Genomic DNA, 57,671 nt, shown 5'->3' with positions numbered 1-57,671 from the left:
GTCCATCCTCGGCGCGTTGAACGTGATCGCCACGGTCGTCCGTATGCGCGCGAAAGGCATGACCGCCATGCGGATGCCGATCCTCGTTTGGGCATCCGTCGCCACCTCCATCATCGCCCTGACCGCCACGCAGTTAATCGGTCTTTCCTTCCAATTGGTGATGTTCCAGCGCCTGTTTGGGATGGGATTCTTCGACCCCGGCAAAGGCGGCAACCCGGTTCTCTTCCAACATTTATTCTGGTTCTACTCCCACCCGGCGGTGTACGTTTTCGTTCTCCCCGGCTTGGGCGTGATCTCTGAACTCCTGCCGGTCTTCGTCCGCAAGCCGTTATTCGGGTATCGCTGGGTTGCGATGTCCTCGTTGGGCATTGCGCTGGTCGGTTTTGTGGTGTGGGCGCATCACATGTTCACCTCCGGTATGAACGAATACCTGCGCGTGCCGTTCATGTACAGCACCATGCTGGTGGCTGTTCCCACGGGCGTGAAGTTCTTCTCGTGGGTGGCAACCATGTGGGGCGGAAAGATCGAGACGCCAACCCCGATGCTGTTCGTCCTCGGGTCTATTGTTGTATTTTTGCTGGGCGGCGTCACGGGTCCTCCAAACGCGATGGTCGCGCTCGACCTCCACTTGCATGACACCTACTGGGTCGTTGGACACTTCCACGACACGATCTTCGGCGGATTCGTCTTCCCGTTCTTTGCCGCCATTTATTATTGGTTCCCCAAAGCGACCGGCAGAAAAATGAACGAGTTCTGGGGCAAAGTGCACTTCTGGTTGATGACCCCCTCGTTCTTTGCGCTGACGCTCGGCATGATGTTCATCGGTCTGCGCGGCATGCGCCGCCGTATCGTGGATTACGATCCGGCCCTCGGGTTCGATGGCGCGCAATTGTTCCTGACCGTTTGCGCCTTCCTCATCGCCATCTCGATCTTGATCTTCTTCATCAATTTCTTCCGAAGCATCAAGCATGGCGAGCCGGCCACAGGAAATGCGTGGAATTCTCGCTCGCCCGAATGGCAGGTTCCCTCGCCGATGCCGGCTCACAATTATGAAGTTCCATTCGAAGTGGTTGGCGAACCGTATGATTACGGCTTGCCCGGTTCGAAATTTGTTGAATTCGCGGCGAAGTCAGCCGGGAAACATTAACTCAAAGGGCAGGTAGCCGTTCATGTCGAACAAACAACAACATCCTAATTTACTGTCGCAGGGCGTGTTTATTTTCGTGTACCTTGCGGTGTTGACCGCGCTGGAATTCTTTGTCGCGATCACCTTCAACTCGGTCGTTATTCTTGTGGCGGTGGCGATTGTCAAAGCCGCCTTGGTGCTCTGGTATTACATGCACGTAAACAAGCTGAGTGAAAGCGACGAGAGCAACCACGAATCGTACGCCTACAAGAGCGGGACCAACCGCCTGGGCTTGTGGCTCTTTCTCGTCTCCGACTCGTTCGTGTTCGGCGGGTTGATGGTGATGCGCCTCAGCCTGCTGGGCATGACCCGCCCAGACCTCAGCCAAACCCTCGGGTTCTTTGTGACTGCGGTGCTTCTCATCTCCTCGTTCTTTATGAACCGCGGCGAAGTTGAACTGCACAACGGCAACCGCCAGGGATTTTTACGAAACATCATGGTCACCTTTGTGCTGGGCTTGTTCTTCCTGCTGGGCGTGATCCTGGTGGAGTGGCACACTGTGCCTGCCATTGCCGAACCAATCCTTCACTTATTCGGCGAGCCGGAAGGGAAAACGTTATTGAAAGCCTCGTCGGGTCCCGCAGGAGCGGCGTTCTTCATGATGACGGGAATGCATGCCTTTCACGTGTTGACCGGCTTGATCCTCCTCTTGATCATTTGGATCAACGGCAAAAGAGGCTTGTACGATGAGAAGCAGTACCCGGTCGAAGCCGCCGCGGTGTACTGGCACTTCATCGACGTGGTGTGGATTTTCTTCTACCCGGCGCTGTATCTGATCGGGACAGCGGTCTAACGCAAACCAAGACGGCTTTCGGCGCGACACAATATGAACGCGGGGCGACCAGCACAAGGGTCGCCCCGTTTTTTGATGAAAGGTCAATTCATGGATCGAAAAATTCTATTGGCGGGAATCGGCGCGTTAGTCCTGCTCATCACGATCATCACAGCCGTGATGATCTTTGGCAAACCAGATCAATTTCGCGGCGCGTATTATGTCGAACCGTACCCGCTGGCTGGCGAGATCGAATTAGCGCGCGCCGATGGCTCTGTGTTCAAGTTAAGCGAACAGCGCGGCGGTGTTGTATTGCTCTTCTTTGGCTACACCTCCTGCCCGGATGTATGCCCAACCACGCTCGCGGATATGAAACTCGCCATCGAGGCGTTAAAACCCACAGAAGCGCAACAGATCAAGGTGGTGTTCGTTACCGTCGACCCGGAACGTGACACGCCCCAGCGCGTGCAGGAATATGTGGATCATTTCAGCGCGTCGTTCATTGGCTTGAGCGGCGACGAGTCTGAGCTGGCAACCGTTTGGAGCGATTATGGTATTTTCCGCGAAGTCATGGACAGCGAATCGGCCACCGGGTATCTCGTCAACCATACGGCGCGCATCTTGCTCATCGACCGCAACGGCAACCTGCGCCTCTCTTTTCCGTACGACGCGCCGGTGGAGGATATCATCCACGATTTGAAACTGGTCTTGAAAGAATAGCATGACCAGCAAAAAAATTTACATCAAACGGATCGGCATCTCCTTGTTCCTGGGCTTGCTGATCGGGGTAGCCTTAACCGAAACGCCCATCTTTTTACTCGGTCAGGCAACTCGCGCGCCGCAAGAGATCGTTTTGACCATACCCAACGGAACGTCGGAGCAAGTGGCGCGCGGCGAACAGCCTCCATCCATTCCGACAAACATGATGTTTGTTGTGGGCGATACGCTGATCGTCAACAACGAAGATGTGGTCGACCATAAATTGGGTCCGCTGTGGATTCCCGCAAAGGCTTCTGCCCGTTTATCTTTCAACCAAAAGGAAAGCCTCACGTACGAATGCACGTTTCAATCGGGGAATTACTTTGGGCTTGAAGTGCGCGACGCGCTGACGCCGTATACGCACCTCGTTGGAATTCTCGGCACGGGTCTGCCGCTTGCCGTGCTGATCGCGTTGTATAGCCTTGTGATGCCGGTGAAAAAAGACCATGCTCCTGCGTAGAATGTTCAGCCGCGCGTGGCGGCTGACAACCCTCCTTGTCTTCGCCGGAACGCTGGTTTTGATTCGCCTCGGCATCTGGCAACTGGATCGACTGGAAACGCGGCGCGCGGACAATGCGCATTACCTTGAAATGCGATCCAACGACCGCATCGATCTCAATGTTGAAATCCCCGAAGCCCTGGGCGAGATGAAAGACCGCGCCGCGACCGTGACAGGAAATTATGATTTCGAAAACCAGGTCGCCATGCGGAATCAGGAACGCCTTGGGCAATACGGATATCACCTCTTCACCCCGCTTCGATTCGACGGGATGGCTGTTCTGGTCGACCGCGGCTGGATTCCCGCCGACGGGAACGACACGCCCGATGACTGGCGCAAGTACGACGAGACCGGCCCGGTTGTTGTAGAGGGGTGGATTCAGCCGGGGCATGGCAAACCAGCCTTCGGTGGAATCCCCGACGCGCTTCCTCAGGATGGTTCCCCGCTCGAATTTTGGATCAACCCCGACGTGGCGAACATCGCCCGTCAGTTGCCGTACCCGATCCTGCCGGTCTACCTCCAACTTGCGGCTGTTGCGAATGATACAACGCCGCCGATCGCGCCTGCGCAAGCCGAAAAGGATTTGACAGAAGGTTCGCATTTTGGGTATGCTATGCAGTGGTTCACCTTCGCCGCCTTGTTATTCTTTGGCTACCCTTATTTTATAAAGAAACAGGATTCACTTTCCGCATGAAATTCACACTTCGCTCTTCTTTTGCACGCTATGTTGTGACGCTTTTCGTTTCCGTGATTGCCCTCACGGTGGCTGGGCGCATTGTCACCCTTTCAGACGCCGCGCAGTTTTGCGCGGGCTGGCCCCTGTGCATTCCCTCCGCGCCGGTGGGTTGGTTGAAACTTGCTCATCTTTCGCTGGTCGGTATCGCGTCGGTCTTGATGGCGCTTGTGTTTCGCAAGGCGTGGCGGGAACAGCGCTCACATCGCTTGATCCTTCCGTTGACAACGATTTTAGGCGTGATGTTCTTTGGGCAGGCTCTGGTTGGCGCGGCTTTGATCTCGCAATCGGAAGCGCGGCATTTGTTCGTCTTGCATACGTTGACAACGATCGCGTTGTGGATTTCGTTGATCTTGCTGGTGTATGCGTCCGGCGTCAGCCACGAAGCAGAATCGGTTCCCCCGAGGACCGGTAAACTTCAGCGCGCCAAGGACCTGTTCGCGTTGACGAAACCGTTGATCGTGGGCTTGCTTTTGATCACAACGTACGGCGGATTGGTGATCGGCATGAAGGCAATCCCGTCCTTTTCGCTGACCGTCTGGACGTTGCTCGGCGGGGCGCTCGCGGCGGGCGGTTCGGGCGCGCTGAATCAATACATCGACCGCGAGTTGGACAGGCGTATGCAACGCACTGCAAAACGTCCGATGGCAGACGGGCGGTTAACCGACGCGGAGGGGCTCGCGTTTGGGCTGGGCATGTCGCTGATCAGTTATTACATTCTCGCCTGTTTTGTCAACGACCTTGCCGCGTTGCTTTCGCTGGCGGGAATTGCGTATTACGTGATCCTGTATAGCATGTGGTTGAAAAAAGCGACGGTGCAAAATATCGTCATCGGCGGAGGGGCGGGGGCGATCCCTCCGATGGTGGGCTATGCCGCCGCCACCGGTCACCTCGATTGGACGGCGTGGATCCTCTTCGCCATTATCTTCATGTGGACGCCTCCGCATTTTTGGGCGCTCGCCATCGTCCGCATGAAGGATTACGAACATGCGGGCGTTCCGATGATGCCAGTTGTGCGCGGCGAGATGGAGACGCGCAGGCAGATCTTCGTGTACACCATCGAGTTGGTGATCGTCACGTTGTTGTTACCCATCCTCAACCTGGCTGGCTCTTTCTATCTGGTCTCGTCGCTTGTGTTGGGCGGTGCGTTGTTGTATGCCGCATGGAAGGTTTGGAGAACAGGCGGCAATAAAGTTGCCTGGCGTATGTACAAGTGGTCGAGTAGCTATCTTGTTTTCATCTTTATCGCCATTATGATCGATTCGGTGTTATGAAGCAAAAGAAGCCGATCACGCGCGAGGAATGGGGGACGCTGATTCTGATTCTGGCGTGCGCGATCGGCGCTTACATGCGCTTCAACCCGACTCTGCTAGCAGGGTTCGCCATCAACGACGGCGGCATGTTCGCCGCGATGGTAGACGACTTGCGAGCGAATCGTTTCGTTCTTGCCGCATTCACAACGTATAACCATCTGAATATCCCGTATGCGTATCCGCCGTTGGGGTTTTATTTCGGCGCAATTACCTCGCTGGTCTTTGGGCTGGATTCAACGCAAGTGGTCCGCTGGCTTCCCGCTTTCTTTGCGACTCTTTCGATCCCCGCATTTTATTTTCTTGCCTTGCAATTGCTCAAAAATAAATTCCACGCGGCGGTCTCGACCTTCTTCTTCGCCTTGATGCCGCGAGCGCTGTCGTGGTTCGTGATGGGCGGCGGGCTGACGCGCAGTCCCGGTCAATTTTTTATGCTGCTCACACTGGCGGTGGTGATTCGCCTTTACGAACAGAATCGCCGCTCCGATATTTTTCTCGCGGGCATCTTCGGCGGGCTGGCGGTGATGAGTCACCCGGAAGCGGCGGTGCATACGTTGGTCTCTGCCGTCTTTTTGTGGCTCATGCTTTCACGAACGCGCAAAGCGTTTATTCAGTCGATACTTGTTGGGTTGGTTGTGGCGGTCGTGTCCGCGCCGTGGTGGGCGTCGGTCATTTCGTATCATGGAGTCGCTCCGTTGTTGAGCGGCGCGGCGACTGGCTCGAAATTTGCGGCGGTGTTCAATTTGCTCTTCTTCGTCTTTACGGAGGAACCCTATGCGACGGTGATCGCCGTCCTCGGCTTGATCGGGATCGCCCACCGCCTCATCCGACGGGACTACCTGCTTCCGTTGTGGATGGCGATTCCCTTCTTCATCGAAGGGCGGAGCGCGGCGGGTCCTGCGGCGATTCCGCTGGCGATGCTTGCCGCGCTGGGGCTTGTGGAAGTCATCCTACCGGCGATCCAGCCTGTCCCGTCGAAAGAAACGGAAGTTTCCTCCACAGAGCGGAATGTTTTTATTTATCTCATCCTGTATCTGATATTTTCCACCGCGCAATTCGGCTTGCAGTTATCCACTGCAACCCTGTATCCACCGGACGAAGAGGCGATGCGTTGGGCGCGAGAGAACACGCCCGACGATTCGCGCTTCCTCGTGTTGACCGGCACAACGTCAGCCTCGTGCGATTCGGTGATGGAATGGTTCCCCGCCATCAGCGGGAGGAAAAGTTTGTTCACCGTGCAAGGCACCGAATGGACGAAGGGCGCGGGATTCAACGATTACGTGCGTTCGACGTATGCGGTGCAGGAGTGTTTGGCGAACAGCGACATGGCTTGCCTTGACGAACTTGTTGACCGCGCGGACTATGATTACCTCTATGTTTCGAAAATTTTGCGCGTGAACAATTGCGGTCCGCTTGCGCCGCAGAGAGTGTTTCCGTATTTTGTGGAGAGTCTCAAATTGGATTCGGGGTTTGATGTGGTGTACGAATCAGATGGCGTTCTGATCTCGCGGCGGAAATAACTACTTCCGCTGAATGATGACGGCTACGGGGTCTTCATACAAAACTGTCCAGCCAATCTCTTGCTCCAATTGATTCGCCAATGGCGCGTTTGAGGGAATGATCGCCCATGTGATTTGATACTGATTCAGCAGGTCACGCCAATTATTTTTCGCATACATCATCGTTTCATAATCGCGCATCAACGGCTCGCCATAGAAGTCGCTTTGACTGTCCACAAAAACAAGATTGCGGGGCCACAAACGATAAAGCAGGTAGCCACCCCAGTTGAACTCGTTGAACATGTTGCCCTCGATTGGATTCTCCTTTAGCCAATCTACTGCCTGGACGGGAAATACCTGCGGGTTGAACTGATAAACTTGCCTGCCTTTTGCGTGGCTGTAGGCAAAAAATCCAACAGAAAGAATGATCAAAATTGCTGGAAGCAGAAATGATCGGCTAGGCGTGGCGAGGTTTACAAAGCGTTCATCGAATCGTTTCCACGCGGGGAATTGATTCGCTTTCGTAGCGATCCATTCCGCCAGAATCGGCGCGCAGACAATTGCAAACAACGGGATATTTCTCGTCATCATCAATGCCAAGACGGCAAACCCGCCGAGCAGGAAAACATGCGCCGCTGAAATGCTCTGCCAATTGGCTAGTGAAAAGAACACAGTGAGCAAAAGCAGAATAACGAAGGGCGCAACGGACGGGTCCGATAAATTCGGCGGCATCGTCTCGACAGTGCGGGTGAGGATGAACGAACTGCGGTTGTTGAGAACCGCCTCCCAGTTATGCCAAAGATCGGGGGTGAGGATCGAAGCGGGGAGGGAATAAATGCCCGCAAGGAAAAGTTTTTTGCCTGATTCCATGCTTGCTCGATTCCGCCATTTGTCCCATAGCCAGCCTGCGAAGTACGCGGCGAACGCGAGAAAGCCGAAGATAAATCCGCCGTGCAAGTTTGCCCAAAACAGCATGATGAGGGGGAAAAAGTAAATTCTTATTTGCTTGCCAGTTCGGAGTTTTTCAAGGTTGTGAATCCAAATGGCAAGCAATAAAAAGGTGATGACGTGTGGACGCGGAAGCCAATGAATACTCGTCGCGCCAGTCGCAATCAAAACAACGAGAAACGAGATCAACACCGATTGACTTCGATTGAAGCAATGTCGGTACAGAAGAAGGATGACCGCGCTGAGGAGGATTGCCGTGAGCAGGATCACGCCGTCTAGTCCCAGCCATTGATTTGCGATCTCAAAGATAACTTGCGAGAGCCACTCGTACGGCGGACGGGATTCGCCGGTCAGGGTGTGCGAAAAAAGATCATGGGTTGGGATGACGCGCTGTTCGAGGATGTGCTTGCCAAGTATCAAATGCCGCCCCAGGTCGCTGTCTATGCTGAGCATTTGCCCGCCGGAGATTAAAGAGAGCATTAAGATAGCCGCGAAGAATATGGTGGGTATCTGAATGAGTCTGGGGTGGCGCATGGCGTGTGGCTGTCGATTGCATTCATTGGGCAGGACTTACGCAGTTGCCGGGCAGTTGTACTGCCGCCGCCGCAGTGCAACTACGGAGCAACAGGTTCCACTGCGTAAATCCTATTGGGTTACAGGTATAACAACTTCGATCATTTGGTTTTCTTGCAGAATGCTTTACCTGGGTATTTTGTATAAAATATACCCTGTTGCTTCTGATGCGAATGGATCTGAAAGCAGCGCCATGGTTGCCTGGAACTCCGCCTTTTGGTCCGGCGTATTTTGAAAGACATACTCCACGCCTTGCGCGTTCAACAGAACATGAGTATATCCATCCCGTTGCCATGCCTTAAGTATGGCTTGTGGATTCTTGTGGAGAAACAGATCATGGCTGAAATTATCCAGAATAGGGTCGGGCTGAACCTTGCGCGTCATCCCGTAACTGCGGGGTTCGAAGAGAAAATAAACGCTGGCGTCTTCCGGCAAGCGGGAGATCATTTCTAACGCAGAGGCGTAACCCGGTTGATATTTTTCGAGATACGACTCGCGTGTGACGATCCCTGTTGCGAGCGCGAATGGGTTCCTGGCGATCACGCTCAATCCCATGTTGATGAGATTGAGCGCCATGCTTGCGATCAAAAGCCCGGAAATGATGAATGAAGCCTGAAATTTATTTGAGTCGAATTCCCTTATCGCGGTCACTCCGATTGCCGCCGGTATGGCGAAGGGGATCATGGCGGGCATCAGTAAACGAGCCTGCCACAACCCCCGCGATGAAATATATCCATAGATCCAAAAGGCGGCGCTTGTGGCTATAAATATTCCGATAGCCGTCAGCGCGTTCCGTTTTATTGCGTCATACGCTTTGATACGGCGCATTGCCAGTAACGCCAGGGGTAGCGCGGTTAACAACAGCGGACCGATATCCGCGTCAATCGAGTTGGCGTCCTGATATCCAAGCGTGACGGTGATCGGAAGTAACAAGATCGCTTCCCAATCCCAGCCGATGCCTGTTCCCGCTCCTGAAAATGCCTGCGCCCTGAACGAGTCCCAATACCTGCCGCCGAATACAAACGGGTAAAACGGATTGCCCATCCAATACCAGTTACGGAGATACCAGACCGACCCTGTGACAAGACTGAATAGACTGAACTGCGCGACTGCGCGAATCCATTCGCGCGGCGATTGAAACGTCCACGCTGTGATGATAAGCGCGGCGCTAATGGGCATGACGACGCTCGTGTATTTGACGCCCATTGCCATACCTGCCGCTATGGCGCTTATCTTCCACCATCTTTTATCATCCGTTTCTATTCCCGCCCATAGGCAATAAAGCATCGCAACCCCGTAGAATGAAAGCGCCAGGTCGGTGTATGCCCACGTGGCAAGCAACAACATAGATGGCATGGAGAAGATCAATAATACAGCCCATGCGGCGGCGATGTCCCCGAAGAGTTGCCTTGTCCAATGCCAAATCAACAACGTCAGGAGAAACGCCCATAGGAAATGGGCTTGCTGTGAGACAAGTTCGGATCCCATGCCTACTCCCCAGAAATATACGCCTTCGACGATACCTGGAAACCAGTAATGGGGAATGTTGTATGGTTGTAAGCCTCCATCCGCAAGCCATAGTTGAGGGATTCTCAAATGGTAGAGAAGCGCGTCGAAGGCGTCAACAGGTGGAAGGTAGGTGCGAAGCGCTGTGAGGGCGAAGGCGATGGAGGCAAACCATACCATCCAAACAGGGATTTGTGTCGCGGATTCTTTGATCTCCCGGCGGAGAGTTCGAATTTGATTTAGAGTTTCTGTTACCTCGCCGCGCCGATAGAAATAAACCAGGATCAAAACTTGCGCTCCCAGCAATATTCCTGTGTGCGTTGCGCCAACCAAGACCATCCCAAAACCAAGGATACCGAGCCATCCCAGCCCCATGCCGCCTGCCAGGAGCAGGGCTGGCGTGTTGCAGGCGCTGTTGGGAAGCAAGCGCCGTAAGGTGAGGTTGCCAAGCGCGAACGCATTGATTGTTAATAGGATTGTGATGATCAGTGTCCAGACAGAATAGGCGACTTGACCCGCCACTTGGATTATTAGAGGTTTGTGCGAAACAAAATATGCCCCCATCGAAAAACCCGCCCAGGCAATGACGAGAATGCCGATGAGTGGCGAAACGAGTTTCTTGTCCATGCCTTGATTATAAGTTACGAATCAAAAAAGCGATGACGTTTCAGCGTCATCGCTTTCGAATTATTCTCCTAAATAGTCGCGCAACTTACGGCGGATGGTCGGGTGTCTTAGCCGGCTCAATGCCTGCGCTTCGATCTGGCGGACGCGTTCGCGCGTGACGCCCATTTTGCGACCGACCTCTTCGAGGGTGTATGCCTGCCCGTCGAGCAAGCCGTAGCGCAGTTGCAAAATACGGACTTCGCGCGGGGGCAATCCGTTCAACACTTCGCCGAGATGTTCTTTGAGCAGGTTATACGTAGCGGTGTCGTCGGGAGGGGGAGCCTCGTCGTCTTCGATGAAATCGCCCAACACCGAATCTTCTTCATCGTCGGTCGGGGTTTCCAGCGAGAGCGGACGCCGCGCCACCTGGATCATGTTTTCCACTTTCTTCGGCGGCACGTCAAGGGCTTCTGCGATTTCTTCCACGCTCGGTTCGCGCCCGAGACGTTGAGTCAACTGGTGTTGCACGCGCAGGAGTTTATTGATCTGGTCGCCCATGTGGACGGGGACGCGGATTGTGCGCCCCTGGTCGGCGATGGCGCGCGTGACCGCCTGGCGAATCCACCATGTGGCATACGTGGAAAATTTATGTCCGCGGCGGTAGTCGAATTTCTTGGTTGCGCGGATGAGACCGATGTTGCCTTCTTGAATCAAATCGAGGAAGGGAACGCCGCGTCCCATATATTTTTTAGCGACAGAGATCACCAAGCGCGAGTTTGCCGTGATGAGATGTTCGCGCGCCGCCCAGCCGTCTTCGATGAGTTTGCGCAAGTCGGCGCGGCGGCGAGGCGTCGCGTTGCCTTTTGCGAGTTCTTCGCGCGACATGCGTCCACGCTCGATGCGTTGGGCGAGGGCAACTTCTTCCGTCGCGGTCAACAGCGGAACGCGGCTGACCTCTTTGAGGTACAAGCCGATTGTGTCGTCCGTGTCGATGTTGGCAAGATAATCGTCGAGCGCGAGATCGACTTCCGGCTCAGCCTCTGTGGCTTCCACTGCCACGAGTTCGTCCTCGGTGGGTTCAGAGGTGTTGGTATCCTCCACGAAGGGAATCCCGGCGCTCAAAAGAGCCGAAAAAGCTTCTTCGAGTTGCTCCACATCCTGCTCGGCTTCGGGGAAGAAGTGCAGGATATCATCGAGCGTGACGTAGGATTTTTGTCGTCCCAGTTCGATCAAACGCGCGATCGCGGGAAATTCTTCCTCTTCGTCAACCATCAATATTTTTTCTACATCCATTCAGGTTATGTCCGCTTTCTTTGTTATGACTTTAGGGCGCAAAATCAAGAGGGTTCTTATCAGAATACACATTTTCCAAACGAAATTCAAGCCCTTTTCGTTGCTCTTTCATAGACGCTTCAAGGTTGGAAATGTTACGGCTGAGGAGTGCCGGTGGCTGGGGTTGGGGAGCCAACCTCACTCGTGGGTGGAAGCGGAGTGAAAGTTTCTGTTGGCACCGGGCTGGGCGTGGGCGTCTCCAAATATGGCGGGGCGGCAAGGAGTCCAAGAAGCGGATCGAGGCTAAATTTGTTGATGATCACCACATCGCCATCCGGGCTGAGCGCGTAATATTCATTTTCTGTTGGGGTGATAACACCGACGCTTGCTTTTCGTTCCACGCCGCTTTTGAATTGGACAATTAAAGTATATTCAGGCGCGTCCAAGCCGATCACATCCAGAGGGATATCGGTGATGGTATCTTCGATGCGCAACGTGGTGACTTGACTGGCTGCCGCTTCTGCCGCCGCTTGATCTGCGGAGGCTTCGATCGGCAGGATCAACTCCCACGCGCCATCCTCGCCTCGCGCCACCTCGACCGTTTCGCCCGTTTTTGATTCAATGCGAATGTTGCTGGGAACGCCGTCCGCCGCGTTAAATAGATACGATGCAATTTCATCTGGTTCGAGCGTGATGGCAATCTCGGTCGGTTTCTCGCGGTTGTTGATCAGGTAGTACGCTCCCAGCGCCACGGCGAGGATGAGCAGGTATACCAGCGTTGTGTTTCGTCGCATGTTATCCCTGTTTCCGGCGCTGAAGCCAGGTCATCACGCCGAGTACCACGAAGATACCGGGCATGAGAATTGCGACGATGAACATTAAGAACAGGATTCGTCCCTGCGAGGCGGGGTTGAAACTGCGGGTGACCGGTTGTTTGGGCGTTAGTTCGATCAGGTTTTCTTGTTGGGCGGCCCAATCCACCGAGTTGGCGAACAGATCGCCGTTGCCGTATTGGTCGAAGTTCTGGTCGGTGGCAAATTGTGATGTGCCGAATACAACCACGCGGCTGTTGTTGGCGGTATTGTCTGCCGCGACGGCGAGCGTCATGGGTCCCGGAATATCTGCGGCTTCATCAAATGCGACGTTCGACTCTGCCGTATTTGTTTCGCCCCACGATTTTGGAGTGGTTTGGATCAGCAGGCTGGCTTGAACGTTTTCCGGCGCGGACGCAATGGTGAGACTGCGCGTGAGCGGGAAGTAGGTGATGATGTTGTTCATCTTGCGGGTGATGGCGTGCGGCCCAGGGTAAGAGGCCGCCGTGCCAATCATGGGGTCCGAGCTGTCGAGATCGATCACCACATCATTGTTGATGGAAATGCCCCAGTCGTCGAGCAGTAGTTTGGCAAGCGGGTCTGCCTGGTCGCCGAAGTCGGTCACAATGAGCGGGTCTTCCATGACGATCAGAGAACCGCCTCCCGCTAGATACTCGCGCAACAATTTTTGTTCGTTTTCTGTGATTGGCTGGACGGGTCCCGCGATAATGATAAGGTCGGCGTCGTCGGGTATCTTGTTTTCGGCTGGCAGGTTGAGCGTTTTAACGGTGTAATTCTTGCTTTCCAGAATTTCTTTAGCGCGGGTCATCGAGCCGGTTTCTTGATTGTATTCCTGCGTGTCGCGCTCGCCATGACCGATCAAGAAGTAGATCGCCCGGTCTTCCGGGTTGATCAACCGCAATAAGGCTTCGAAGATTTCTGTCTCCGATGCGGAGGCGGCGATCTCTTTGCGTCCGCTCATCTCAAGCAGGATCTTTCCGTCGCCGGTGATGTTGTTTTCACGAGCGAGTTGCGGGTCGCGATTGGGGTCGACGAATTCATAATCGAATTTACCGCCGCTTTTCGATTTGATGCGGTCCAGAAGTTCCTGCGCTGAATCGGATGGGAGTTGGCTGAAAAAGCCTGTGGCGTGAACTTTATCCGGCAAGGTTTCGAGCGCCGCTTCGAGTTCCGGCGCCAGCGTGTTGGACTGATCCTCCGTCAGGTCGGCGAGTGGAGTTGGATTTTTATACGCGAGCGTGTTTGCCACAACAAGGATGGCGATGAAGGCGAGGGAGGCGATCAGTGTGTTTCCGCCGTAGCGCGCTTGCCGCCCGGTGATAAACCGCTGGAATTTTCCGGGTTCAAAGATGGCGTACGCGGCAATGCCCAGTATCACCAACCCGCCGCTGATCCATAAACCATTGTTCAAGCGTTCCGGGAATTGGACTGTATACAGCCCGAGCGCAATCACGCCTTTTGCGGCGGCAAGCAAGCCGGTGGCAATACAAGCCAAAAGGGCGACGATGAGCGCAACGATCGTGTAGCGGCTGGATGCCGATTTGTTCGACTTGTTATTCATTATTTCCATCTCCGAACTTCGATTGCGACTGTGCCGGTAAACAGACCGATGGCGATCAGGCTGAAGAAATACACCAGGTTTGAAAGTTCAAGACTGCCGGCGTTGAGCGCATTGGCAAAGTGAGTATTAAGTTGCAGATAGCGGAAGAATTCGCCGCCGGTGGGAAGCACGTTGGCGGGGATGCCGATCAGCCACCACAGCGTGATCAGTACCGCAATGGTGGTGATGAATGCGGTCACTTGGTTGCTGAAGACGGCCGATAACCCCACCCCGATGGCGACGAACGCGGCAGAGAGCAGGATCAAGCCCAGGTAGGAAGACAACATCAACTTCCAATCCAAGCCCGGAGTCACCTGGGAACGCAAGATGAGCGGATAAATCGCCGTGATGAGGATGAGTGTGAACACGAACAGAAAACTACCCAGCCATTTCCCAGCCACAAGTTCAAAATCGCGGACGGGGGCGGTTAATAACAGTTCGATCGTGCCGGTGCGGGTTTCGTCTGCCAGCACGCGCATGGTCAGCGCGGGGATCGACAGAAGGAGTAGAAAGGCAAAGAGGTCGTTGATAACATTCACGTCGGGCACGAAACCAAAATTCTGGTTGGCGTACACGAGCAGGAAAGCAAAATACCCGCCAAGAATGAACAGCAAAGCCACCGCCACAACATAGGCGATGGGGCTGATGAAATACTGGTCGTATTCGCGCCGTGCAATGGTCCAGATGTTACGCATATTGTTGCCTCACGATGATTTTTTACCGGACGATGCGTCGCGGGTTAATTCAAGGAAGATTTCCTCAAGACTCATTCCCACCGGGCGGAATTCCAGGAGATCGTACCCGCCCTGAATAACTGCCTTCGCCACCTGCGGGCGGGAATCTTGACCGGAAGCGAATTCGAATTCGATCGACCCGTCCGGCTTGGTTTCCACCTCCTGCACGCCTTTGATCTTTTGGATCTTCGCCGGCAGGTCATCCGACTCGCCGCGCACGCGCAGGATGACGCGTTGCGCGCCAGTCAGGCGCGATTGTAGATTTTCGGGCGTATCCTCGGCGACGATCCTCCCTTTGTTGATGATGAGCACGCGATCGCAGATCTGCTGTGCTTCTGAAAGGATGTGCGTTGAGAAAAGCACGGTGCGGTCTTTGCCAATGGCGCGGATCAATTCACGGATTTCAACGACCTGGCTTGGGTCAAGACCAATGGTGGGTTCATCCAGAATGATGACTTCCGGGCGGTGGAGCAAAGCCTGCGCCAGCCCCACGCGTTGTCGCATACCTTTGGAGAAACTGCCAATAAAGGAGTTTGCGCGCTCGCCCAGGTTGACGCTTTCCAGCGCTTCAGCCGCTCGGTCTTCCGCGTCTGGCACATGGCGGAGATCCGCCATAAATTTCAGATAATCCAACGCGGACATATCATTGTAGAGCGGAACCGTCTCTGGGAGGTATCCCACGCGCTTCCGCACTTCGAGCGACTCTTCCACGACATCGTAACCGGCGACAGTCACCTCGCCCTCGGTGGGGGGCATGTACCCGGTTAAGATTCGCATGGTGGTGGTCTTGCCGGCGCCGTTCGGTCCCAGGAATCCGACGATCTCTCCTTGATTGGCGTTGAAGCTGATGGCGTTCAGCGCCCGCCGCGCTCCATAATCCTTGATGAGTCCGTTGACTTGTATCATCGACTCTCCTCGCAGTGTGTGATGTGCGCGCAAACAAAAGGCACGCCTAGCCGGGTGGGCAGCCGTGCCAATATTTGCAACGTAAAATACTATACAAAAATCCTTAAACAGTGTCAAGCGGGTTGTGAAGTTCTAACCAAACGCTCATTTTCAACGAAAAAAGAAATACCATACGCCGATGGAGCCGAGAGCGCAGACCATCAAGATAAACAGCCCGGCTAACGCCAGCATCCAGCCGTTTGAGGTGTCTGGCGCGAAGGTTGGCGAGACAGGCAGAGGCGCGCGCGATGCGTGGCGCGTTGTGTCGGCGGTGGGGTAGCCGGTTGAAGCCTTCGCGGGCTGAGGGAGGTGTGGTGAAGCATTCGTCATGGCTTCCATCCAATCCGGCATGTTGTCTCGATTATTATCGAACATGCCCATGGCTTGTTCGTATTTCGCGCGGGCTTCGGGTGGAAGATCGTCGAGGCTGTTATAGGTTTGCCCATTCACAACGAAGGTCATCCCGCCCATGATGTTCATGGCTTGATTCTCAACCATATCGGGCATTCCGTTGTTGTTCGCGTCGGCAAAGACATTGTTCAAGGCGATGATCGAGTCTGCCGAGCCAAAGTTCCTCATCGCCTGCTCGTAATTTCGGCGCGCGTCCTCGGGCATTTCGTCCACGCTGTTGTAAACCTTGCCGTCGATTACAATTCTTTTCGGGTTCATTCTGCCTCCAATTCCATTGGCTGATTTTATCATTTGCTGTACACTTCACGAGAACGGAGTCGCTATGACCGAACTGCTGTATCAAACCGATAGTTATCTTCAGGAATTCGAAGCCGGGGTTGTTGCTGTGTTCGCCGAGGAACGCGCGGTGATTATAGACCGCACGGCGTTCTATCCCGGCGGCGGAGGCCAACCGTGCGACTTCGGCTCCCTGACGATGGCGGGCGTGATCTACCCGGTGGAGAAAGTGAAAAAGCGAGATGACGACATTTTGCATTTTCTCGGCGGCGCCGCGCCTTTGCCTTCTGTCGGCGTCGCTTCGCGCGGGACCCTGGACTGGGTCCGCCGACACAAGCTGATGCGCACTCACACCGCGTTGCACGTGCTGTGCGGCACGATCTTCCGCGATTATGGCGCCCAGGTGACAGGCGGGAATATGGAACCGTTGAAAGGGCATTTGGATTTCGAGTTTGCGACCATGCGCGGCGAGCTGGCGCGCGAGATCGAAATAGCGATCAATAACGAAGTGCGACAGGCGCGAGAGATTCGGGTTAATATTCTTCCGCGTGAAGAGGCGTTCCAAATCCCCGATTTGATTCGGACGAAGATCAATCTCTTACCCGAGGGAATTAAAGAGGTGCGGACGGTCGAAATTGTGGGGCTTGACCTGCAAGCCGATGGCGGAACTCATGTGCGCAACACCAGCGAAGTGGGAACGATCCGCGTGAGTGATTACAAAAGCAAAGGCGCGATCAACAAAAGGATCTACATTGAAGTTGAATAGCGGGTATTTGTTGCCGGCTTTCCCGCGCGATTGGAGCTTCGTCGAAACCAAGAGAGACACCTTGTGATAGCGGGTGTCTCTCTTCTTTGCTAACCTTACGGGTTTTTCCGCAGAGCCATTGAGTTGCATAGTCTGTGACTGGACTCTGTTGTTCGCTCGTTACCAGACGCGCTTCTTTGACGTGGACGAGTCGCGCGCGAGGTTATGGCAAAGCGAACCGAAGGATTCGGTTGTTGCCTGTGTCTGCAACCCAGACGAATCCGAGTGGGTCCACCGCAATGCCGGATGTGAGACCGAATTCCTCGAGGCTGGTTCCAAAATCGCCCCAGGTGCGGACGAATTCACCGTTGGAAGTAAATTCGATCACACGGTAGCCCTCCGGGTCGGTGATGAACACGTGGTTGTCGCCTCCCACGGCTATGTACGGTTTGTTCTCCAGCGATTGACCGAACCAACCGTTGACGTCCCATTGAGCGAGCGGCAGGTAGAGGAGTTCTGTTCCTTCGGTGGGGATGAAGGATTGGATGCGTTGATTCCACGTGTCGGTGACGTACGCGACCCCGTCGCTTCCTACGGCAACATCAACCGGCTCGTCGAACTGACCGGGATCGAATCCGCCGGAGCCAAATTCTGTGAGATAGTTCCCCTCCTGATCGTACACCACGATTCTTTTGTTGCCAGTGTCTGCCACAAGTACGCGCCCTTGTGAATCCACGGCAATGCCGCGCGGACCCCATAAGAAATAGTTCGAATCGGGAAACTCCGGCGACGGTTGACCAAATTGCCCCCAGGTTTTGATCGGAGTTCCATCTTTGGTGAACTTCTGCACGCGGTGATTCCACGTATCTGTCACATAGACGGAGCCATCCGGTCCCACTGCAACACCCCAGGGTTCGTTGAAGGTGCCGATCGGCGCGTCGCCCTGCGCGAGATCGGCGAAACTGCCCCATTCATTCAGCACGCTTCCGTCTGCGGCGATGCGCAGGATGCGGTGGTTGCGCGAATCGGCGACATAGATGTCGCTGTCTTTGCCTATGGCAATGCCGCGAGGCGCGTTCAAACCGAGCGGCGCATACATGTTTGAGGTGAAGGTCTGGTTCGCGCTTATGGTTTGCTTGCCCGCTTCGTAGGGATCGACTACCTGCGGCGCGTCGGAGGGTCCGACGCCGTAATTCCAAATTTGAGCCGCCACATCTTTGCGGATGTAGAGTCGCATTTGATCGGACGGATCCCATGTGGTGAGGGTCATTCTGCTGTTGCCGGTGGCTTGGGCGTAGCGTGTGTAATCTCGGTCGAACCAAATGTCGAAGATGCCGGCGCGGATCTCCGGGTTGGTGATGGCGTTGAGTACGCGGGTTTTGTCCAGCCCGAAGTAATCCTGGTTGGGCCACCACATGCGGATGTAGTCGAAACGATAGAACCCGTCGCCTAGGGCGGCGTCGATCTTATCGAAGTTCTTTTGGTCCACGATCACCGCAACCGCTTCGCGGAGCGAGCGGGTGGGCTGGTCAAACGACCGTTGTTGTGTGAAATCGCGCAGATACCAAACGACGGGCCAGGAAACCCCGGTGTCCGGCGCGCTGGCGTCATAGGCAATGATCGCGTTCAAGCCTCCGGTCGTGCGCTCTGAAATTTCGGATATCTGGTGAAGGACTTCTTTCACTCCGCCCGCGCCATGGGCATAGACGAGATATTCAGTTGCGTCGTTGTAGTTGATGTAGTTCGCGCGGAACGAGGTTCGGGCAGTTTGCGCGGCGAGCAAGCCGAAGAGCGCCAGCACAACGAACTCTACCAGGGGGGTTTTTTTCGGCAGGCGCGATACCCACACCAAGCCGGCGATGCCAGCCAGCATGCCAATGAAGACCCCGCCGAATCTCCATCCATACAAGGCGACCATGCCGGGATCTGTTGCGCTGGTGGTTTGCGCCTGTAACAGTTGCGCGCCATTGAGCACGCTTGAGACGGCGGCAACGATGAGGGTGAGAATCAAGCCCACATGCGCGAGACTCGCGGCGTCTTTTCGCGTCAGAATGAACAGTAAGCCGGCCGCGCCAAGCGTCATGATCAGCGGAAAGATAAATGCCGACGTGGCTTGAAGTTGGTCGAGATTGGCGCCCTGGAATGGAGGGGTGGGCCCGAAGAGGGATCGCAGAATGCTGAAAGCTGCGACACAAAATACCGCCAAAACAAAAACGATAAGGGCTGAGCGCCAGGGCGAGGCTTCATCGAGTTTTTGTGTGATCGATTCGATGACTTGCCCGATTCCCCAGCCGGTCAGTAATATCATGGGCCATGCCATGTGATACGTCAGCCAGGGCATTTTCTCGCCGGCAACCGTGAAAGCGATAATGCTGATGATCGACCAAAATAAGAGCAGGCTGAACATGTTGACGAAGTTGAAATTACGCGCTTGCTCTTCGACGAGTTCGGGGGCGGGTTCGGAAATCTCTTGTGGAAGCGCAGTTTCCACCTCAGGCGCTGATTGCCGGGGCTTGAAACTCAGAATCTTCTTGAAACCCAGCCATGCGGCGAAGATTGTTCCAAGCGCGGGCAGGAATTCGTACATGGGGATTTGCACCAGCCAATAGAAATAATCCGGCTGACCGCCGCGTTCGACGCCTTGTTGAACCAGCCAGTAGCCAAGCGAGCCGAGTACCCCGGTGAAAAAGCCGGCGGGGTTGGTGAATACGGTCGTGTACAGAATGGTGAAGACGCCCCAGTACATTGCGCCGTATTTCCACCATTCCCGATTCCACAGCATGCCGATGAGGATGGAAACGAGAAAGAAGAGCGCCACGAAAATTCCGATGATCCATAGCGCTCTCGCGTCGAGCGATTGCACTTGAGACACCTCTGTTGGAATGGTTACGTGTAACCAGGGTTCCAGCCATTTGATCGGGAAGGGTGTTGCCATCGGAAGAACGAAGGTGCCTAGCAGGATCATCAAGTCTAGAGGGCGATCCTCGCGCAGGTTTGGCAGTTTTCCCGAATGAAAAACGCGAGCCAGAAAATAAAACCCTAGAAAGAGCCAAGCCTGCGCTGTATAAATGAACGCGGTTTCTTTCGAGGTGAAGTGTAGTAGGGTTGCCGCCGTTACGAGATAAAGATATTTCTTCTCGCCGACTTCCAGGTATCGCAGAATGGAATACAGCAATAAGATCCCCGAAAATCCGACGAACGACTCGTTGCGAACGTAGCGCCCGTAGTAAAGCATATAAGGAGAGATGACCATGAGCAGGGCGGCGACGATCATGCCCCAGTTGCCGAGATACCTGCGCCAATACCAGACCATCCAGACTGTGGCAATGCTGAATAGCACCGTGGGAATGCGCGCTGTGAAATCTGACACGCCAAACAGAAAATACGATAAGGCGATAATGTGAAACTGGTACGGTCCGTGCATCATGGGCGCGTGCTGATAGCCTTGTCCGCGATATAGCAACCATGAAAAGTAGGTGTGCAAACTCTCATCGTGGCTCATTACGCGCGCTTCAAGGTCGTAAAAACGGGTAAAGATGGCGAGGATCATGATCCCTGCGAACAAGGCGATTTCATTCGTTAGAGCCGGTAGGGAGGAATGTATGGGGCGCTGGAGCCAGTTTGGTTGTTGGTTATTCATTGGGGGAGTAGACCTGTGTAAGATGGGGTGACTTATACTTCAATCCGAAAGTTCTGACAAGTTTGCGTGTAATTTTCCGTTAAGGATTATTGATTGGGCGTGTACGTAGTCAATTGCATGAGCGGGGTAAAGGTGGTGATGATGGTTGGGGGGTAGGCGGTAAACGTCGGGGTAGGGGCGCAGGTTGGGATGATTAGCTGAATGCCGGTCTGCACGGTCGTCTCCTGTAGGTTGTTGGCTTCCAAAATGGACACTTCATCTACCTCGAAGCGCTGTGCGATGTTTTCGAGCGTATCCCCGGGCTGTATCTTGTAAATGACATTCTGGCAGTCCGGTGAAACATGGTTTGTGCTTGTCGCTTGCAATGATGGTGTTGGGTTGGGTAGGATCACAACAGGCAATGTCGCGCTTTTATGCGGATTTGGTTTGCTGAATTGCCAGATGCTCAACGCGATCACAGCGAAGAACACGCCCAGCATTGCCAATCGCGTAGCCAAGATGGGGCTTTTGAAATTTCCCTTACTCACTCCTCCTCGAATGAGATCCAACGAGAGGGGCAGGGGATTAACTGCCCACTGCTTTTTCATTGACGAGCGTAGGACGGATTCGACGTCCTTTGACTCGCGCGCGTAGGTCTGGCATGAATTGCATGCGGCGAGATGGTCTGCCAGAATCGCTCGCTTCTCCGGCGATATCGAATCGTCAAGGCTGAAATCGATCAACGTGCGGGCATCGTCATGCGTAATGCGCATCAGACTTTGTCTCCATAGATATCTTTCAGGGCGCTCCTCAACCGTTCACGGGCAGTATGCAGCCGGGAATGGACCGTTCCTTCGCTGATCGAAAGTATTTCGGCGATCTCGCGGACAGACAACTCTTGAAAGTATCTCAATACCATAACCACGCGGTGCTTTTCATCCAGTTCGTTCAACGCGTTCCAGGCTGCTTTTTCTTTTTCGGTTTGGATAACACGCTCTTCAAGCGTTGGCTGTTTTCGTGTTTCGATCTGAAACACAACCGTCAGCGTATTATGCAGTCTTTCCAATACTTTTCGTTTGCGCAACCGGCTTCGGCTAATGTTCAACGCGATCGCGCAAAGCCATGCCTTGAGCGACGATCTTTCCTGATAACGTGACAGCGCCTTCAATGCCGTGATAAACGTGTCCTGAGCCGCTTCATACGCTTCGCTCGGATCTTGTAAAACGGAAAACGCTAATCGAAATATATCCGTTTCATGGCGACGCACAAATATTTCGATGGCTTGTTCGTCTCCTTCGATACACCTTTCGATGAGCCGTGCCGGATCGGAATATTCCATGCCTTCTGTGTAATTAACGCGCGCGAGGGGGAATACCTTCATTTGACTTTTAATTGATTTAGCGTGTAGTCAGTTGCAGCCGCATTTCCTCTAACCACACAAAATTAGACTTAAACAGCCCCAGCCAACTGACCGCATCCCGCGTGGATATCGATTCCCCGCCTCATGCGAATCGTGCATGGGATCCCAGCCTGCTCCAGCGACTCTTTGAATTTTGCCGCCCTTTCGCGCGATGTGGCTTGACCGTTATATCCCGTAGTGGGGTTGAGGGGGATGGCGTTGACGTGACACATCAACCCTTTGAGACGCGCCGCGAGTTTCTTCGCCACTTCAGGCGAATCATTGACTCCGTGAATCAACGCCCACTCGAATGTGATGCGCCGATGCGTTTGCTCGACATAATATTTGCAGGCTTCGATCACATCGTCAATTTTATATCGCTTGTTGACGGGAAGCATTGCAACACGCGACACATCATCCGCGGCGTGGAGGGAGATGGCGAGGTTCACCTGTCGCCTCTCGTCGGCGAAACGCCGAATTTGGGGAACCAGCCCCACCGTCGAGATGGTGAAGCGACGGGCGCCGAAGTTGAATCCGCTGGAGTCGTTGAGTCGGTCTATGGCGTCCATCGTGTTGTCGTAATTGTGGAACGGCTCGCCCATGCCCATGAGGACGATGTTGGTGACGACCTCGTTCCGCTCTTTCAACATGCGCGCGTAATATAAAACCTGCGCCACGATCTCGCCGCTCGAAAGATGACGTTTGAATCCCATTTGACCCGTCGCGCAGAAGACGCATCCCATCGCGCAACCCGCTTGCGTGGAAATGCAAAGTGTGCGCCGATTCTTCGCGCCGCGTAAATTCTCGCTGTTTGGGGCAGACGCTTTGATCTGCGGATTGTCCGCTGGGTCGCCGTATTTCATCAGCACGGCTTCGATCAAATTTTTATCTGGCAATTCAAGCAATGTTTTGCGCGTAAAGCCATCGGATGAATCAAGATAGGTTTTCACTTTGAACGGAGAGAAGGTCACATGCTTCGCAAGTTTCTCGCGCAGAGACTTGGATAGATTCGTGAATTGCTCAGGCGAATCATAGAGATGCTGATATAGCCCCTGCCAGATCTGCTTCGCGCGATAGGCGGGTTCGTCCCATTCTTGTAGAAGGTTTGTGATTGAATCGAGGTCGAGATCGTAAATCAACATAGTTTGAAAGTTCCAAATGCGCAGTACGAAGTAAGCAGTATTACGTAATGACTTACTCCTGAACCAAACTCGCCAGATCATCCGCCACAATGTCAATCTTTGGCGTCCACGCCTCAGCCTGTTCTTTTGTGGACACGCCGCTCAACACCAACGCGCATGGACATCCCACTGCCTGACCTGCGGCGATGTCGGTTTCGAGTCTGTCGCCGACGACCAACGTTTCTTCTTTTTTTGTACCGAGTCGTTCCAGCGAAAGTTCCATCATAAACGGAAATGGCTTGCCCGCGTAAATCGGTTCGACGCCCGTTGCAGTTGTAACCACCGAGAGCCACGCGCCCGCGCCGGGGATTTCTCCGCGCGGGGTGGGGAAGGTCTTGTCGGGGTTCGTCGCATAAAATGGAACGCCGCGCCGCACGAGCAACGTCGCCTCGCGCATTTTGTTGAAGTTGACCTCGCGGTCAATGCCCATCACCACGATTTGCGCCTCTTGCGCGCGCTCAACGGACAAAATCTCAAATCCCTTTTCCTCCAGTGCGGTACGAGTCCCATCCTCGCCGACCATGAAAACTTTCGTCCCGCGTGGAAATCTTTGACCAAGCATATACGCCGTCCCAAGCGCGGATGTCACAACCTGTTGAGTCGAAACGCGCACGCCGAGCTTTTCCAGCGTCGCCACATATTGTTCGGGAGTCTTCGTTCCGTTGTTGGTGGCGAAAACATATTTCAATCCGCGGGCTTCGATGCGTTTGAAAATTTCAGGCAAATTTCCAATGGGCGAGTCTGCCCGCCAAATGACGCCGTCCATGTCAAGGATGAGGGCTTTGATATGAGAGGGAATCATTTGCCGAACTTGCCTGTTAGATATTTCAACACCGGTTTGTCAATCCATTGCGCGTCGGGGTCGGCGCGTTCCTCGAAGTTTTCGTTGCCGATGAATGCATTAAACGCGTCGCGGAAGTTCTTTCCTTTTTTCAGATAGCCTTCGCGTGTAAGTATTTTTGTGAATTGGACAAGCGACTTCCCTGTCAGAGCGACACGCTCCGAAACGGGACTCTTGCCAAAATATAACCAATGAAGTTCAAGCAATTCGCCAAGTCGAACAACGGGGTCATCGTGATCGTCCACGCGATAGTCTATCCAGCGATCCACAAAGCCGCCATAGCCTCCGTTTGGTTTGACCACATAAATCGCCGCGGATTGACGTCCGCGTTTGTCGCCGCCAGCGCGGTCGCCAGCCAACAGTGCGGCATGGAGTCGCTTGGGTAAATTTCCGTTCGTCTTCAAGAATGCTTTTTCCATCGCAGGCACGATGCGTCCGCTTTTGAGAATGTTGCCTTGAATCGCGTAGCCCTGCCCGGCGAGTCCGCCCGCCCAATTGAAACAGCCCTGCCCTGTGAAAGAAGCGGCGTGTCCGCTTTTATCCACGAGACCCACTTGGCGCAATTCCCGGTCAGGGTCGTTTTGCAAAAGACGCGCGAGCGCTTCATCTGCCGACACTCCGCCAGTCATCAATTCGAGTCCGCGCGGACCGAACGATGTGTTTGCAAACGATTGCGTTGCCACCGCGCCCGCGCCAGCCTGCGCCCACGGAACCACCGCGCCGACTGCGGGAAACTTCGAAGCAACCGCGATACCCCATGTTTGTTCTTCAAGATCACATGCCACGATCGAAAATGTCATCGTGAAAATTCCTTTCGCAATGCGCGATTATAACTGAATCAAAAGCCCGCCGATCTCTCAGCGGGCTTAACTATCAAACTACCAAACTATCAAACTACCTAACTATCTAACTACTTAACTTTCTCCGGCGTTTCCACAACCTGATCTACCAAGCCATAGTCCACAGCCTGTTGTGCTTCGAGGTAATAATCGCGGTCGCTGTCGCGTTCGATCACCTCGAGAGGTTGACCGGTGTGTTTTGCGATGATACCGAGCAACAATGCTTTCAATCGCAAAATCTGTTTGGCTTGAATTTCAATATCGGTCGCTTGTCCTTGCGCGCCGCCGAGCGGTTGGTGCATGTGGATGGTCGCATTCGGCAGGGCATAGCGGCGTCCCTTGGTGCCAGCCGCCAGCAACACGGTCCCGAACGACGCGGTCACGCCAACCGCCACCGTGCTGATCGGGTTCGGGATGATCTGCATCGTGTCGTAGATCGCAAGTCCCGCATAGATCACGCCGCCCGGCGAATTGATGTACATGCGAATTTCTTTTTCAGGGTCTTCATGCGACAAGAACAGCAACTGCGCCACGATCACATTCGCAACTTGATCGTCAATCGGCGTGCCGAGAAAAATGATGCGCTCTTTCAATAGCAACGAGTAAATGTCATATGCGCGTTCGCCGCGACCGGTGTTTTCCACAACCATCGGAACAATATTTTTGAAGTCTGGGATCATGTGTAATCTCCTTTTCGATTGGGCGGATGATACAGCCCAAATATAGGATTTTCGTTAACTCTTTGTTTCCTCTTCGGATGAAGAACCCGCTTCGCCCTCATCCTTCGACTCGCTCAGGGCGGCGGGTACAGCTGATTCGGCTTCGGAAACTTTTTCTTCCTCTTTAGCCTGCTCGGCTTTCAGCGCCGCGGCTTCGGCTTTTCTCTCCTCAGGCGATTTGTACTCGCCCACCGCAATAGACTTCAACATTTCCAACGCGCGGCGCGTCATCACGCGGTTCGCTGATTCCATCGCCACCGCTTGCGCCAGTTGTTGCTGACCCTTCTTCCCGCCGCGGACTTTGCTCAAGTCCATGCCTTGCATGGCGAGCGCGTTCAGCGTCTGGCTGAATTCATTATCGAGGGCTTCATTGTCAACTTCAATTTCTTCCTTGCGGACAAGTTCATCGAGGATCAACGAACGCTCGAAGCGTTTCTTCGCAACGGGTTTTACTTCGTCTTCGATGAATTGCTCGCGCGTGGTGTTTCGCAGTTTGAAGTACGTATCCAAGTCCATGCCTTGCTGGCTGAGGCGCTGAGTCAGGTCGCTGAGGACATGTTCGCCTTCGTGGTCGAGCGAGTGTTGGTGATATTTGAATGTCGCGCCTTCTTTGATCTTTTCGATCAAGTCAACGAAATATTTATCATCGTAATCTGCTTTCGATCGATTTTCCACATCCTTGGTCACCATCTCGCGCAGTTCGGCAAGCGTCTCGCCCGCGCCGACAGTTTTAGCAAATTCGTCGTCCAACTCCGGCAGCGTCATCGCGCGGACGGTTTTTACCGTCACGGTCATTTCCGCGCTTTTGCCTTGTAATTCTTCGAGGTCGTAATCGGCGGGAAAATCGTGTTGGATCGTTTTTGTGTCGCCCGGTTTCATGCCCACGAGTTGCTTGGCAAAACCAGCAAAGGGCCACTCGGTATCGCGGTCATCTTTACGGACAACCGTCGCAAAGCCATCGCGTTTCAATTCTGGCGTTTGTGATTCCACATCCACTTGAACATAATCGCCTTCCTGCACTTCACGCTCGACAGTTTCGGTCGTCGCATACATTTGGCGGAGTTCGTCCATCGCCGCGTCCACATCCTTCGATTCAGGGGCGGCTAGTTCGTAGGGGAATCGAATCGAATGGTAGTCGCCCAAGTCCACTTCAGGCGCGAGCGGAATTTTGAAGATCAACTTCGGCGGGTCAAGCGACTCAATATTTTCCAACCTGCCCGATGCGCCGGGGTTCACATCCGCTTCTGTGAGAATGTTCGAGTATTCGCCATCAATGAAATAATCAATTGCCTGCTCGACGATGGCTTGCTCGCCGTAATTCAACACCACCATGTGATACGGCGCCTTGCCCGGTCGGAATCCCGCGATCTTCCCGCGTTCGGAGATTTTCCGCGCCGCGCGGCGTTTGTAGGTATCCAACTTTTCGGGTTCTACTTCAACCACAAGTTTCGCTTCATGGTTCTCTTCGATTGTCTTTTCGATTTTCAATTTCTGCTCCATGTGTTTCCCCCCTCCTTTTAGGAGAGGGGCAGGGGTGAGGTTTTAATATGGGGACGGAGAGAGTCGAACTCTCAAGCCTTGCGGCACAGCATCCTAAGTGCTGCGTGTCTGCCAGTTCCACCACGTCCCCTGGCGGTGAATGCGGCGAAATTATAACGTGGAAATTCGATTTTCGATTTACGATTTTTGATTTACGATTTGACGATTCGTAATTGCTGGATATAATCGCCAACTTGAACCCTGAAACATGAAACCTGGAACTGGAGCATTCATTGAGCCGCGTCATCAACCCTGATTCTGCTGGAAAAGACCGCGCGCGTTTGTCAAAAGCCATCGTGTTGGCAGTGCGCGAATTGGCGAAGCAGACCGAAGTCACGCAAGAAGCGAAAGACCTCGCGGCGTTTATCTCGCTCGCGTTGAAAACCATCTCAGAGGGAATCGATTCCTCCGTTGCCGCGTGGGAGAAGCGCGATTATTGGGTCAAGGCGGACCGCTTCCGCATGGAGTGGATGTGGGCGGGACAATATGCCGATAAGTTGAAAGTTGCCATCTTTACCAACGATTGGGGAACTGTGGCGATGGTCTCTGCTCAGGTCGCGCAGAAGTTTGGCAAGGTGGTGATCGCCCAAAATCACAGGCTGGGGAAACCCTGGGTGGGGGCGCACAGGCAACTCGTCGGGAAGTGAAGCGGGATCGGTCATGTAGAGGCATGACCGATTTTTATTTCCTAATCGGAAAGATCGCGTGAAAGTCCTCGTACCTTTTTTCCAGATTCTGGTGTTTCAATTCTAAACACACCATTCCATTCCCCGATCGTTTGGAACAGGAGGTTGATATTGCCCAATCAACCCAACGAATTATTTTTCCCAGTGTAAACCAAGATCAAAACCTAAGAGGAGAATTTAGCCATGGCTGATAAAAGTCAAGCACACGATAAGCAAGTCCTGCACAAGATGGGGTATGCGCAAGAACTCTCCCGCCGCATGAGCGGCTTCTCGAATTTCGCGATTTCGTTTTCGATTATCTGTATCTTGGCGGGTGGAATTTCCGCCTTCCCTGCCGCGTTCAATGCCCTCGGTTCTGGCGGCGCGTTCCTGATCTGGCTCGTGGGCGGCGTGCTCGCGTTGAGCGTTGCCTTCGGTATGGGACAGATCGCTTCCTCCTTCCCGACGGCGGGTGGACTCTACCACTGGAGCTCGCACCTCGGCGGCAAACTTTGGGGCTGGATGACCGCATGGTTGAACCTGATCGGTTTGATCTGCGTCGTCTCTTCTGTGGACGTGTTGCTGTACACCGTCTTTTTCAAGGATCTCTTCCTCGGCACTGCCCTGGGAGTGGATGTATCTGGCTTTGGGTTCTGGCATCAGTTCATCATCGTCGGCATCATCATGGCGACCCAGGCGTTGTTGAATCATTACGGCATCGATCTCACCACGAAGTTGACCGATTTCAGCGGCTACATGATCCTTGCCCTCACGGTCGTTCTCATCATCGTGCTATTCGCCTTCAGCCCTGTGGCGCTGGATTTCTCGCGTTTGTGGACGTTCCAAAACGTGACCGGTGACGCTGGCGGCGGCGTGGTGCCTTTCCGCACCGAGAGCATCGCCTTTGCCTTCCTGCTGGGACTCTCCTATGTTTGCTATACCATCACAGGTTTCGACGCTTCAGCTCACACATCCGAAGAAACCAAAGACGCCCAGGTGAATGTGCCGAAGGGAATGTGGACGGCTGTGTTCTGGTCTTGGGTGTTCGGCTTATTCGCGGTTGCCGCGTATGTCTTGACCATGCCAAGCCTCGAGGAAGCCCAAGCCGCTGGCTGGGGATCGTTCTTCTATATGTGGAGCGCTTCGCGAATGCCCGGTTGGCTGAGCATCGTCCTCGCGGCTGGACTCGTCATTGTGAACTACCTCTGCGCCCTCGCGGGGCTTACCTCCACTTCGCGCATGATGTACGCCTTCTCGCGCGATGACGGTATCCCTTTCTTCTCCAAGAGCCTTTCCCACGTCAGCACGCAATACCGAACCCCCACGAATGCGATTTGGGTCTCTGCTGGCTTGGCGTTGCTTAGCACCGTCTACGCTCCGTATTACCTCGTGTTAGCGGTGGCGTGCGCGGTATTCCTTTACCTGTCTATGGTGATGCCGATTGCCGCGGGTCTCAAAGAAGAAGGCTCCGCAAAATGGAAGGAAAAAGGACCGTTCAACCTCGGCGGACTCTCCAAGCCCAATGCCGTGCTCGCCATCATTTTCGGCGTCACCCTGGCGATCAGCGGATTCTTCCCGCCCAATGAAAAGGTCTTCTACTTCACGATCCTTTTTGTGGTTGCCTTGCTTGGGCTTTGGTCTAAGAAGACCGCCGTTGTGGGTATCGTCATCGCTGTGATTAGCTACCTTGCGGGCTTCCTGCCTGTGTCTGACGCCAACGCCTTGCATTTCCTCATCCCGCCGGCTGGCACCGCGATCACCGCGATCATTGTCGGTGTGGTTGCCACCGTGATTACTTACGCAACAGGCGGCGAAGACAAACGATTCGAAGGCGTGCCTGAAGGCGAAAAGATCGCCCAACGCCAAAAGATGATCGCCGATATCGAAAAGAGATTTGGCGAACAGTAAAAAATTTCGTGAGCTAAGATTGGAGACTTGCAGGTTGGCGCGGACCAATCGCGGTCTCCAATTTTTATTTTGAAGAGACCTCACAGGTTTCAAAAACCTGTGAGGTCCACACGGGAAAAATATGAAATACCTCCTCGGTATAGATCAAGGCACGACGCAAACCACAGCGGTCATTGTCAACGAGCGTGGCGAAATGATCGAAAAGAACTCGTCGCAACTGCCCGCGCGATTTCCGCAAGCGGGATGGGTGGAGCAGGAGCCCTCCGATATTGTGCGAACGGTCAAAGAAGCGTGCGCGCCGTTGCTGGACAAATACGATATTTCAGCCGTTGGATTCGATAATCAAGGCGAGACATTCGTTGTCTGGGATAAGGATTCAGGGGAGGCTGTGACTCCCGCGATAGTCTGGCAGGATACGCGCGGGCAATCCGTGTGTGACTCACTCGCTTCTTCTCTTGACCTCAGCCTGCTTCGCCGTAAGACAGGTCTTCTACTGGACAGTTACTTCTCCGCGCCGAAACTTAAGTGGGTATTTGAATATTTTCCTGACATCCGCAAACAAGCGCGCGATGGCAAGTTGTTGTTCGGAACAACAGAAACATGGGTGATTTGGAAATTGACCAACGGTAAGTTACACGTGACCGATCCTTCCACTGCGTCACGGACTCTATTGTTCGACATGAATCGCTTCGAGTGGGATGAAGATCTACTAAACTTATTCGACGTTCCAAGAAGTATGTTGCCCGAAGTCAAACCATCTGCAGGCTACATCGGCGATGTGGATTTTGGAAACGGCACGCCGCTTCCGCTCCATGCCATGTTGGTAGACCAGCAAGCCGCGTTGTTCGGTCAGGCATGTTTCAACGCAGGTGAGATGAAATGTTCGTTTGGCACAGGGAGTTTTCTACTGATGAACATCGGCGGGGAGCCGCGCCTCTCGAATAGCGGATTGCTCACCACCGTCGGCTGGAAGTTTGGCGAACACACAACGTACGCCTTCGATGGCGGAATTTTCGTCACAGGGAGCGCTGTCCAGTGGCTGAGAGACAACTTGAAAGCGATCCCAGACACCCCGTCGAGTTTTGAGGCGGCAAAGCGATCAGCAGATCTAGGCGTGGTTGTTGTCCCCGCCTTGCAAGGTCTCGCCGCGCCTCACTGGCGGACAGATGTTCGCGGCGCGATGTTTGGCTTGAACCGAAGCACCACATCCGATGATATTGTGCGGGCAACACTCGATGGCATTGCGTGTCGAGTCTACGAAGTGGTGATGGCGATGTCGGAAGATTTGGGGCAAAAGCCTCCGCATTTGAAAGTGGATGGCGGCCCGTCGGGGAATCCGTATCTCATGCAAATGATCGCTGACTTGTTGGATATTGAAGTGCGTGTTTCAGCGGCACTGGAAGCGACTGCAATTGGAATTGCGAATCTGGCGGGGGTATCCGCGTTGGGAACTTCGTTCGATGATTTGGCAAAGAATTGGAAAGCGGAAACGAGTTATCAGCCGAAGATAACGAAAGATGAAAGAGGAAAGAAATTGGAGCAGTGGGGGAGGGCGGTGGAGGCGGTGAAAGGATTTCACTCCTAACCCGCTGGTTGAGTAGTCCAGCGTGTTCTTCGCGGGACGTATCGAGACCAGAAATGAGGAGTAAATGTGAAAACACGAGGTGTGGTCTCGATACGAGCCGACGATCATGGCTCTACTCGACCACCATATGATATGGAAAATATTTTTGACATCGCCATCATCGGCGCGGGCGCGGTTGGGAGCGCGATTGCGCGTGAGTTATCGAAGTACGACATAAATGTCGTATTACTTGAGTCGAACTCCGATGTTGGGATGGGGACATCGAAAGCCAGCACTGCGATCTGGCATACGGGATACGACGCGACGCCCGAATCGCTTGAGTCGCAGTTGTTGAAGCGCAGTTATCCGTTGATGGAAGCGTTCATGAAAGAGGTGGAGAGTCCGTTCGAGTTGGTGGGAGGGTTGTTGATCGCATGGAACGAAGAACAGTTATGCACGCTCCCGAAGTTGTTGGATAAGGCAATTCAAAATGGGGATTCAGATTGTTACTTGATCGACAAGGCTGAAGTGTACAAACGTGAACCGCATCTCGGCGAAGGCGCGTTAGGCGGGATGGTCGTGCCGCGCGAGGGGATTCTGTGCACGTTTACGATTCCGCTGGCGTGCGCGACTCAGGCGGTGGTGAATGGGGTGGAGTTGAGGTTGGGGTTTAGGGTGGAAAGTGTGGTGAGTGAAAAGTGGAAAGTAGGCGGCAATCAGTTATCAGTGAGCAGTGAGCAGTATGCTGATGTTTATGAAGTCTCCAATGGGGATAAAGTTGTTCGTGCACATTGGATCATCAATGCGGCGGGATTGTATTCGGATGATGTCAACAAGATGTTTGGGCGCGAGGAGTTCAAAGTCACGCCGCGGCGCGGGGAGTTGATCATTTACGAAAAGTTGGCGCGGAGGTTGGTGAATCATGTGTTGTTGCCAGTGCCGACAGCGACAACGAAGGGCGTGTTGGTCAGCCCGACGATTTACGGGAATGTGTTGCTGGGTCCGACGGCGGAGGATTTGAACGATAGGTCCGCGACGAACACGAGCGAGAGTGGATTGAAGTCGTTGCTTGAAAAAGGGAGAAAGATTCTGCCAGAGTTGCTTGAGGAAGAAGTGACTGCCACGTATGCAGGTCTGCGGGCGGCGACGGAGCACAGCGACTATCAAATCTCGCTTCATGCGGAACAAAGATACATTTGCGTCGGCGGGATTCGGTCAACGGGGATTTCTGGATGTTTGGGGATTGCGGAATATGTTGTTGATTTGTTGAAAGAGGGTGGGGTAGAGTTGAAACGCAAGCCTGCGTTCAAGTCCATCAAGATGCCGAACATCGGCGAGGCGTTTCCACGTCCGTATCAAATGGGGGAGATGATCGCGAAAGATTCTGATTACGGAAAGATTGTTTGTCATTGTGAGAGTGTCACGTTGGGTGAGTTGAGAGATGCACTGGAGTCGCCGATCCCTGCGCGGAGTTTGGACGCGTTGCGGAGGAGGACGCGCGCGATGCAGGGACGGTGCCAGGGATTTAATTGTCAGGCGACGTTAGAGATGTCATTGCGAGGAGCGACAGCGACGAAGCAATCTCCGACTAGTGCAGAGAAATCTTCGTTATTACCTGCGCTTCGACTGCGCTCCGCTCCGCTCAGCGCGACAGATGTGTTGATCGTCGGCGCGGGACCTGCTGGGTTGGCGGCGGCGTTAGAGTTGAGGAGGCTTGGTATTAGAGATGTTGTGGTTGCAGAGCGCGAGAGTGAAGCAGGTGGGATACCACGCCTGTGTGGACATACGGGATTTGGTCTGCGAGATTTTCGGCGCGTGATGACCGGTCCGAGTTATGCGCAGAGGTATTGTGAGTTGATTCAAGAAGCGGAAATTAATTTGCGTGTAGCCAATACAATTCTCAATCTTGAAGTTAATAAGAATAAACACAAAATAGAATCATCATATATAAGTCCAAACAACATGGGCAGCATTGAGGCAAGGTCTGTCTTGCTTGCAACGGGCGTGCGCGAGAGACCGCGGTCTGCGCGGATGATCCCTGGTCATCGCCCACAGGGAGTGTTTACAACGGGATCATTGCAGAGGTTTGTGTACGAACATCATCTGCCTGTTGGCAAGCGCGCGGTGATCGTTGGGGCGGAGGTTGTGAGTCTTTCGGTTGTGACGACTCTTCTGCACGCGGGCGTGAAGGTGGCGGCAATGGTGACGGAGTTGCCAAGTCATCAGCTGTATTTGCCGATATTTCTGCCAGCAAAAGTTCTGTATGCGGATATTCTTGCACGCACAAAGATTTTGATGGATATGCGAGTAACAAATATTCATGGAAAAGAGAGGGTTGAAGGAATCGAAGTAGAACAATTTGGCAAATTGTCCTACATTGAATGTGACACGGTGATCTTTACTGGCGATTGGGTTCCTGAAAATGAATTGGCGAGGAGGGGAGAGGTGGAAACGTCCAAGCCGTGGATGGGTCCGCAGGTGGATGGGGCGTTTCGCGCGTCGCAGATGGGAGTGTTTGCGGCGGGGAATCTGTTGAGGGGAGTCGAGACCGCTGATTGGGCGGCGATGGAGGGTCGGGCGGCGGCGCGATCCATTGCTCGGTGGTTGGAAAAAGCCGAATGGTCTGCGACCAGATTGCCCGTCGAGGTTGAAGCGCCCGTCTCGTGGATTTGTCCAAATGTGTTGAGTCCCGATGTCCGCGTGGATGGATTCCGATTCTGGTCGAAGGCGTTCCGTCGGAATGTCAGGTTGCAACTAAAGCAGGGTACGCGGGTTTTGTATGAAAAGCGGGTTGGGTGGTTGAAGGCAAACGTCGCTTTGAGTTTGAGCAGTGAATGGGTCGAGAAAGTGAATTACGCAGGCGAGGCTATACAACTTGTCATACAAGCGTGATGTATGGTAAAGTTTGTAAGTAAGCCGAAGACATATTTGGAGATGCCATGAAAATTGCGCTCGTCATCGGTTCGACCATTTCAACCATCAAGGATGAAGTGATACGGGGGCGGAAACTGCTCATTGTGCGGGATGCGGATACAGCGGGCAAGCCGACGGGCGAGCCGTATATCGCCGTGGACACGGTCAGCGCAGGGACGGGGGACCTGGTGATGGTCACCGACGGTTCATCGGCTCGTTACACGAATCAAACCACCAACGCGCCTGTGGACGCGGTGATCGTGGGTGTGATCGATTCGCTTGAGATGGGGGGGAAGGTTTCGTACAGGAAAGAGTGATTACAAGATACAAGGTACGCGATACGAGTTACGGTTCGTATCCTGTACCTTGTATCTTGTATCCCGAACACATATGGCTGATTCACGTGACCTTTTGTCAGTAGGCGTGGATGTGGGTACGACCACCACTCAGATCGTCTTTTCACGCCTCAACTTGCAGGATGTGTCGCGACCTGGGCAAATACCGAGAATAAATATTACCGATCGGAAAGTGATCTATCAAAGCCCGATCGTTTTCACGCCGTTGGTTGATTCTGATACGATCGACGCGGACAAGCTGAATCAGATCGTGCGGAGCGAATATTCATCCGCTGGTGTGGAGCCGAGTCAAGTGGAGACGGGCGCGGTCATCATCACGGGTGAGACTGCGAAAAAGAAGAATGCGGACGAAATCCTGCGGGCGTTGTCGGGGCTGGCTGGCGAGTTCGTCGTCAGTGTGGCGGGACCGAATGTGGAGAGTTTGATCGCTGGCAAAGGCGCGGGCGCGGCGCAATATTCGCAGACGAACTTTGCCACCGTCACCAACTTGGACATCGGCGGCGGGAGCGCGAACAGCGCGACGTTCCGCAGTGGCAACCTGATCGGCGCGGCGGCGATGAATTATGGCGGTCGCATTTTGGAGATTGATCATGCGACGGGTATCGTGAGGCATATTGCGGAGCCTGCGCGGAGGATACTTGAAGATATTGGTTTGAGATTGGAGATTGGAGATTCGCCTTCGTTTGAGGATCTGCGTCGCTTTACGGATCGTATGGCTGATATGACCGTTGAACTCATCGAAGGGACGAACTCGCCGCTGGCGCAGAAGATTTATCTCACGCCGCCTGTCGGTGTTTCGGGTAAAGGTTCGGTGCTGATGTTCTCTGGCGGTATCGGACATTATTACTACAACCCGATTCCCATCGACTCGGTGAGCGACGCGACGATTCACGATGATGTCGGTCCGTTGCTGGCGGAGTCGTTGCGGAAACATGCAACGCTGAACTCGTACTCGATTGTGCCGCCCGCAGAGACGGTCCGCGCGACGGTGTTGGGAGCCAGTACACAAACGGTGACTCTCTCAGGCTCGACGATTTGGGCAGAGAAGGAAATTTTGCCGTTGAAGAATGTGCCTGTGATAAGACCCATATTTACAATCGCTGGTCGAGTAGCCGAAGGCGTATCGAGACCAGAGGGCATCAACCCTGCATCTGTTTCAAATGCGATCTCCGAAGCCGTCACCCGCTGGGATGTGAATCTCGCAACCGACCCATTCGCAATTGCGCTGGAACTCGAAAAATCATTGGACTATCAATCCCTGACTCAACTCGCCAATGGACTCAACGACTTCGCCAACACCATGCCCAGTGACCGACCGCTCATCGCCATCATCGAACGCGACTACGCCCAAGCACTCGGTCAAACCGTTAAAGGCTTGGCTCCCTCCCGCGCGTTACTCGTCATTGATCAGGTCGGCTTATCCGAAGGCGATTACATTGACATCGGGGCACCGCTCATGGACGGACGCGTTGTCCCGCTGAGCGTGAAGACGTTGATTTTTTATCATTGATGATTAGAGATATGCGATTTTCTATAGAAGAATCTCAGTTTTTCTCTAGCGTGAAAGCGGGTGATGTAAATGCCGTAATACTTGCATTACATCCAGAACCTTATCTTGTCGAATCTCGAGATGAGATTGGTAAGACGCCTCTGCATCTCGCTGTGGAAAATGGCTTGGTTGAGATGGTCAAGTTATTAATCTCAGCAGGCGCAAAGGTTGAAGCGGTTGACGGTAATGGGACTACTGCTTTGCATCTGGCTATTGAACAGTCATTAACGAATCACGCAATCGAACGAATAGTCTTTACTGAAATTGCCAATTTTCTTTTGGAAGCTGGTGCAGATGTAAATGCCTATGATAAAAATGGATTCTCCCTGTTGCACAATGCTTCGGTTTCGGGGGACAAAGAAATAATAACTTTTCTTGTTGGGAAAGGTGCAGATGTAAATTTGAGAGGTACCAAAGGCTTCACCCCCCTTCATTGGGCGCTATGTGCAAATATTGAAGAGCGCGACATTCAAAATCATTTGGACGCTATCGAAACCTTGATAAGTTTTGGGGCCGATGTGATCGCTAAAACAGAAGATGGGAAGACTCCATTGATTGTCTTAAGTGAGAATAATCCTGGGCGTCCACAGTTGGCTAAATTGCTAAAAAGATTTGACGCAGCATAACCAATTAAAAGGTAATCTCATGCTCCTCCGAACCAAACTGCACGGTAAGACCGCCATCCACGAATACGACCACGAATTCACGAATACGGGCGCGTCAATTCGTTTATTCGTGAAAAATTCGTGGACGGTAAGCAACACCAACCCTAAAATGAATCTTTCCTCTTTCCTTCTTTCCTTATTCTTCCTTTGTGACCTTCGTGTCACTTCGACTTCGCTCAGTGCAAGCCTTTGTGGTGAAAAATGATTCTCCGAACCAAACTTCACGGCAAGACCTACGAATTCCCCGACATCCGCCTCCTGATGGGTAAAGCCAACGAGGAGAAATCAGGCGACCGTCTCGCGGGAGTCGCGGCTGAGACCACTGCCGAGCGCGTCGCGGCGAAGATGGTGCTGGCAGAAGTCCCGCTATGGGTTCTGCATGATAACCCCGCCGTGCCGTATGACCAGGATGAGATCACGCGTCTCATTCACGACGCCGTAGACCAGACCATCTACAACGAAGTCAAAGATTGGACAGTGGGGGAGTTCCGTGAATGGATTCTCTCCGACAAGACCTCCACCGAGATGATTCGCCGCGTCTCGAACGGACTCACCGCCGAGATGATCGCGGGCGTCACGAAATTGATGTCGAATCTCGACCTGATGTACGCGGCGAAGAAGATTCCCGTCACTGCCTATTGCAACAACACGATCGGGAAGCCAGGAACGCTGTCCAGCCGCAACCAGCCCAACCATCCGACTGATTCGCCCGAAGGCATCCGCGCGGAGATTTACGAGGGGTTGTCCTACGGCTCAGGCGACTCGGTCATCGGCATCAATCCCGTTGACGATTCGTACGGCTCGGTCGCGCGCCTGCTCGACATGACGTACGACATCATCAAGACTTGGAACATCCCCACGCAAAATTGTCTGCTGGCGCACGTCACAACGCAGATGAAGTGTATGCAATCAGGTTCGCCTGTTGGGCTTGTCTTTCAGTCGCTGGCGGGTTCGCAAAAAGGCAACGACTCGTTCGGCATCTCCATCGGACTCATGGATGAGGCATACGAACTTGCGAAGAAGCATTGCTTCCCGACGGGTCCGAACTACATGTATTTTGAAACGGGACAAGGCGCGGAACTTTCGTCGGAGGCGCATAACGGCTGGGATCAACTCGTGCTTGAAGCGCGCTGTTATGGTTTCGCAAAACGCTACAGCCCGTATCAAGTCAACACGGTGGTCGGCTTCATCGGTCCCGAGTATTTATACGACGCGCGCCAGATCCAACGCGCGGGACTCGAAGATCATTTCATGGGCAAACTCACGGGCATCTCGATGGGCGTGGACGCCTGTTACACCAATCATGCCCGCGCCGATCAAAACGCCATCGAGAATCTCGCGGTCATGCTCACCGCGGCGGGATGCAATTATTTCATGGGCGTGCCAATGGCTGACGACCCGATGCTCTCGTATCAATCCACGTCGTATCACGACGCGCCCACGCTTCGTCAACTGTTCAACCTGCGCCCCGCGCCAGAATTCGAAAAGTGGATGGAAGAAATGGGTCTCATCAAGAACGGCATCCTCACCGACAAAGCAGGCGACCCGACGATATTCCTAAAGAGATAACCGTAGTGACGACTTCAGTCGTTACCTTGACGACTAAAGTCGTCACTACGTATCGGAGAAATATTTTATGGACGACACCCAACTCAACACCCTCGTGGACGCGATCGTACGCGAACTCAAAGCCTCGGGAGCCGTGAAGCCCGCTTCCTCCGCAGGGACGCCTGCCTCTGCTTCGTCAACTCTCCCCTCCTCTTCGGCTTCCTCCGCCAAACCTCAAGCCAATTACCAATTACCAATTACCAATCTCACCATTGACCTCCCCGACCCCACCCTCACCCGCTCCACTCCGCGCGTCAAGAATCCCAAAGATGCAGAAGGGTTGAAAGCCCTCATGGCATCCACCACCGCCCGCATCGGAGTCGGTCGCGCAGGTCCGCGTTACAGCACGGCGGAGTTACTTTTATTCCAGGGCGATCATGCCGTGACGCAAGACGCGCTCTATCGTGACGTTGACCAGAAATTATTGGACGAGTTCAACCTCTTCACCGTCCAAACGAAAATCACAGGCGGCAAACAGGAATACCTCCTCCGCCCTGATTTGGGTCGCTTACTCAACGACGACGCCAAACGCATTATCAACGAGAAATGCCAGAAGAACGTCAACATCCAACTCGTCGTCGGCGATGGACTCTCCGCCGCGGCAATCGAAGCAAACCTGCGTCAGATATTTCCTGTACTCAAACAAGGTGTGCAAACCGCAGGTCTCACGTTTGGAACGCCGTTCTTCATCAAGTATGCCCGAGTCGGCGTGATGAACGATGTCGGCGAACTCATCAAGCCCGATGTGGTCATCTTGCTCATCGGCGAACGCCCTGGGCTGGGACGCGCCGAGTCGATGAGCGCGTACATGGGCTACAAACCCAAATACGGCGACACAGACGCCGACCGCGATGTGGTCTGCAACATCTTCGAAAACGGCGGAACCAATCCGCTCGAGGGCGGGGCGTTCGTCGTGCAGATCGCCCAAAAGATGCGCAAACATCAAGCATCTGGCGTAAAATTGAAGTTGGCGAATTAGAATTCGATGGTCGAGTAGCCCGAATGCTTTAGAGGGCGTATCGAGACCATCAGGCAACAAAAGCAATTTCTGTTCGAGAAGTACTCTTGCAAACTGGTGGTTTCGATACGGGCTTCGCTACCGCTCAGCCCTACTCAACCACCGAGGAAAATTATTTATGGCAATCCTCGACCCTCTCTATGGAACTCCCCTCGCGGTGCAATTGATCCCTCAGGTGCATCGTAACTTCGCGGAGCAACTTAAACTGCGCGACGATCAACGCTCCATTGGTCTCCTCAGCGTGGACAACGACGACGCGACGTACACAGCCATTGACGAAGCGACGAAGATGGCAAACGTCGAAGTGGTGTATGCCAAGTCGTTTTACGCGGGCGCGAAGCACACGTCGGGAAAATGGTCGGGTGAGATCATGGCTATTTTAGCGGGACCAGATCCCGCCGAAGTCCGAGCGGGATTGAATGCCGCGGTGAACTACATCAAGACTCAAGCCGTCTGGTATTCCGCCAACGACGACGACTCCATCGCATTCTTCCCGCATGTGATTTCGAGAACAGGCACATATCTTTCGCAAGTGTGCAACATCCCTGTCGGTTCGCCGATCGCGTATCTTGTGGCGACTCCAAACGAAGGCTTGGTCGCGCTCGATGCGGCGTTAAAATCAGCGGACGTGAACATCGTCGCATTGACCATGCCGCCGTCTGAAACGAATTACATGGGCGTGATGCTCACAGGCGACCAACCCGCCTGCAAAGCCGCCGCAACCGCGTTTCAAAATAAAGTGTTAGAGGTTGCGAGTAATCCACTCAACTATTAAGAACACTTCGCTGGTTGAGTAGGCGGCGTTCGTCCGCCGTATCGAAACCAGCAGGTACGCAAAATAACTTTTGTTCGAGATGTATTCTTGTAACTGGTGGTCTCGATACGACACTCGCTATCGCTCGTGTCTACTCGACCACCGAGGCATAATCTATGACCGACTTTGACAACGATCTCCAATCCATTCAGGAAGCCCGCACACTTGCCACGCAAGCGCGTGACGCTCAACGCGCGTTTCTCCACGCCACCCAAGCCGAAGTGGATCGCATCTGCGCGGCGATGGCGCAAGCCGCGGCTGATGCGTCTGTGCAACTCGGCAAAATGGCGAGCGAAGAGACGGGCTATGGCGTGCCTGAACATAAAACGCTGAAGAATTTATTGTCGTCGCAATTATTGTGGGAAGCCATCAAGGATATTCCAACCGTCGGCGTGATTCGCAGTGACCCTGTGAAAAGAACCTATGACATTGCGTGGCCCATGGGCGTTGTCGCCGCGTTGACTCCATCCACCAACCCAACATCCACGACGATGTTCAAGACGTTGATCGCGGTCAAAGCGAAGAATGCGATTGTGATCGCGCCGCATCCATTTGCCGCGAAGTGTTGCGCGGAAACCATCCGCATCATGGCAGAAGCGGGCGAGCGGGCTGGGATGCCGAAGGGACTGATCTCGTGCATGACGAAAGTATCCCTGCCTGGCACACAGGAATTGATGAAGCATAAATACGTCGCGTTGATTCTCGCCACAGGCGGCTCGGACATGGTTCGCGCGGCTCATTCCGTTGGCAAGCCCGCGTACGGGGTCGGTCCTGGCAACGTCCCCGCGTATGTGGATCGTTCAGCGGATGTGGCGAAGGCGGCGAAATACATCGTCGCATCGAAAGCGTTCGATCATTCCGTGATCTGCGCCACCGAGCAAGCCGTCGTTGCGGATCGTCCCATCGCGGCGCAACTCGAAGAATTGATGAAAGTTGAGGGCGCGTACTTTGTTGACGATAAGATCAAACAAATTTTGGCGAAGAATTTGTTTGTCGGTCATTTGCCGAATCCTAAATCGGTGGGGAAGAGTCCACAGCAGTTGGCACAGCAATACGGATTCAGCGTCCCTGATTGGGCGCGGATTCTCGTTGTGCGACTCAACAGCGTTGGGCGCGACGAGCCGCTCTCTGGTGAAAAGCTCACCACCGTCCTCGGCTGGTACGAGGTGGATGGCTGGGAGGAAGGTTGTGAACGCTCTTTGGAGATGATCGCATACGGCGGGCGCGGACATTCGCAAGTCATCCATGCTCAAGACGAGAATGTCATTATGCAATTCGGTTTGCAGAAACCCGTGTTCCGCATCGTGGTCAACACTTTCGGGACGCTCGGCACAACAGGCTACACCACTGGCTTGATGCCCTCGATGACTCTCGGCTCGGGCGGAGTTGGCGGCGCGATCACGGGCGATAACATCAGCGTGCATCACATGTATAATACCAAGCGACTGGCGTACGAGATCCGCACCGCGCCCGATGCCGCGTTTACGCCTGGCTCAACGGATACGCAGACTCAAAGAGGTATGTTTAGTGGTGGAGCGGGTTCGGTGGCGTCGAACGCGGTAAATCCACAGGTGGAAGAGATCGTGAGGAAGGTGTTGTTGGAGTTGAAGAAATAATCTCGCGCTGAGCGGAGGGACGATGCTCTTTCGTCCCGAAGACGAAGCGCAGTTGCGAAGAGTGCGCTTCGTCTCCAGCCTTCGCAAACTTCGCTCAGGCTTCCGCTCAGCGCGATGAATTGGTTAGACGCCCGATGTGAGCGATTGAATCATTTTCAATCTTTCACATCCGATGTCTAATCGGAGGAATGCGACATAAATGTCGCGTTACAATATTTATCTCAAAGGAGATTTAAGCCATGCCCGTAGATGTAGCAATGATCGCTTTAGGAATGGTGGAGACCAAGGGTCTCGTCGGCGCAATCGAAGCCGCGGACGCGATGGTCAAAGCCGCAAACGTGACGCTGATCGGCAGTGAATATGTCGGCGGCGGATACGTGACCGTGATGGTGCGCGGTGACGTCGGCGCGGTGAAAGCCGCGACCGATGCAGGAGCCGCCGCGGCAAAGCGCGTGGGTGAACTCGCGTCTGTGCATGTGATTCCACGCCCGCACGGTGACGTCGAGATGATCCTGCCGCAGAATAGCAAGGGTTCGTTCGGCGGACGCGGTAAAGAGAAATAGGTCACGCAGGATTTGAACCGCCAAGAACGCAACACTTGCACAAGCACCAAGTGCAGGCGAGAGCGCAAAGATTCTTTTTTGATTCCTTCGCGTCCTTCGCGTCCTTCGCGCGCTTCGCGGTGAAAACCGTTTCTCATGCCGCGTCAACTATTTACTGCGGAGGATATTCGCCGTCTGGCGCGTGAGCGCGTCGGTCCGCTTGTGCTTGCGCCTGACGATATCGTCACACACGAGGCGCAGGATGTGGCGTTCGCTTTGGGCGTGAAAATGATTCGAGAAGCCGAATCAGGCGTCCCCGTGGGAAGAAACGAGGCGTCCGCTGCCACGAATCTGCCGCCGCTGAAAGTCGTCAAAATGGCGAACGTCCAGATGGAGCAGTTCACCGAAGGCAAGACTACGGCTGGCACGCACGTCTGGCTGAAGGATGTGGTCGTCACGCAGGATCGATCGCCGATGGGCGCGGGATTTATGTCGCTCGACAAAGGCGAGATGCAGTGGACGTTGACGTATGACGAGATTGACATCGTGCTTGAGGGCGAACTCGTGATCACGTGCGGAAGCGAACAAGTGCGCGGCAAAACGGGCGATGTGATTTACATCCCGAAAGGTTCGAGCATCACGTTTGGGACGCCGAACTGGACGCGCTTTGTGTATGTGGTGTTTCCTGTGAATTGGAACGAGAAATAATTTTTACCACGAAGGACACGAAGTACACTAAGGAAAGAAAATCAAATTGGATGAATCCGAATCTGACGACTCTTCTGACTCAGACAGACCGCATCATGGCTGGACAAAATGGCTGGCACGCCGACCCGAACCTGATTCTCCCCTCAGGCATTTATCAGGGACGCGTGCATGTCGGTGTGGACTTGGGAACGGCATACACGGTGTTGGTCGTTCTCGATGAAAACTTTCAGCCGATTGCGGGCGAGTATCAATTCGCAGAGGTGACGCGCGACGGACTCGTCGTGGACTTTATCGGCGCGGTGGATTTGTTGCGGACGATGAAAGCGAAGGTCGAGAAGAAACTTGGCTTCAAGTTGACCTCCGCCGCGACGGCGTATCCGCCAGGCGTGCCGCAAGCGGAAGTGCGCGCAACTGCCAACGTGTTGCACGGCGCGGAACTGGATTGCACAGGCGTCATTGACGAGCCGACCGCCGCGAACAATGTGTTGAAGATCCGCGACGGTGCAATTGTAGATGTTGGCGGCGGCACGACAGGCATCGCCATCTTCCGTGATGGGGAGGTGGCGCACACCGCCGACGAGCCGACAGGCGGAACATCTTTCTCGCTGGTGATCGCTGGCTCGACGGGCAAAACGTTCGAGGAAGCCGAAGCGATGAAAAAGAATCCGAGCGAGCAGACGCGGTTATTTCCCGTCGTCCGCCCTGTGATGGAAAAGGTCGCTTCGATCGTCAATCGGCATGTGGCTGGTTATCAAGTGGACAAGCTGTATCTGGTCGGCGGCACGTGCGCGTTCGTTGGCATGGATGAAGTGATTCAAGAAATGACAGGCATCGAAACGGTTCTACCGAGCAATCCGCTGTTCGTTACGCCGCTTGGGATTGCGATGAATAATTAAACTCGAAAGGATGTCATTCTGAGCCGCGGAGCGGCGAAGAATCTCCCTCACGACACGGAGACCCTTCGCTATCGCTCAGGGTGACACTAGGTGAAACATGGCATCAGATCAATTTTCATTACGCGTATATTCCTATCTCGACCGAATGCAGCCGCAGTATGCCGCGTTCGTTGGGACGATCACACAAGGCGACCTTCCAACCGAGGGCATGGCATCCTTGTACGTTGAGGTCGCCCCAGGCAACGAAGTATTTCGGCTGGTGGATATCGCCGTCAAATCAACCGAAGCGAAGCCTGGCGCGCAACTGGTCGAGCGCGAGTTCGGCATGTTCGAAATCCATTCACATTCGCAATCCGAGGTATTGGAAGCGGGGCGAATCGTATTGGATCGACTCAGCCTGAAACCCGAAGAACGCATCAAGCCGTTCATCGCATCCGTGCAGATCATCACCAACGTGGACCCGTATCAGGCGCAGTTGTTGAATCGTTTCCGCCGCGGCTCGATGCTTGTCCCTGGCGAGACGATGCTCGTGCTGGAATGCGCTCCCGCCGCGTATATCAACTACGCGTGCAACGAAGCGGAAAAAGGCGCGAACATCAAAATCCTGCACGTGTCGTCTGTGGGACGGTTCGGTCGCATGTGGCTCTCTGGCTCCGAAGCGGAGATCGTCGCGGCGCGGAATTCGGCGGTGAAGGCGTTGGAGGGGTTGGATGGGAGACCTGAGAAATAAAGGCAGAGGATTAGAGGACTGGCGGTCGAGTAAGTGGTAAATAGTGATTGGTAATTGGAGACTGGAGACTGGTGGTTGAGCGCAAGCAGTCGAGACTACCGAGTAAGTGGTAAATAGTGATTGGTAATTTGAGATTAGAGACTGGAGACTGTATGCCCAAGGTCTTTTATACCGAACGCGATATTGATGAGATGAAAGCGCGCGGGGTCACGTCATTGGACATCACGGATAATGTGGTGGTCACGGATGCGGCGTTGGAACGCGCGATGAAGTATGAGATGAAAATCACCCGCGCCGATTCGTCGTCCGCGCCGAAAGCGACGTTGAGCGGCTCGGTGAATTTGGTCGCGGCATACTCGCGGACCGAGTCCGCTGGGGATGCGGAGTTGAAGGCGAAGATCAAGTCCGCGGTGCTGGCAAAGTTGGATGGGCAGGTGGATGCGGCGATGCTCGACGCGGTTATTTCGCGAGTGATTTCTTCACTAAAATAAGTTTGCTCTCGTCGCCGTCCACGGCGGCGAGGACGCCGCCTAGATCAATGATAAAACCCGCCTTTCGGCGGGTGTTTGTTTTAATTTGACGTAAAACGTCCCGCAGGTTGGGCTGGGCAGCGTGCGCCCTGATTGAATCCTGCGGGACGGTGAAGTTACGCGGTGGGCAAATTCTTTTCGGTGGCGTTGAGCAAGTCAATCATCTCTTCGCGGATGTGTTTGTTGAGGAAGTGATGTTCCAGCGTGGAGAGGGGCAGGAAGCGCGCGCCCGCGACGACGTGGATGCAGTTCGCCGATCCGCACAGGCAGATGAACGGCGCGTCCATTTCCCATTCGGTGGATGGATAGAAGAACGAGAGTTCCTCTCCCTTCTCGATGTCGCGTCGCGCCACCATTTGCATCTTTGCGGTATCGAGGATCACGTTCGGATCGCATGAGTGATTCAACGCGGCAAGTTTGCCCACATCCGTGTGTTCGGTGCGATCAATTTGAACCGTAAATCGATTCGGCTTGTTGACCACTTTCTCGCGCGGGATTGCGCAGATCACTTCCCCTTGTTTGTATTGCTGTTTTGTGATCAGAGTTCTGAATTTATTTTCGGTTTTGATCACAAGTGTTTCCATTGAAACCATATAGTTTTCCTTTCGTGTTGTCATTTCAATTGAGTCGAGATTATGAATTAGATTTGTTTGCAGAATCTGATTGTGTATTCTTTTTCCCCTTCTTTGTTAGAAAGTAAACCACCGCTCCAACAATGGCAATTGGTATTCCGCAGATTGAGCAGGTCGTCACGGACATAAGTGTTTGAATTAGAAAACTGCCAGCGCCTGGATCGAGGTATTTCAAAACATTTGACCCTATTATCGGCACGGTTATGATTGCGCTAACCACTACGATTCCAAATATTGGAAACAGATTTATTTCCCTGAAGTTAGGAACAATCAGTTTGTGTAGTGGAGAAGTTTTGTTCGCGAAGAAAAGCTCATTCATAGAAATTCCATCAAATTGCAATCTTTTATATGCCAACTATGAGATTGCTTCGTCGCGAAGAACAAGAGCGCTCCTCGCAATGACATGAATATAAACAGTATAACGATAATAAAAATAATTTCAAGGGTTTTGAAAGCGGAAATAAAAACTTTAAGGTCAAGTGATTCCCTCCTCCGAACGGCTAGGATGCGAACTAATCAAACATCCGATATATTTTATTTTCATAAGCGGTACACTGCGAATACTTGGTTCATTCAAACCGATATGTTATAAGGAGACAATCATGTCCAATCCATTTACTGAATTTTCAAACTACCTAACTGCCGCTGTTGAGAAGGGCGGCGAAAGCGCTGTCACTGTTGATGCGCGCAAACGTTATCCCGCAAGCGGAATCGCGTATGCAGAAGATCTCGTCCTCACCGCCGATCATGTGGTGACGCGCGAAGACGTCAAAGTGATTCTGCCCGACGGCAAGAGTCTCTCCGCGACAATTGCAGGGCGCGATGCGGGTTCAGACCTTGCTCTCTTGCGACTCGCGGAAAAAGCACTCAAGCCCGCAAAGACATCGAACGATGTGAAAGTCGGTCAACTTGTGCTTGCCCTTGGACGACCAAACACATCGGGCATACAAGCCTCGTGGGGAATCGTCACCGCGATTGCGGGACCCGCGCGCACGCATCGCGGCGGCTTGCTCGATGAATACATCTCAACCGAAACAACTCCGTATCCTGGCTTCTCTGGCGGTCCGCTCGTCAACACCGAGGGCGAAGTCATTGGCTTGAACACATCGGGTCTCGGGCGCGGCTCGTCGCTGACCATCCCTGCTAAAGTGGCATGGCGCATTGCGGATGAACTCGCCAAGCATGGCTCGGTCAAGCGCGGCTATCTCGGCGTCCGCACACAGCCTGTTGAAATCCCCGAAGCCGCGCGCAAGAGTCTCAAGCGCGAACAGAAAAGCGGATTGCTCATCTTGTGGCTCGAAGAAAACGGGCCCGCGCAAAAAGGCGGTTTGTTCGTCGGCGATACCATCGTCGCGGTTGCGGGTCAACCCGTCAGCGACCCCGATGATCTCTTCGCCTCGCTCAAGAGCGACACCGTTGGCAAATCAGTTGTCGTTGAAGTTCTGCGCGGCGGCAAGGCTGAGAATGTCAACGTGACGGTGGGCGAGCGCAAGTGATTCGCGTCTTGTTGAAACTTTCATCGCCCGCATTACGCGCTGGGTTGCAAGCCCTGCTCGCGTCTGATAAGACGATCAAAGTTGTCAACGATTCATTGGATGAAGAAAACGAAGTGGATGTGATCATCACATCCACTTCGTTCGCGTCTCTTTCGGGACTTGAGCCTGCTCTGCCCTCGTCGGCTGGAGTCCTCCTCCTGAGCGACGACCAGGCTGACGTCCGCGAGATGAAGCGTTCGTCCCGCGTGTGGGGAATCCTGCCGACGGATTCATCCGCTGAAGAGTTGACCGCCGCCATCCACGCGCTATCGCAGGGACTGATCGTCGGAGCGCCGCAGTTGTTATTTGAATCGGAAATCGAACCCGTAGAGCGCGGTCCGCTCACTGAGAGGGAATTGGAAGTGTTGGGGTTGTTGGCGCAGGGGTTGGCGAACAAACAGATCGCGGCCGAGTTGGGGATCAGCGAACACACCGTAAAATTTCACGTCTCTTCGATCTACACAAAATTGGATGTGACCAACCGCACCGAAGCCGTGCGCGCGGGTCTGCGCGGCGGGTGGGTCGCGTTGTGAAATTAACTTCAAGCACAAGGAAGTTTTGTTTAGCCACAGAGTTCACAGAGACCTCTGAGAAAATCTTTTTTTCTCTGTGCTCTCCCATGGCACCGCCCGCCAGGGCAGGTGTGTGGCGAGGAAATTTTTTCAAGGTGTCTTGTTAAATACCGTGACCACCTACGGGATGAGTTTCGTAGCGTTCACCAAAGCCCGCGATGAATGATTTTCCGCGCGCGATGGCTTGTTGAACGGAAGGTAATGTCAGTGACGCGCGATGACTCTCTTGGCTGTCCCACACTTCTGTGACCCAAATTGCGTCTTCGTCTGTGGAATCATGCGCGATCACATAACTCAAACAGCCAGGCATGTCATTGACGCCGTTCAGCAGGATGGCAATCAATACATCGCGCTGTCCTTTTATCGCATTTATTTTCCCGATCAAACCGTACATTTTGTGCTCCTGTGTAGTAGCGACTTGAGTCGCTTTTCTGCGGCAACTTGACGACTGAAGTCGTCACTACGTTTTGCCTTTCCACAAATAATCAAAACATCGCCATCTGACTCTCCGCTCGCCTGCCATCCAACAAAACAAATGGGGAAACGCGAGCGACAACGATTCCCATTTTGCGGAGGGCGGTCAGGTCGCGGAGTTTCGCTGTGCGGCGCGCTTGCAGGATTGCGTCCGCGTGTTTGGGTCCAATGCCAGGGATGCGGAATAGGTCGCGCTTTTCTGCTTTGTTGATTTCAACTGGCTTCCCTTTCAAGTTCATTTGCGCCCACGCCATTTTTGGATCAGTGTGGAGGGGGAGATTCTCGTTTTGTGTGAACGGCATGTCTTCCAAATCGAAGCCGTAATCACGCAACAGGAATGAGGCTTGATACAAGCGATGCTCACGCAACGGATCCACGGCGGCTTTGTTTTCGAGCGGCGTATCACGGATGGGGTGGAAGGCGGAAAAATATGCTCGTGTGAGACGGACGTTTTTCATCAGCCAGTTGGTTGTCGTCAATAATTCCAGATCAGATTCATCCGAGCCGCCCGCCACGAACTGCGTAACAGTTGACGGATATTTCCCATTCCAGAATTTGTGCGCGGGTTGGCTTCGTCGAATCTCCTCGACCCACTTCAACGGGCGAAGTAACTCTTCGATGAAAATTTTATGCGGGGCGAGTCTTGCCAGCCGTTCGGTGTTCGGCGCTTCGAGGTTGATCGAGACGCGGTCGGCGAGTTGCATCATGCGCTCGACCTGTCCCTTCTCGGCGCCAGGCATGATCTTGAGGTGCATGTATCCGCGGAAGCCAAGTTTCTTGCGGAGTATCTCCGCCGTGTCAATGATTCTGTTTTGTGTGTTCGCTCCGCCCGCGGCAATGCCCGAACTGAGAAAAATCCCTTCCGCCATTTTCGCCTTGTTCATCTTCATGAACAACTCGGCAAATTCCTGCGGCTTGAACGTGGCGCGGCGGAAGTCGCGTCCCGCGCGGAAGGGACAGTAGTAACAATCCCGTTCGCAGGCGGAGGTGAGCAGTGTTTTCAGCAGGACGACTTGTTTTCCATTGGGGAGTTGGGCGGGATGGGTGAACGCGGCGCGTTTTTCCCGTTCGGTAAACTCAGGGCGAGCCTTTGGAGTGAAGCAGGCGGGTTTGGTCTCGACTGCTTGCGCTCGACCACCGCGCGATTCTTCCGCATGTTCCAATTCCATTTGACTGGAAAGTTCGATCAAAGTATCCAGAGCGTTCATATCTGAATTATAGAACGGATATTCTAATTTGGCAAGTTGGAGACCTCACAGGTTTTTAAAACCTGTGAGGTCTGTTGGCTCTTGTTATAATCACGCCATGCCCGCAAAAAAATATTCTCGCATCGGCATGATCGCGCGCTGGAAGCCTGTCCATCTTGGGCATGCCGCGATTTTGCGGGCGTTGTGTCAAAGTGGGGAAGAGGTACGCGTCGGCATCGGCAGTTCCAATCGCTACAATGCGCGCAACCCGTTCACGCTCGATGAAACGCGCGACATGATTCAACTCGTCCTTGCGGACTTTTCAAATTATCAAATCATTCCCGTTCCCGATCTGGATGACGGTCCGCGGTGGCGCGTGATGGTGAAGGATTTGTTTGGGGAGTTGGATGTGTTTGCGACGGCGAATCCATACGTGGCGAGTCTGCTCAGGGACGACTACCGCGTCATTCCGCCCGTCGAGTTGATTCCGCTTCGGGAGCGCGTACCAGCCGAAGGGTCCGATGTGAGGCGTGCGATGGCGCGAGGTGACGATTGGGAGTCGCTTGTCCCGAACGTCATCGCAGAGTATATTAAGTCGAATCGTCTGGACCAAAGATTTCGCGAGGAGTTTGGGTTGGAGACGTTGGCGATGATGACGGTGGTTTAACGTACCGCAAAGTTCACTTTGCGATTGACTTTGCGATTAACAGGGGCAAAATAAATTTTGCCGTACGGAAAAAAACTAAGGAGATACTATGTACTCATGGGATGAAGATACTTCAAAATGGTACGGGTCGGGAAAGTATGCGTATGCTCCCGCGGCAGCGCCCGCGCGCGCGGCATCGGCAGCAAGAGCCGCGGCTTCGGGTCCGCGCACGTATGAAAAGAAGGCGGGACCGAACGAGAAGATCATTGACCCCAAGCAGCATATTTCAACCGAGTCGAAGAATCCCGTCATCGTCGCGATTGATGTGACTGGCTCGATGGCTTCGTGGCCCTTTGAAATTTTCGACCGCCTGCCATTGATGTTCAACACGCTTTCGCAGTATCGCCCCGATGTGGCGATCTCGTTTGCGGCGATCGGCGATGCGAAAGTGGACCGCTGGCCCCTGCAAGTGACTCCGTTCGCCAGCGGATTCGACTTGGAGCAATTGCTCGGCTCGTTGTACGGCGAAGGCGGCGGAGGCGACGCGCCTGAGTCGTATGGACTGTTCGCGCGCTGGGTCAATACGCATGTGACGATTCCCTCGACTGACGATGTGCCTTTCTTGATCGTGTTCGGAGACATCAACATGCACGCCACCATGGACAGCAAACAAGTGGGTCACTATCTCGGCGACAGCGTGTGGGGCAATGTCGATTCGATCAACGAATGGAAACAGGTGACACAAAAATGGAACACGTGGTTCCTGCGCCGACCTGGCGGCAAGCGCGGCGACGTGGTGGACAAGCAATGGGGCGACGCCATCGGCGAGCAGAAAATTTTCCACATTGAAGACGAGCAACGCGCAGTGGATTACGCCATGGGCTTGATCGCGCGTTCGTGGGGCTACTTCGGCGACTTCCAAGATAACATGCGCGCGCGGCAGGACGAGTCGAAGGTGAAGCAGGTGAGCAAGCCCATCGAGATGATCTGTCCGCGTTGCGGCGCGCCCATCCCTGTGGATGCGGGCGGGATGTTCAAGTGTAAATTCTGCGGGACGACGCTTAAGTTATAGTACGGCAAAATTCATTTTGCCCATCACAAATCGCAAAGTGAACTTTGCGGTACGAGACCAACATGCCCATCTCCGCCATCGTCACTGTTCCTCCCTACGCCGACTTCCTCGCCGACGTTGCGTCGCATCCCATCGTGAGCGGATTCCGACTCAATACGGTGATGCCGTTGCGCGAGAGTCAGCGCGAGGTGTTGGAGCGATTGAGCAAATTTCGTCAGCCGTTATGGGTGGATTTGAAGGGACGTCAACTGCGTGTGGTCGGCGCGGCGATTCCTCCGTATACCGAAGTGAAGTTGAGTCATCCCATCCAGGTGGAGACTCCTGTTGATGCGTATTTTTCGGACGGCAACGAGCGCGTCAAAGTGGTGGCGGTGGACGGCGACCGACTCATCCTTGCCGATGGTCTGCGAAGATTGATCGGACCTGGCGAGTCGGTGAACATCATCCATCCATCATTGAAAATCGAGGGGACGCTGACCGACACCGATAAAACATATCTCGCGGCGATGAAAGAGTTGGGGATGACGAAGGTGATGCTTTCGTATGTCGAATCTCCCGAAGATGTGGACGAAGTGAAAACTCTGTTGCCCAACGCGGAAGTGATCCTCAAGATCGAAACGCAACGCGGACTCGACTTCGCAAAGAAACACGGCTCGAAGCACGGACGTCTCATGGCGGCGCGCGGCGATCTGTATGTTGAAGTGCTTCGTCCGCATAAAGTGGCTGGCGCGGTGAAGACCATCATCAACGCGGACAAAGACGCCATCGTGGCGAGTCGCATTTTGGATTCGCTGGCGTATCAGCCCGTGCCAGTCAGCGCGGACATCGGCGACGTGGCGTTCTTGTTGGAGATCGGCTATCGCACGTTCATGCTCGGCGATCAGGTTTGTTTGCGCAGGGAGACGGTGTTGGAGGCGTTGAATTTGCTTGAGGAAATGGGGAAAGATTTTTAGAATAGGTTGGTGGTCGAGTAGTTCCGAGCGGCAGCGAGGAACGTATTGAGACCACAAGTACACGACCATAATTTCGCAACAAAAACTTCTTTACGACGTGGTGGTCTCGATACGCCTTTCGCAACGAACGCTCAGGGCTACTCGACCACCGAGGTATGTATGAAACTTGCAATCGCGCAAATCAATACAACGGTGGGAGATTTATCGGGCAATGTCGCGCGGATATTGGATGCGGCGCGTTCGGTTGCGAGTCAAAACCCCGATCTGATCGTCTTCCCCGAATTGACCGTGTGCGGATATCCTCCGCGCGATATTTTGTATGACGTGTCATTCGTCGAAGCGGTTCAAGCCGCGACGTTGGACCTGGCTCGCCAAGCGGAAGGTTTGCCCCCGCTGTTGGTGGGATCGTTCGCGCCCGCCGAGCAGAAGCTGTATCAACATCCGTCGTTGAACAACATCGCGTACTTGATGCACAATGGGGAAATGATAGTCGCGCAGGTCAAGCAGTTGCTCCCAGTCTATGACGTGTTCTACGAGCCGCGCTGGTTCATCGCAGGGACGAAGACTCTGCCGCCGATTGACATCGCGGGGAGGAAGGTCGGTGTGATGATCTGCGAGGATATGTGGGATGAGGAATATCCCATCCACCCTGGTGCGGACTTGAAAGCCATGGGCGCGGAGATGTTGGTCTGCATTTCGGCGTCGCCGTATCGGAGAGGAGGAGGAGAGGGGAGGCTTCGTCATGCAAAACGACAGGTTGAAACTCGTCCTTCGTCTGCGCTACGCTCCGCTCAGGACGACGAGATGCCGCTGGTGTTCGTCAATCTCGTTGGCGGGAATGATGAATTGATTTTTGATGGGGGGAGTTTTGTATTAGGAGGGGAGAAGTTGAGGATGTTTGAGGAGGACGTTAGAGTTATTGATCTAAACACAAAGGACACGAAGGGCACAAAGGAAGTTCAAGGGGAGGAAGAAGTTTTCAAGGCTTTGGTGTTGGGATTGCGCGACTTCGCAAACAAGAACGGACTCAACCATGTGTTCATCGGCTTGTCGGGCGGAATCGATTCGTCGGTTGCGGCGGTGATCGCGGTGGAGGCGTTGGGATGTGAGCGCGTGACGGGAGTCGCCATCCCTTCGAGATTCACGGATGCGAGGTCAACCGAGTCGGCGCGGGAGTTGGCGAGTCGGCTGGGGATTGGATTTGAAGTGGTCGAAATGGAGAAAATGCACAAGGCGGCGGAGCAGGCTGTAGGTCCAGAAAGAAGCGGGGGAGTCGCGGGTGAGAATATCCAGGCGCGGCTGAGGACGGTCGTCCTGATGAGTTTCGTCAACCAGCGCGGAGGATTCCTGATCAACACGTCAAATAAGACTGAACTCACGCTGGGATATTCCACGTTGTACGGCGATATGGCTGGCGCGATCAGCCCGCTCGGCGATCTGACGAAGATGGAGGTGTATGCGCTGGCAAGATGGATAAACGGAGCGCGGAATTCTACATCGTACTCGCAGAGTATTCCGCAATTTGTGATGGAGAGAAAGCCCTCGGCGGAGTTGAGGGAGAATCAGGTTGACCCGTTCGAGTATGAGAAAATTTCTCCCGAAGCCGAAGCGCTGGTGCGGAGCAACCAAAGCAACGCCGCCATGCGCGCTAGCGAACATAAACGCTGGCAGGCGTGCGTGATCTTGAAGGTGAGCGGGAAGTCGTTTGGGAGGGGGAGACTGATGCCGATTACGAGGAAGTAATTGGTTGATATAAACGCCCCTGGAATTCTACAAACAATTTGCGGATCGAATCAATCGTCCCTAGAATTTCCTTGGCGTCTTCGATGGCTTTGTATTTGAGCGTGAGCAGATGGGGGAGTTTTTCCTGATCAAGTTCTTCGACACCCGTCTCGATGTATTTGGATAACACAAATTCGACGAATTGTTTTTGCTCGTTGGTTAACGCGGCGAAGATTTTGCTTTGCGATTTTGCCACGCGCAATTCGCGGCTGATGGGCGGCTGTAAAAAGGAGATGTATTCAAGCACGTCGAGCAGGTCGCTGTTCTCGGCGTTGATCAGGGATTGCGCGATGGACAGTTCCTCTTTGCCGAAGCCCGCTTTTTCAAGTTCTTCGAGCAAAGTTTTGCGCGTGACAGGGTTTGACCAGATTTTGCGGAGTTCCTCTTCGCTTTGGAAGAAGGCGGGCAGAACGCCGTAGAGATTTTCGACAAATTGCTGGGCGGAGATAGGTCGCCCGTCCGCGCTGTAATACAACGTGGACGACATGTGTTCGATCTGGCGTTCTTTGCCGTCGCGCAGTTTGATTTTGAGTTTCACTTTCGGCTCATAACCTTCAGGCGGTTCTTTGGTTTTTCGCGGAGGTCGGTCAATCGGTGCTGGCGTCTCGACGGGTTCTTCGGGGTCGCCGTCCCATTCGGGATCGGCGAAGTGGTGATGCGCGTCCACGAAATCATAGATCGTGAAATATTCTTTGCCGTCGAAGAGACGCGTGCCGCGCCCGATGATCTGTTTGAATTCGATCATCGAGTTGATGGGGCGCATGAGGATGATGTTGCGGATGTTGCGCGCATCCACGCCTGTGGACAACTTTTGCGAGGTGGTGAGAATCGTTGGGATGGTGCGGTCGTTATCTTTGAACTGTTCAAGATACTGTTCGCCTAACGCGCCGTCGTTGGCGGTAACGCGGACGCAGTACATTGGGTCGGGATTTTTCTTGAATTGATTGATCAAATCGCGGACGGCGGCGGCGTGATCTTGTGTGGCGCAGAAGACGATGGCTTTTTCGTTCTGGTTGATCTCGGACATGAAACGCCGCACGCGGTCGGCTTCGCGCTCTTTGATCTCGATGATGCGGTTGAAATCGGATTCGGTGTAGCGCTTGCCCGCTTCCACTTCGCCTTCGATGACCGTGTCGTCTGATGTGTAAATATATTCGTCGAGCGTGGATTGCATACGGCGGACTTTGAACGGGGTGAGGAAGCCGTCGTTGATGCCCTCTTTGAGCGAGTAGACGTACACGGGTTCGCCGAAATATTTGTAGGTATCCACGTTGTCTTTGCGTTTGGGCGTGGCGGTGAGACCGAGTTGCACGGCGGGCGAAAAATATTCGAGAATGCCGCGCCAGTTCGATTCGTCGTTGGCGCCGCCGCGATGACATTCGTCTATAATGATGAAGTCGAAATAATCGGCGGGATACTCCCCAAAGTTCGGTGTGTCGTTCGGACCTGACATGAAAGTTTGAAAGATGGTGAAGAAGACACTGCCGTTGGTTGGGACGCGTCCTTGTTTGCGGATTTCATCAGGTTTGATTCGCACGAGCGCATCGTCGGGGAAGGCGGAGTAGCGGGTGAATTCGGAAAAAGCCTGGTCGGCGAGAATGTTTCGGTCAGCCAGAAACAGGACGCGGGGTCGGCGCGAAGCGTCTCGTTTTAAGTTCCAGCGCGTCTGGTAGAGTTTCCAAACGATGTGAAAGGCGATGGTCGTCTTGCCTGTTCCCGTCGCCAGCGTGAGGAGAATCCGATTTTTGTTTTCGGCGATGGCTTGCAGGGCGTTGTTGACGGCGATCTCCTGATAGTAGCGCGGAGGCTTCGTGCCGCTGATATCTTCAAAGGGGACGGGGTTGAAGCGTTCTTCCCATTCGTTGGGGGCGAAGGTTTGCTCCCAGAGTTCTTCGGGCGTGGGGAAGTTTTTGACGAGACCTTCCGCGCCTGTGAGCATGTTGATCTGATAAATTTCTACCCCGTTGGCGGCGTAGGTGAAGGCGATTTGAAGTTTTGCGGCGTACTCTTTGGCTTGACCGACTCCTTCGCCGACCGAATACTCGTTGCTCTTGGCTTCGACGACAGCGAGTTGCCGCCCTTTGTAAACCAGTATGTAATCGGTGATGAGCGGCTTGGCGCGTTTTCCGCCTGTTTGGATTTTTCCCGCCGTGATGTGACGTTCGCGCAAAATGCGCGAGTCATCCAGGACGCCCCAGCCTGCTTTGGCGAGTTGCGGGTCAATTAAATCGGCGCGGGTTTCGGCTTCGTTCATTTCCCTATTTTACCTTTTCATGTAAAAGACCTGCCAGGTCTTCACGCTACCTTGATCGTCAAGTCGTTTCGCGGTCAGGGAACCTTTCCCGTCAGACTCCTGTAAAAGACCTGCCAGGTCTCCACGCTACCTTGATCGTCAAGTCGTTTCGCGGTCAGAGAACCTTTCCCGTCAGACTCCTGATGAGACCTGTCAGGTCTGGGTAGGGGATGTAATAAGGACTGACAGGTCTCCGACGAACCTATTTCGGTAAAATCCATTCCCATTCATAGATGTTCAGTCGTCAGACTCAATTATAAAACCCGTCAGGTCTGCGTCTGTTAATGGTTGAATCTCCCGATGGACACGTATAAAATCTTCGCGCCCGCCGAACAGTTGAAGAACTTTCTCGCGTTGCAGGCGGGTGGGATTGTTGGAGATCATGTCGTGATAGGATGAATAATTCCAATCTCGAAAGTCAGTGACGAATTGATGCTTTTGTGGATTCTGGTGAATATAAACAATGAGCCGCATCAAATAGGATTCGGTATCCACAGGGATTCTTTTGAAGGGACGTTCAAAGAGGGCTCCTGTTCTTTGAGTAGCGATGTTGACCCCGCGCGCATAGGCGTTGAAGAAGTTGGAGAAATATTGGCTGGGGTCTTTTAATTTTGAGTGTTTGAGACCTGTCGGGTTTTCGGGGAAGTTTGACGGGGTTGCGCCTTTGTCCGCGCTTAGGTTATGGTTGACCAAACCGCCTGTGAAACCTGACAGGTCTAGAGATAGGTCTGGATGTAGGTCTTCTCGGTTCTTTATAAACACCGTTGCATGGAAATGATTCCCTAGCAGACCGTAAGCCCAGGTCTCCGCGATGGGGCTGATGTGCTTCCACCATAGTTCCATGAAGTAGGCATAATTTCTTTCTTGAATGAAGATGTTTTCGCCGTTATTACCGCGATTGTAGATATGAAAGAAAGTTCCGTAGGTGAGGGGAGGAATGTCGGTGGGCATGGTTGGATTATAAGACCTGATGTTAAGACCTGACAGGTTTCCACAGCGCCTTAATCAACCGAGTGCCTTCGCGTTCGGAGAAGTCTAATCGTCAGACTCCTCGATGAAACCTGTCAGGTCTGATCTACAACTCTCCCTCAAACGCCTC

General features: G+C 53.8%; 51 protein-coding genes and 1 tRNA gene (1 of these 52 running past the window's edge). 30 read left to right on the top strand and 22 right to left on the bottom strand.

The features are described from left to right. From AC16KF_RS18510 to AC16KF_RS18480, 7 genes are all read left to right on the top strand, one after another. A protein-coding gene (locus AC16KF_RS18510) for a cytochrome c oxidase subunit I (RefSeq protein WP_484038844.1) crosses the window boundary here: on the top strand, window positions 1–1,147 show its 3' portion. It extends 905 nt beyond the left edge of the window; the window shows 1,147 of its 2,052 coding nt (coding positions 906–2,052); the start codon falls outside the window, past its left edge; the stop codon is at window positions 1,145–1,147. A 22-nt stretch (window positions 1,148–1,169) separates the two neighbouring features. Then, window positions 1,170–1,979, top strand: coding sequence for a cytochrome c oxidase subunit 3 (locus AC16KF_RS18505; RefSeq protein ID WP_484038843.1), 810 nt, complete (start codon window positions 1,170–1,172; stop codon window positions 1,977–1,979). Window positions 1,980–2,069: 90 nt separating this feature from the next. Further along, on the top strand, window positions 2,070–2,678 hold the full coding sequence (locus tag AC16KF_RS18500; RefSeq protein WP_484038842.1) for an SCO family protein: 609 nt from the start codon (window positions 2,070–2,072) through the stop codon (window positions 2,676–2,678). 1 nt (window position 2,679) lies between these two features. Further along, window positions 2,680–3,177 carry a hypothetical protein gene (locus AC16KF_RS18495; protein WP_484038841.1) on the top strand — a complete coding sequence of 166 codons (498 nt, stop codon included), beginning with the start codon at window positions 2,680–2,682 and terminating at the stop codon, window positions 3,175–3,177. Next, window positions 3,164–3,910 (top strand): SURF1 family protein, encoded by a 747-nt coding sequence (locus tag AC16KF_RS18490; protein WP_484038840.1) that lies wholly within the window; start codon window positions 3,164–3,166, stop codon window positions 3,908–3,910. Before AC16KF_RS18495 ends, AC16KF_RS18490 begins: the two co-directional genes overlap by 14 nt. Continuing rightward, complete coding sequence (locus tag AC16KF_RS18485) at window positions 3,907–5,223, top strand: heme o synthase (RefSeq protein WP_484038839.1); 1,317 nt, start codon at window positions 3,907–3,909, stop codon at window positions 5,221–5,223. Before AC16KF_RS18490 ends, AC16KF_RS18485 begins: the two co-directional genes overlap by 4 nt. Further along, on the top strand, window positions 5,220–6,779 hold the full coding sequence (locus AC16KF_RS18480) for an ArnT family glycosyltransferase (RefSeq protein WP_484038838.1): 1,560 nt from the start codon (window positions 5,220–5,222) through the stop codon (window positions 6,777–6,779). Before AC16KF_RS18485 ends, AC16KF_RS18480 begins: the two co-directional genes overlap by 4 nt. Here the strand turns inward: AC16KF_RS18480 and AC16KF_RS18475 are convergent, their stop codons facing one another. The 8 genes from AC16KF_RS18475 to AC16KF_RS18440 all read right to left on the bottom strand — a co-directional run bounded on the left by AC16KF_RS18475 (window position 6,780) and on the right by AC16KF_RS18440 (window position 16,444). Beyond that, window positions 6,780–8,186 carry a hypothetical protein gene (locus tag AC16KF_RS18475; protein ID WP_484038837.1) on the bottom strand — a complete coding sequence of 469 codons (1,407 nt, stop codon included), beginning with the start codon at window positions 8,184–8,186 and terminating at the stop codon, window positions 6,780–6,782. 219 nt (window positions 8,187–8,405) lie between these two features. Continuing rightward, entirely contained in the window at window positions 8,406–10,412 is a 2,007-nt protein-coding gene (locus tag AC16KF_RS18470; RefSeq protein ID WP_484038836.1) for a glycosyltransferase family 39 protein, read from the bottom strand. 60 nt (window positions 10,413–10,472) lie between these two features. Continuing rightward, window positions 10,473–11,684: a sigma-70 family RNA polymerase sigma factor gene (locus AC16KF_RS18465; RefSeq protein ID WP_484038835.1), complete on the bottom strand. Its 1,212-nt coding sequence runs from the start codon at window positions 11,682–11,684 to the stop codon at window positions 10,473–10,475. Window positions 11,685–11,818: 134 nt separating this feature from the next. Further along, complete coding sequence (locus tag AC16KF_RS18460) at window positions 11,819–12,457, bottom strand: hypothetical protein (RefSeq protein ID WP_484038834.1); 639 nt, start codon at window positions 12,455–12,457, stop codon at window positions 11,819–11,821. 1 nt (window position 12,458) lies between these two features. Beyond that, complete coding sequence (locus AC16KF_RS18455) at window positions 12,459–14,057, bottom strand: GldG family protein (protein ID WP_484038833.1); 1,599 nt, start codon at window positions 14,055–14,057, stop codon at window positions 12,459–12,461. Continuing rightward, on the bottom strand, window positions 14,057–14,791 hold the full coding sequence (locus AC16KF_RS18450; protein WP_484038832.1) for an ABC transporter permease subunit: 735 nt from the start codon (window positions 14,789–14,791) through the stop codon (window positions 14,057–14,059). Before AC16KF_RS18450 ends, AC16KF_RS18455 begins: the two co-directional genes overlap by 1 nt. 9 nt (window positions 14,792–14,800) lie before the next feature. Then, window positions 14,801–15,736 carry an ABC transporter ATP-binding protein gene (locus tag AC16KF_RS18445; protein ID WP_484038831.1) on the bottom strand — a complete coding sequence of 312 codons (936 nt, stop codon included), beginning with the start codon at window positions 15,734–15,736 and terminating at the stop codon, window positions 14,801–14,803. Between the two features lie 150 nt (window positions 15,737–15,886). Beyond that, entirely contained in the window at window positions 15,887–16,444 is a 558-nt protein-coding gene (locus AC16KF_RS18440) for a hypothetical protein (RefSeq protein ID WP_484038830.1), read from the bottom strand. Window positions 16,445–16,508: 64 nt separating this feature from the next. Between AC16KF_RS18440 and AC16KF_RS18435 the strand changes: the two genes are divergently transcribed. Further along, window positions 16,509–17,228: an alanyl-tRNA editing protein gene (locus tag AC16KF_RS18435; RefSeq protein ID WP_484038829.1), complete on the top strand. Its 720-nt coding sequence runs from the start codon at window positions 16,509–16,511 to the stop codon at window positions 17,226–17,228. A 202-nt stretch (window positions 17,229–17,430) separates the two neighbouring features. On the opposite strand, the gene AC16KF_RS18430 is transcribed toward AC16KF_RS18435, so the two are convergent. The 9 genes from AC16KF_RS18430 to AC16KF_RS18390 form a co-directional block, all read right to left on the bottom strand. After that, window positions 17,431–20,847, bottom strand: coding sequence for a flippase activity-associated protein Agl23 (locus AC16KF_RS18430; RefSeq protein ID WP_484038828.1), 3,417 nt, complete (start codon window positions 20,845–20,847; stop codon window positions 17,431–17,433). Between the two features lie 86 nt (window positions 20,848–20,933). Then, entirely contained in the window at window positions 20,934–21,599 is a 666-nt protein-coding gene (locus AC16KF_RS18425) for a LysM peptidoglycan-binding domain-containing protein (protein ID WP_484038827.1), read from the bottom strand. Beyond that, on the bottom strand, window positions 21,599–22,165 hold the full coding sequence (locus AC16KF_RS18420; RefSeq protein WP_484038826.1) for an RNA polymerase sigma factor: 567 nt from the start codon (window positions 22,163–22,165) through the stop codon (window positions 21,599–21,601). The genes AC16KF_RS18425 and AC16KF_RS18420 overlap by 1 nt, the downstream gene beginning before the upstream one ends. Window positions 22,166–22,275: 110 nt before the next feature. Continuing rightward, window positions 22,276–23,367, bottom strand: a complete 1,092-nt coding sequence (gene rlmN / locus AC16KF_RS18415) for a dual-specificity RNA methyltransferase RlmN (protein WP_484038825.1) — start codon at window positions 23,365–23,367, stop codon at window positions 22,276–22,278. Between the two features lie 52 nt (window positions 23,368–23,419). Continuing rightward, on the bottom strand, window positions 23,420–24,208 hold the full coding sequence (locus AC16KF_RS18410) for an HAD-IIA family hydrolase (RefSeq protein WP_484038824.1): 789 nt from the start codon (window positions 24,206–24,208) through the stop codon (window positions 23,420–23,422). Further along, on the bottom strand, window positions 24,205–25,047 hold the full coding sequence (locus AC16KF_RS18405) for a DUF1028 domain-containing protein (RefSeq protein ID WP_484038823.1): 843 nt from the start codon (window positions 25,045–25,047) through the stop codon (window positions 24,205–24,207). Before AC16KF_RS18405 ends, AC16KF_RS18410 begins: the two co-directional genes overlap by 4 nt. Window positions 25,048–25,157: 110 nt before the next feature. Next, on the bottom strand, window positions 25,158–25,766 hold the full coding sequence (locus AC16KF_RS18400; protein ID WP_484038822.1) for an ATP-dependent Clp protease proteolytic subunit: 609 nt from the start codon (window positions 25,764–25,766) through the stop codon (window positions 25,158–25,160). A gap of 54 nt (window positions 25,767–25,820) precedes the next feature. Then, the gene (gene tig / locus AC16KF_RS18395; protein WP_484038821.1) at window positions 25,821–27,305 is read right to left on the bottom strand and encodes a trigger factor; all 1,485 of its coding nucleotides are present in this window, start codon (window positions 27,303–27,305) and stop codon (window positions 25,821–25,823) included. A gap of 48 nt (window positions 27,306–27,353) precedes the next feature. Continuing rightward, window positions 27,354–27,435, bottom strand: a tRNA-Leu gene (locus AC16KF_RS18390). Window positions 27,436–27,577: 142 nt separating this feature from the next. Between AC16KF_RS18390 and AC16KF_RS18385 the strand changes: the two genes are divergently transcribed. From AC16KF_RS18385 to AC16KF_RS18310, 16 genes are all read left to right on the top strand, one after another. After that, window positions 27,578–27,991 (top strand): hypothetical protein, encoded by a 414-nt coding sequence (locus tag AC16KF_RS18385; RefSeq protein WP_484038820.1) that lies wholly within the window; start codon window positions 27,578–27,580, stop codon window positions 27,989–27,991. Window positions 27,992–28,213: 222 nt separating this feature from the next. Then, window positions 28,214–29,917, top strand: coding sequence for an amino acid permease (locus tag AC16KF_RS18380; protein WP_484038819.1), 1,704 nt, complete (start codon window positions 28,214–28,216; stop codon window positions 29,915–29,917). Window positions 29,918–30,038: 121 nt separating this feature from the next. Then, window positions 30,039–31,502, top strand: a complete 1,464-nt coding sequence (locus AC16KF_RS18375; RefSeq protein ID WP_484038818.1) for an FGGY family carbohydrate kinase — start codon at window positions 30,039–30,041, stop codon at window positions 31,500–31,502. A gap of 66 nt (window positions 31,503–31,568) precedes the next feature. Continuing rightward, window positions 31,569–34,373, top strand: coding sequence for an FAD-dependent oxidoreductase (locus tag AC16KF_RS18370; protein WP_484038817.1), 2,805 nt, complete (start codon window positions 31,569–31,571; stop codon window positions 34,371–34,373). 47 nt (window positions 34,374–34,420) lie between these two features. Further along, entirely contained in the window at window positions 34,421–34,711 is a 291-nt protein-coding gene (locus tag AC16KF_RS18365) for a EutN/CcmL family microcompartment protein (RefSeq protein WP_484038816.1), read from the top strand. A gap of 73 nt (window positions 34,712–34,784) precedes the next feature. After that, window positions 34,785–36,260 carry an ethanolamine ammonia-lyase reactivating factor EutA gene (locus AC16KF_RS18360; protein ID WP_484038815.1) on the top strand — a complete coding sequence of 492 codons (1,476 nt, stop codon included), beginning with the start codon at window positions 34,785–34,787 and terminating at the stop codon, window positions 36,258–36,260. A gap of 11 nt (window positions 36,261–36,271) precedes the next feature. Then, window positions 36,272–36,925, top strand: a complete 654-nt coding sequence (locus AC16KF_RS18355; protein WP_484038814.1) for an ankyrin repeat domain-containing protein — start codon at window positions 36,272–36,274, stop codon at window positions 36,923–36,925. 240 nt (window positions 36,926–37,165) lie between these two features. Next, window positions 37,166–38,533, top strand: coding sequence for an ethanolamine ammonia-lyase subunit EutB (locus AC16KF_RS18350; RefSeq protein WP_484038813.1), 1,368 nt, complete (start codon window positions 37,166–37,168; stop codon window positions 38,531–38,533). A 67-nt stretch (window positions 38,534–38,600) separates the two neighbouring features. Beyond that, on the top strand, window positions 38,601–39,551 hold the full coding sequence (gene eutC, locus AC16KF_RS18345; protein ID WP_484038812.1) for an ethanolamine ammonia-lyase subunit EutC: 951 nt from the start codon (window positions 38,601–38,603) through the stop codon (window positions 39,549–39,551). Window positions 39,552–39,708: 157 nt separating this feature from the next. Next, window positions 39,709–40,365 (top strand): ethanolamine utilization microcompartment protein EutL, encoded by a 657-nt coding sequence (eutL, locus tag AC16KF_RS18340; RefSeq protein WP_484038811.1) that lies wholly within the window; start codon window positions 39,709–39,711, stop codon window positions 40,363–40,365. Between the two features lie 155 nt (window positions 40,366–40,520). Further along, window positions 40,521–42,020 (top strand): aldehyde dehydrogenase family protein, encoded by a 1,500-nt coding sequence (locus AC16KF_RS18335; protein ID WP_484038810.1) that lies wholly within the window; start codon window positions 40,521–40,523, stop codon window positions 42,018–42,020. Window positions 42,021–42,277: 257 nt separating this feature from the next. Then, window positions 42,278–42,583 (top strand): ethanolamine utilization microcompartment protein EutM, encoded by a 306-nt coding sequence (gene eutM / locus AC16KF_RS18330; protein WP_484038875.1) that lies wholly within the window; start codon window positions 42,278–42,280, stop codon window positions 42,581–42,583. 135 nt (window positions 42,584–42,718) lie between these two features. Continuing rightward, window positions 42,719–43,270, top strand: coding sequence for a cupin domain-containing protein (locus tag AC16KF_RS18325; protein ID WP_484038809.1), 552 nt, complete (start codon window positions 42,719–42,721; stop codon window positions 43,268–43,270). Window positions 43,271–43,320: 50 nt separating this feature from the next. Further along, complete coding sequence (gene eutJ, locus AC16KF_RS18320; protein WP_484038808.1) at window positions 43,321–44,166, top strand: ethanolamine utilization protein EutJ; 846 nt, start codon at window positions 43,321–43,323, stop codon at window positions 44,164–44,166. Between the two features lie 97 nt (window positions 44,167–44,263). Next, window positions 44,264–44,896, top strand: coding sequence for a hypothetical protein (locus tag AC16KF_RS18315; protein ID WP_484038807.1), 633 nt, complete (start codon window positions 44,264–44,266; stop codon window positions 44,894–44,896). Window positions 44,897–45,048: 152 nt separating this feature from the next. Next, complete coding sequence (locus AC16KF_RS18310) at window positions 45,049–45,387, top strand: hypothetical protein (RefSeq protein WP_484038806.1); 339 nt, start codon at window positions 45,049–45,051, stop codon at window positions 45,385–45,387. A 155-nt stretch (window positions 45,388–45,542) separates the two neighbouring features. Here AC16KF_RS18310 and AC16KF_RS18305 read toward each other — a convergent pair whose 3' ends face one another. After that, entirely contained in the window at window positions 45,543–46,010 is a 468-nt protein-coding gene (locus tag AC16KF_RS18305) for an SET domain-containing protein-lysine N-methyltransferase (protein ID WP_484038805.1), read from the bottom strand. Between the two features lie 650 nt (window positions 46,011–46,660). Here AC16KF_RS18305 and AC16KF_RS18300 point away from each other — a divergent pair. Both AC16KF_RS18300 and AC16KF_RS18295 read left to right on the top strand, forming a co-directional pair. After that, complete coding sequence (locus tag AC16KF_RS18300; RefSeq protein WP_484038804.1) at window positions 46,661–47,554, top strand: S1C family serine protease; 894 nt, start codon at window positions 46,661–46,663, stop codon at window positions 47,552–47,554. Then, complete coding sequence (locus tag AC16KF_RS18295) at window positions 47,551–48,126, top strand: response regulator transcription factor (RefSeq protein ID WP_484038803.1); 576 nt, start codon at window positions 47,551–47,553, stop codon at window positions 48,124–48,126. The genes AC16KF_RS18300 and AC16KF_RS18295 overlap by 4 nt, the downstream gene beginning before the upstream one ends. A 142-nt stretch (window positions 48,127–48,268) precedes the next feature. Here AC16KF_RS18295 and AC16KF_RS18290 read toward each other — a convergent pair whose 3' ends face one another. Beyond that, window positions 48,269–48,559: a putative quinol monooxygenase gene (locus tag AC16KF_RS18290; protein WP_484038802.1), complete on the bottom strand. Its 291-nt coding sequence runs from the start codon at window positions 48,557–48,559 to the stop codon at window positions 48,269–48,271. A gap of 91 nt (window positions 48,560–48,650) precedes the next feature. Then, complete coding sequence (locus AC16KF_RS18285) at window positions 48,651–49,847, bottom strand: radical SAM protein (RefSeq protein ID WP_484038801.1); 1,197 nt, start codon at window positions 49,845–49,847, stop codon at window positions 48,651–48,653. Window positions 49,848–49,944: 97 nt separating this feature from the next. Here AC16KF_RS18285 and AC16KF_RS18280 point away from each other — a divergent pair, with 97 nt between their 5' ends. From AC16KF_RS18280 to nadE, 4 genes are all read left to right on the top strand, one after another. Beyond that, complete coding sequence (locus AC16KF_RS18280) at window positions 49,945–50,493, top strand: adenylyltransferase/cytidyltransferase family protein (RefSeq protein ID WP_484038800.1); 549 nt, start codon at window positions 49,945–49,947, stop codon at window positions 50,491–50,493. A gap of 88 nt (window positions 50,494–50,581) precedes the next feature. Next, entirely contained in the window at window positions 50,582–51,544 is a 963-nt protein-coding gene (locus tag AC16KF_RS18275) for a TFIIB-type zinc ribbon-containing protein (RefSeq protein WP_484038799.1), read from the top strand. Window positions 51,545–51,606: 62 nt separating this feature from the next. Beyond that, on the top strand, window positions 51,607–52,497 hold the full coding sequence (locus tag AC16KF_RS18270) for a pyruvate kinase (protein WP_484038798.1): 891 nt from the start codon (window positions 51,607–51,609) through the stop codon (window positions 52,495–52,497). A gap of 159 nt (window positions 52,498–52,656) precedes the next feature. Next, window positions 52,657–54,240, top strand: coding sequence for an NAD(+) synthase (nadE, locus tag AC16KF_RS18265; RefSeq protein WP_484038797.1), 1,584 nt, complete (start codon window positions 52,657–52,659; stop codon window positions 54,238–54,240). On the opposite strand, the gene hsdR is transcribed toward nadE, so the two are convergent. Further along, the gene (gene hsdR, locus AC16KF_RS18260) at window positions 54,227–56,533 is read right to left on the bottom strand and encodes an EcoAI/FtnUII family type I restriction enzme subunit R (RefSeq protein WP_484038796.1); all 2,307 of its coding nucleotides are present in this window, start codon (window positions 56,531–56,533) and stop codon (window positions 54,227–54,229) included. The genes nadE and hsdR overlap by 14 nt on opposite strands. Before the next feature lie 276 nt (window positions 56,534–56,809). Continuing rightward, a complete protein-coding gene (locus AC16KF_RS18255; protein ID WP_484038795.1) occupies window positions 56,810–57,523 on the bottom strand; it encodes a transposase in 714 nt (237 codons plus the stop codon). Window positions 57,524–57,671: the final 148 nt, after the last annotated feature.

This window comes from Candidatus Defluviilinea gracilis, from assembly GCF_057138825.1.
Note: the sequence above shows the minus strand (reverse complement) of the source record. Positions and strands in the feature narration are given on the sequence as shown.

Bases quoted from the DNA above. Each gene is read 5' to 3' on its own strand.
- AC16KF_RS18505 (WP_484038843.1), top strand. From the start codon at position 1,170: ATGTCGAACAAACAACAACATCCTAATTTACTGTCGCAGGGCGTGTTT.
- AC16KF_RS18500 (WP_484038842.1), top strand. From the start codon at position 2,070: ATGGATCGAAAAATTCTATTGGCGGGAATCGGCGCGTTAGTCCTGCTC.
- AC16KF_RS18495 (WP_484038841.1), top strand. From the start codon at position 2,680: ATGACCAGCAAAAAAATTTACATCAAACGGATCGGCATCTCCTTGTTC.
- AC16KF_RS18490 (WP_484038840.1), top strand. From the start codon at position 3,164: ATGCTCCTGCGTAGAATGTTCAGCCGCGCGTGGCGGCTGACAACCCTC.
- AC16KF_RS18485 (WP_484038839.1), top strand. From the start codon at position 3,907: ATGAAATTCACACTTCGCTCTTCTTTTGCACGCTATGTTGTGACGCTT.
- AC16KF_RS18480 (WP_484038838.1), top strand. From the start codon at position 5,220: ATGAAGCAAAAGAAGCCGATCACGCGCGAGGAATGGGGGACGCTGATT.
- AC16KF_RS18475 (WP_484038837.1), bottom strand. From the start codon at position 8,186: ATGCTCTCTTTAATCTCCGGCGGGCAAATGCTCAGCATAGACAGCGAC.
- AC16KF_RS18470 (WP_484038836.1), bottom strand. From the start codon at position 10,412: ATGGACAAGAAACTCGTTTCGCCACTCATCGGCATTCTCGTCATTGCC.
- AC16KF_RS18465 (WP_484038835.1), bottom strand. From the start codon at position 11,684: ATGGATGTAGAAAAAATATTGATGGTTGACGAAGAGGAAGAATTTCCC.
- AC16KF_RS18460 (WP_484038834.1), bottom strand. From the start codon at position 12,457: ATGCGACGAAACACAACGCTGGTATACCTGCTCATCCTCGCCGTGGCG.
- AC16KF_RS18455 (WP_484038833.1), bottom strand. From the start codon at position 14,057: ATGAATAACAAGTCGAACAAATCGGCATCCAGCCGCTACACGATCGTT.
- AC16KF_RS18450 (WP_484038832.1), bottom strand. From the start codon at position 14,791: ATGCGTAACATCTGGACCATTGCACGGCGCGAATACGACCAGTATTTC.
- AC16KF_RS18445 (WP_484038831.1), bottom strand. From the start codon at position 15,736: ATGATACAAGTCAACGGACTCATCAAGGATTATGGAGCGCGGCGGGCG.
- AC16KF_RS18440 (WP_484038830.1), bottom strand. From the start codon at position 16,444: ATGAACCCGAAAAGAATTGTAATCGACGGCAAGGTTTACAACAGCGTG.
- AC16KF_RS18435 (WP_484038829.1), top strand. From the start codon at position 16,509: ATGACCGAACTGCTGTATCAAACCGATAGTTATCTTCAGGAATTCGAA.
- AC16KF_RS18430 (WP_484038828.1), bottom strand. From the start codon at position 20,847: ATGAATAACCAACAACCAAACTGGCTCCAGCGCCCCATACATTCCTCC.
- AC16KF_RS18425 (WP_484038827.1), bottom strand. From the start codon at position 21,599: ATGCGCATTACGCATGACGATGCCCGCACGTTGATCGATTTCAGCCTT.
- AC16KF_RS18420 (WP_484038826.1), bottom strand. From the start codon at position 22,165: ATGGAATATTCCGATCCGGCACGGCTCATCGAAAGGTGTATCGAAGGA.
- rlmN (WP_484038825.1), bottom strand. From the start codon at position 23,367: ATGTTGATTTACGATCTCGACCTCGATTCAATCACAAACCTTCTACAA.
- AC16KF_RS18410 (WP_484038824.1), bottom strand. From the start codon at position 24,208: ATGATTCCCTCTCATATCAAAGCCCTCATCCTTGACATGGACGGCGTC.
- AC16KF_RS18405 (WP_484038823.1), bottom strand. From the start codon at position 25,047: ATGACATTTTCGATCGTGGCATGTGATCTTGAAGAACAAACATGGGGT.
- AC16KF_RS18400 (WP_484038822.1), bottom strand. From the start codon at position 25,766: ATGATCCCAGACTTCAAAAATATTGTTCCGATGGTTGTGGAAAACACC.
- tig (WP_484038821.1), bottom strand. From the start codon at position 27,305: ATGGAGCAGAAATTGAAAATCGAAAAGACAATCGAAGAGAACCATGAA.
- AC16KF_RS18380 (WP_484038819.1), top strand. From the start codon at position 28,214: ATGGCTGATAAAAGTCAAGCACACGATAAGCAAGTCCTGCACAAGATG.
- AC16KF_RS18375 (WP_484038818.1), top strand. From the start codon at position 30,039: ATGAAATACCTCCTCGGTATAGATCAAGGCACGACGCAAACCACAGCG.
- AC16KF_RS18365 (WP_484038816.1), top strand. From the start codon at position 34,421: ATGAAAATTGCGCTCGTCATCGGTTCGACCATTTCAACCATCAAGGAT.
- AC16KF_RS18360 (WP_484038815.1), top strand. From the start codon at position 34,785: ATGGCTGATTCACGTGACCTTTTGTCAGTAGGCGTGGATGTGGGTACG.
- AC16KF_RS18355 (WP_484038814.1), top strand. From the start codon at position 36,272: ATGCGATTTTCTATAGAAGAATCTCAGTTTTTCTCTAGCGTGAAAGCG.
- AC16KF_RS18350 (WP_484038813.1), top strand. From the start codon at position 37,166: ATGATTCTCCGAACCAAACTTCACGGCAAGACCTACGAATTCCCCGAC.
- eutC (WP_484038812.1), top strand. From the start codon at position 38,601: ATGGACGACACCCAACTCAACACCCTCGTGGACGCGATCGTACGCGAA.
- eutL (WP_484038811.1), top strand. From the start codon at position 39,709: ATGGCAATCCTCGACCCTCTCTATGGAACTCCCCTCGCGGTGCAATTG.
- AC16KF_RS18335 (WP_484038810.1), top strand. From the start codon at position 40,521: ATGACCGACTTTGACAACGATCTCCAATCCATTCAGGAAGCCCGCACA.
- eutM (WP_484038875.1), top strand. From the start codon at position 42,278: ATGATCGCTTTAGGAATGGTGGAGACCAAGGGTCTCGTCGGCGCAATC.
- AC16KF_RS18325 (WP_484038809.1), top strand. From the start codon at position 42,719: ATGCCGCGTCAACTATTTACTGCGGAGGATATTCGCCGTCTGGCGCGT.
- eutJ (WP_484038808.1), top strand. From the start codon at position 43,321: ATGAATCCGAATCTGACGACTCTTCTGACTCAGACAGACCGCATCATG.
- AC16KF_RS18315 (WP_484038807.1), top strand. From the start codon at position 44,264: ATGGCATCAGATCAATTTTCATTACGCGTATATTCCTATCTCGACCGA.
- AC16KF_RS18310 (WP_484038806.1), top strand. From the start codon at position 45,049: ATGCCCAAGGTCTTTTATACCGAACGCGATATTGATGAGATGAAAGCG.
- AC16KF_RS18305 (WP_484038805.1), bottom strand. From the start codon at position 46,010: ATGGAAACACTTGTGATCAAAACCGAAAATAAATTCAGAACTCTGATC.
- AC16KF_RS18300 (WP_484038804.1), top strand. From the start codon at position 46,661: ATGTCCAATCCATTTACTGAATTTTCAAACTACCTAACTGCCGCTGTT.
- AC16KF_RS18290 (WP_484038802.1), bottom strand. From the start codon at position 48,559: ATGTACGGTTTGATCGGGAAAATAAATGCGATAAAAGGACAGCGCGAT.
- AC16KF_RS18285 (WP_484038801.1), bottom strand. From the start codon at position 49,847: ATGAACGCTCTGGATACTTTGATCGAACTTTCCAGTCAAATGGAATTG.
- AC16KF_RS18280 (WP_484038800.1), top strand. From the start codon at position 49,945: ATGCCCGCAAAAAAATATTCTCGCATCGGCATGATCGCGCGCTGGAAG.
- AC16KF_RS18275 (WP_484038799.1), top strand. From the start codon at position 50,582: ATGTACTCATGGGATGAAGATACTTCAAAATGGTACGGGTCGGGAAAG.
- AC16KF_RS18270 (WP_484038798.1), top strand. From the start codon at position 51,607: ATGCCCATCTCCGCCATCGTCACTGTTCCTCCCTACGCCGACTTCCTC.
- nadE (WP_484038797.1), top strand. From the start codon at position 52,657: ATGAAACTTGCAATCGCGCAAATCAATACAACGGTGGGAGATTTATCG.
- hsdR (WP_484038796.1), bottom strand. From the start codon at position 56,533: ATGAACGAAGCCGAAACCCGCGCCGATTTAATTGACCCGCAACTCGCC.
- AC16KF_RS18255 (WP_484038795.1), bottom strand. From the start codon at position 57,523: ATGCCCACCGACATTCCTCCCCTCACCTACGGAACTTTCTTTCATATC.